This is a genomic window from Aquabacterium sp. (assembly GCF_029946005.1).
GTDB lineage: Bacteria > Pseudomonadota > Gammaproteobacteria > Burkholderiales > Burkholderiaceae_C > Aquabacterium.
Map to the genome: position 1 here is coordinate 1 of NZ_JAQSDR010000027.1, position 57,253 is coordinate 57,253.

The 57,253-nt window shown below is 63.4% G+C and carries 49 protein-coding genes and 1 tRNA gene (1 of these 50 cut by a window edge); 19 read left to right on the plus strand and 31 right to left on the minus strand.

All coding sequences use genetic code 11. The features are described from left to right. Window positions 1–120: 120 nt before the first annotated feature. From PSV38_RS13240 to PSV38_RS13255, 4 genes are all read right to left on the minus strand, one after another. Window positions 121–591: a MaoC family dehydratase gene (locus PSV38_RS13240; protein WP_300548139.1), complete on the minus strand. Its 471-nt coding sequence runs from the start codon at window positions 589–591 to the stop codon at window positions 121–123. A 63-nt stretch (window positions 592–654) separates the two neighbouring features. Then, window positions 655–1,353, minus strand: a complete 699-nt coding sequence (locus PSV38_RS13245; protein WP_300548140.1) for a PEP-CTERM sorting domain-containing protein — start codon at window positions 1,351–1,353, stop codon at window positions 655–657. A gap of 63 nt (window positions 1,354–1,416) precedes the next feature. Beyond that, window positions 1,417–2,334 carry a DMT family transporter gene (locus PSV38_RS13250; protein ID WP_300548142.1) on the minus strand — a complete coding sequence of 306 codons (918 nt, stop codon included), beginning with the start codon at window positions 2,332–2,334 and terminating at the stop codon, window positions 1,417–1,419. After that, window positions 2,331–2,873 (minus strand): methylated-DNA--[protein]-cysteine S-methyltransferase, encoded by a 543-nt coding sequence (locus PSV38_RS13255; protein WP_300548144.1) that lies wholly within the window; start codon window positions 2,871–2,873, stop codon window positions 2,331–2,333. Before PSV38_RS13255 ends, PSV38_RS13250 begins: the two co-directional genes overlap by 4 nt. A gap of 144 nt (window positions 2,874–3,017) precedes the next feature. Between PSV38_RS13255 and PSV38_RS13260 the strand changes: the two genes are divergently transcribed. The 6 genes from PSV38_RS13260 (at window position 3,018) to epsI (ending at window position 8,966) form a co-directional block, all read left to right on the plus strand. After that, complete coding sequence (locus tag PSV38_RS13260; protein ID WP_300548146.1) at window positions 3,018–4,409, plus strand: phosphomannomutase/phosphoglucomutase; 1,392 nt, start codon at window positions 3,018–3,020, stop codon at window positions 4,407–4,409. 12 nt (window positions 4,410–4,421) lie between these two features. After that, window positions 4,422–5,786 (plus strand): 3-deoxy-D-manno-octulosonic acid transferase, encoded by a 1,365-nt coding sequence (locus PSV38_RS13265; RefSeq protein ID WP_300548148.1) that lies wholly within the window; start codon window positions 4,422–4,424, stop codon window positions 5,784–5,786. A 106-nt stretch (window positions 5,787–5,892) separates the two neighbouring features. Next, a complete protein-coding gene (locus PSV38_RS13270; protein WP_300548150.1) occupies window positions 5,893–6,426 on the plus strand; it encodes an FxDxF family PEP-CTERM protein in 534 nt (177 codons plus the stop codon). Between the two features lie 109 nt (window positions 6,427–6,535). Beyond that, a complete protein-coding gene (locus PSV38_RS13275; RefSeq protein WP_300548152.1) occupies window positions 6,536–7,405 on the plus strand; it encodes an EpsD family peptidyl-prolyl cis-trans isomerase in 870 nt (289 codons plus the stop codon). Then, window positions 7,402–8,268, plus strand: coding sequence for an exosortase B (gene xrtB / locus PSV38_RS13280; protein WP_300548154.1), 867 nt, complete (start codon window positions 7,402–7,404; stop codon window positions 8,266–8,268). The genes PSV38_RS13275 and xrtB overlap by 4 nt, the downstream gene beginning before the upstream one ends. Continuing rightward, the gene (gene epsI / locus PSV38_RS13285; RefSeq protein WP_300548156.1) at window positions 8,265–8,966 is read left to right on the plus strand and encodes an exosortase-associated protein EpsI, B-type; all 702 of its coding nucleotides are present in this window, start codon (window positions 8,265–8,267) and stop codon (window positions 8,964–8,966) included. Before xrtB ends, epsI begins: the two co-directional genes overlap by 4 nt. Window positions 8,967–8,986: 20 nt before the next feature. Here the strand turns inward: epsI and PSV38_RS13290 are convergent, their stop codons facing one another. The 5 genes from PSV38_RS13290 to PSV38_RS13310 are packed head-to-tail and all read right to left on the minus strand — an operon-like array spanning window position 8,987 to window position 14,520. Beyond that, window positions 8,987–9,277: a GNAT family N-acetyltransferase gene (locus PSV38_RS13290; RefSeq protein ID WP_300548158.1), complete on the minus strand. Its 291-nt coding sequence runs from the start codon at window positions 9,275–9,277 to the stop codon at window positions 8,987–8,989. 11 nt (window positions 9,278–9,288) lie between these two features. Next, window positions 9,289–9,840, minus strand: a complete 552-nt coding sequence (locus tag PSV38_RS13295; RefSeq protein ID WP_300548444.1) for a chromate transporter — start codon at window positions 9,838–9,840, stop codon at window positions 9,289–9,291. A gap of 8 nt (window positions 9,841–9,848) precedes the next feature. Then, the gene (locus tag PSV38_RS13300; RefSeq protein WP_300548159.1) at window positions 9,849–10,463 is read right to left on the minus strand and encodes a chromate transporter; all 615 of its coding nucleotides are present in this window, start codon (window positions 10,461–10,463) and stop codon (window positions 9,849–9,851) included. Then, complete coding sequence (locus PSV38_RS13305; RefSeq protein ID WP_300548161.1) at window positions 10,456–11,289, minus strand: thioesterase family protein; 834 nt, start codon at window positions 11,287–11,289, stop codon at window positions 10,456–10,458. Before PSV38_RS13305 ends, PSV38_RS13300 begins: the two co-directional genes overlap by 8 nt. Window positions 11,290–11,322: 33 nt before the next feature. Next, window positions 11,323–14,520 carry an EAL domain-containing protein gene (locus tag PSV38_RS13310; protein ID WP_300548163.1) on the minus strand — a complete coding sequence of 1,066 codons (3,198 nt, stop codon included), beginning with the start codon at window positions 14,518–14,520 and terminating at the stop codon, window positions 11,323–11,325. A 185-nt stretch (window positions 14,521–14,705) separates the two neighbouring features. Here PSV38_RS13310 and PSV38_RS13315 point away from each other — a divergent pair, with 185 nt between their 5' ends. The 6 genes from PSV38_RS13315 (at window position 14,706) to PSV38_RS13340 (ending at window position 21,197) form a co-directional block, all read left to right on the plus strand. Further along, window positions 14,706–15,653, plus strand: a complete 948-nt coding sequence (locus PSV38_RS13315; protein ID WP_300548165.1) for an alpha/beta hydrolase — start codon at window positions 14,706–14,708, stop codon at window positions 15,651–15,653. Between the two features lie 59 nt (window positions 15,654–15,712). Then, a protein-coding gene (gene prfB / locus PSV38_RS13320; protein WP_300548167.1) for a peptide chain release factor 2 occupies window positions 15,713–16,817 on the plus strand; the annotation gives its coding sequence in 2 pieces (ribosomal slippage) (window positions 15,713–15,793 and window positions 15,795–16,817; 1,104 coding nt in all). Window positions 16,818–16,829: 12 nt separating this feature from the next. Beyond that, window positions 16,830–19,502 (plus strand): aminopeptidase N, encoded by a 2,673-nt coding sequence (pepN, locus tag PSV38_RS13325; protein WP_300548169.1) that lies wholly within the window; start codon window positions 16,830–16,832, stop codon window positions 19,500–19,502. A gap of 34 nt (window positions 19,503–19,536) precedes the next feature. After that, window positions 19,537–20,544, plus strand: a complete 1,008-nt coding sequence (locus PSV38_RS13330; protein ID WP_300548171.1) for a class 1 fructose-bisphosphatase — start codon at window positions 19,537–19,539, stop codon at window positions 20,542–20,544. A gap of 46 nt (window positions 20,545–20,590) precedes the next feature. After that, window positions 20,591–20,666: transfer RNA gene (locus PSV38_RS13335), tRNA-Thr, on the plus strand. A gap of 189 nt (window positions 20,667–20,855) precedes the next feature. After that, window positions 20,856–21,197 (plus strand): hypothetical protein, encoded by a 342-nt coding sequence (locus PSV38_RS13340; RefSeq protein WP_300548173.1) that lies wholly within the window; start codon window positions 20,856–20,858, stop codon window positions 21,195–21,197. Between the two features lie 502 nt (window positions 21,198–21,699). On the opposite strand, the gene PSV38_RS13345 is transcribed toward PSV38_RS13340, so the two are convergent. From PSV38_RS13345 to PSV38_RS13410, 14 genes are all read right to left on the minus strand, one after another. Further along, window positions 21,700–22,506: a DUF4124 domain-containing protein gene (locus PSV38_RS13345; RefSeq protein ID WP_300548174.1), complete on the minus strand. Its 807-nt coding sequence runs from the start codon at window positions 22,504–22,506 to the stop codon at window positions 21,700–21,702. 425 nt (window positions 22,507–22,931) lie between these two features. Next, entirely contained in the window at window positions 22,932–25,070 is a 2,139-nt protein-coding gene (locus PSV38_RS13350) for a hypothetical protein (RefSeq protein WP_300548176.1), read from the minus strand. 168 nt (window positions 25,071–25,238) lie between these two features. Continuing rightward, the gene (locus tag PSV38_RS13355) at window positions 25,239–25,691 is read right to left on the minus strand and encodes a hypothetical protein (protein ID WP_300548178.1); all 453 of its coding nucleotides are present in this window, start codon (window positions 25,689–25,691) and stop codon (window positions 25,239–25,241) included. Between the two features lie 77 nt (window positions 25,692–25,768). After that, window positions 25,769–27,136 (minus strand): DnaB-like helicase C-terminal domain-containing protein, encoded by a 1,368-nt coding sequence (locus PSV38_RS13360; RefSeq protein WP_300548180.1) that lies wholly within the window; start codon window positions 27,134–27,136, stop codon window positions 25,769–25,771. Continuing rightward, entirely contained in the window at window positions 27,133–27,918 is a 786-nt protein-coding gene (locus PSV38_RS13365; protein ID WP_300548183.1) for a helix-turn-helix domain-containing protein, read from the minus strand. The genes PSV38_RS13360 and PSV38_RS13365 overlap by 4 nt, the downstream gene beginning before the upstream one ends. Then, complete coding sequence (locus PSV38_RS13370; RefSeq protein WP_300548185.1) at window positions 27,915–28,121, minus strand: hypothetical protein; 207 nt, start codon at window positions 28,119–28,121, stop codon at window positions 27,915–27,917. The genes PSV38_RS13365 and PSV38_RS13370 overlap by 4 nt, the downstream gene beginning before the upstream one ends. A gap of 262 nt (window positions 28,122–28,383) precedes the next feature. Continuing rightward, window positions 28,384–28,947 (minus strand): helix-turn-helix domain-containing protein, encoded by a 564-nt coding sequence (locus PSV38_RS13375; RefSeq protein ID WP_300548187.1) that lies wholly within the window; start codon window positions 28,945–28,947, stop codon window positions 28,384–28,386. Window positions 28,948–28,956: 9 nt separating this feature from the next. Beyond that, window positions 28,957–29,238 carry a hypothetical protein gene (locus tag PSV38_RS13380; protein WP_300548189.1) on the minus strand — a complete coding sequence of 94 codons (282 nt, stop codon included), beginning with the start codon at window positions 29,236–29,238 and terminating at the stop codon, window positions 28,957–28,959. Window positions 29,239–29,314: 76 nt separating this feature from the next. Next, on the minus strand, window positions 29,315–30,235 hold the full coding sequence (locus tag PSV38_RS13385) for a hypothetical protein (RefSeq protein ID WP_300548191.1): 921 nt from the start codon (window positions 30,233–30,235) through the stop codon (window positions 29,315–29,317). A gap of 189 nt (window positions 30,236–30,424) precedes the next feature. Beyond that, window positions 30,425–30,784: a hypothetical protein gene (locus PSV38_RS13390; protein WP_300548193.1), complete on the minus strand. Its 360-nt coding sequence runs from the start codon at window positions 30,782–30,784 to the stop codon at window positions 30,425–30,427. 74 nt (window positions 30,785–30,858) lie between these two features. Beyond that, a complete protein-coding gene (locus PSV38_RS13395; protein WP_300548195.1) occupies window positions 30,859–31,272 on the minus strand; it encodes a hypothetical protein in 414 nt (137 codons plus the stop codon). Between the two features lie 139 nt (window positions 31,273–31,411). After that, complete coding sequence (locus PSV38_RS13400) at window positions 31,412–31,744, minus strand: addiction module antidote protein (protein WP_300548197.1); 333 nt, start codon at window positions 31,742–31,744, stop codon at window positions 31,412–31,414. Continuing rightward, complete coding sequence (locus PSV38_RS13405; RefSeq protein WP_300548199.1) at window positions 31,741–32,070, minus strand: type II toxin-antitoxin system RelE/ParE family toxin; 330 nt, start codon at window positions 32,068–32,070, stop codon at window positions 31,741–31,743. The genes PSV38_RS13400 and PSV38_RS13405 overlap by 4 nt, the downstream gene beginning before the upstream one ends. Window positions 32,071–32,106: 36 nt before the next feature. Then, window positions 32,107–33,468 carry an integrase family protein gene (locus tag PSV38_RS13410; RefSeq protein ID WP_300548201.1) on the minus strand — a complete coding sequence of 454 codons (1,362 nt, stop codon included), beginning with the start codon at window positions 33,466–33,468 and terminating at the stop codon, window positions 32,107–32,109. Window positions 33,469–33,846: 378 nt separating this feature from the next. Here PSV38_RS13410 and PSV38_RS13415 point away from each other — a divergent pair, with 378 nt between their 5' ends. From PSV38_RS13415 to PSV38_RS13425, 3 genes are all read left to right on the plus strand, one after another. Beyond that, on the plus strand, window positions 33,847–34,287 hold the full coding sequence (locus PSV38_RS13415; RefSeq protein ID WP_300548203.1) for a DUF3037 domain-containing protein: 441 nt from the start codon (window positions 33,847–33,849) through the stop codon (window positions 34,285–34,287). A gap of 202 nt (window positions 34,288–34,489) precedes the next feature. Next, window positions 34,490–35,137, plus strand: a complete 648-nt coding sequence (locus tag PSV38_RS13420; RefSeq protein WP_300548205.1) for a DUF47 domain-containing protein — start codon at window positions 34,490–34,492, stop codon at window positions 35,135–35,137. Window positions 35,138–35,152: 15 nt separating this feature from the next. Then, window positions 35,153–36,166 carry an inorganic phosphate transporter gene (locus PSV38_RS13425; protein WP_300548207.1) on the plus strand — a complete coding sequence of 338 codons (1,014 nt, stop codon included), beginning with the start codon at window positions 35,153–35,155 and terminating at the stop codon, window positions 36,164–36,166. 14 nt (window positions 36,167–36,180) lie between these two features. On the opposite strand, the gene PSV38_RS13430 is transcribed toward PSV38_RS13425, so the two are convergent. The 3 genes from PSV38_RS13430 to PSV38_RS13440 all read right to left on the minus strand — a co-directional run bounded on the left by PSV38_RS13430 (window position 36,181) and on the right by PSV38_RS13440 (window position 38,211). Beyond that, window positions 36,181–36,621 (minus strand): OsmC family protein, encoded by a 441-nt coding sequence (locus PSV38_RS13430; protein ID WP_300548208.1) that lies wholly within the window; start codon window positions 36,619–36,621, stop codon window positions 36,181–36,183. An 88-nt stretch (window positions 36,622–36,709) separates the two neighbouring features. Further along, entirely contained in the window at window positions 36,710–37,414 is a 705-nt protein-coding gene (locus PSV38_RS13435; protein ID WP_300548210.1) for a 4'-phosphopantetheinyl transferase superfamily protein, read from the minus strand. Then, window positions 37,414–38,211, minus strand: a complete 798-nt coding sequence (locus tag PSV38_RS13440; RefSeq protein ID WP_300548212.1) for a methyltransferase, TIGR04325 family — start codon at window positions 38,209–38,211, stop codon at window positions 37,414–37,416. The genes PSV38_RS13435 and PSV38_RS13440 overlap by 1 nt, the downstream gene beginning before the upstream one ends. 72 nt (window positions 38,212–38,283) lie before the next feature. Between PSV38_RS13440 and PSV38_RS13445 the strand changes: the two genes are divergently transcribed. Then, the gene (locus PSV38_RS13445; RefSeq protein ID WP_300548214.1) at window positions 38,284–39,378 is read left to right on the plus strand and encodes an SGNH/GDSL hydrolase family protein; all 1,095 of its coding nucleotides are present in this window, start codon (window positions 38,284–38,286) and stop codon (window positions 39,376–39,378) included. Window positions 39,379–39,393: 15 nt separating this feature from the next. Here PSV38_RS13445 and PSV38_RS13450 read toward each other — a convergent pair whose 3' ends face one another. From PSV38_RS13450 to PSV38_RS13470, 5 genes are all read right to left on the minus strand, one after another. Then, window positions 39,394–40,263, minus strand: a complete 870-nt coding sequence (locus PSV38_RS13450; RefSeq protein ID WP_300548216.1) for a cupin-like domain-containing protein — start codon at window positions 40,261–40,263, stop codon at window positions 39,394–39,396. A gap of 18 nt (window positions 40,264–40,281) precedes the next feature. Then, window positions 40,282–41,115 (minus strand): alpha/beta fold hydrolase, encoded by an 834-nt coding sequence (locus PSV38_RS13455; protein ID WP_300548218.1) that lies wholly within the window; start codon window positions 41,113–41,115, stop codon window positions 40,282–40,284. Beyond that, window positions 41,112–41,912, minus strand: a complete 801-nt coding sequence (locus PSV38_RS13460) for an alpha/beta hydrolase (RefSeq protein WP_300548220.1) — start codon at window positions 41,910–41,912, stop codon at window positions 41,112–41,114. The genes PSV38_RS13455 and PSV38_RS13460 overlap by 4 nt, the downstream gene beginning before the upstream one ends. 25 nt (window positions 41,913–41,937) lie before the next feature. Beyond that, complete coding sequence (locus PSV38_RS13465) at window positions 41,938–54,144, minus strand: non-ribosomal peptide synthetase/type I polyketide synthase (RefSeq protein ID WP_300548221.1); 12,207 nt, start codon at window positions 54,142–54,144, stop codon at window positions 41,938–41,940. Between the two features lie 154 nt (window positions 54,145–54,298). Then, window positions 54,299–55,180, minus strand: coding sequence for an alpha/beta hydrolase (locus PSV38_RS13470; protein ID WP_300548223.1), 882 nt, complete (start codon window positions 55,178–55,180; stop codon window positions 54,299–54,301). A gap of 47 nt (window positions 55,181–55,227) precedes the next feature. Here PSV38_RS13470 and PSV38_RS13475 point away from each other — a divergent pair, with 47 nt between their 5' ends. The 3 genes in view from PSV38_RS13475 to PSV38_RS13485 are tightly spaced (at most 22 nt apart) and all read left to right on the plus strand, a layout consistent with a single transcriptional unit that may run on beyond the window. Then, window positions 55,228–55,917, plus strand: coding sequence for a CerR family C-terminal domain-containing protein (locus tag PSV38_RS13475; RefSeq protein ID WP_300548225.1), 690 nt, complete (start codon window positions 55,228–55,230; stop codon window positions 55,915–55,917). A 22-nt stretch (window positions 55,918–55,939) separates the two neighbouring features. Continuing rightward, window positions 55,940–57,085 (plus strand): efflux RND transporter periplasmic adaptor subunit, encoded by a 1,146-nt coding sequence (locus PSV38_RS13480; RefSeq protein WP_300548227.1) that lies wholly within the window; start codon window positions 55,940–55,942, stop codon window positions 57,083–57,085. Continuing rightward, window positions 57,082–57,253 carry the start of an efflux RND transporter permease subunit gene (locus PSV38_RS13485; protein ID WP_300548229.1) on the plus strand. It continues 2,939 nt past the right edge of the window, so only the first 172 of its 3,111 coding nucleotides appear in the window; the start codon lies at window positions 57,082–57,084; its stop codon lies beyond the right edge, outside the window. Before PSV38_RS13480 ends, PSV38_RS13485 begins: the two co-directional genes overlap by 4 nt.

A 57,253-nucleotide genomic window follows, 5' to 3' on the forward strand; every position in this document is an offset into this window, starting at 1 on the left:
AATACCGGCCTGTCACGCCGGGGGTCGCGGGTTCGAGTCCCGTCCACTCCGCCAAAATTGCAAAGCCCTGATGCGTTAGCCTCAGGGCTTTTTGCTTGGGAAATTAGGTGTGCCCAAGCGTCAATCTGGGGTTGCCTCGGCCTGATGGCGGCGCCCGAACATGGCCCAGCTTTCCAGCAGCAGCACCACTTCACCGCGCTGGTTGATGCCTTCCCAGCGCGACTGCGTCAATCCTACATGGGCCTTGCTCTTCATCGGGCGATTGGCCAGCACAGTCATCACAGCGCGGATCTCGTCGCCAACCATCACGGGTTTCAGCCATTTGAGGCTGTCCAGACCGGGCGATCCCAGGCTGGACGAATCGAGCAGGAAGCCGTCGCACATCAGGCGCATCACCATGCTGCTGGTGTGCCAGCCACTGGCGGCTAGGCCACCGAACAGTGAAGCCTTGCCGGCCTCTTCACTCAAGTGGAAGGGCTGGGGGTCGAACTTCTGCGCAAAATCGATCACTTCGTCTCGGTTGACCAATTTGGGGCCGAAGGTCATGGTCAAGCCCGGCGTCAGGTCTTCCCAGAACCAACGGGGTGTCATGGAAGTTATCTGGCTTGTGGTCGGCATGCGGCATCTCCTGATGGAGAAGCGTACCGTAGAACATCACGCCCGTCGTTTGGTCAGGGCAAGGCCACAGGTGAGCAATCCACCAACCAGCATCCACAAGCTGGTGGGCTCGGGCACGACGGTGGCTTGCACGGACAATTGGTCGGATTGCAGTCCGAAATCGCCGTTGTAGCCAGCCTCACTGGCTTCGTAAAAATTGGTGCCGGGCTTGAAAGCGGCGACCAGCCTGAACCCGAAGCCCAAGTTGTTGTTCACCGATGGCAGCAGTGAGGAGACATTGAAGGTTTTCGTGAACCAGGTGTCAGCGGCCGACACGCCAAACACAGCGACGTCAAGCCATGAACTGCCACTGTTGTCGCTCGCTTGCAGCGCAAACCACTTGTTGCCGCTGGGCTGGGTTTTGAAGTCAAAGCTCAACATGACATCGGCGTAGCCCAAGGTGGAGACCCATCCTTCGAGCCCGGTTGTGCCGGAGCCAACGCCCTGCGCAGGGTAGTTGCCCACGGATAAAGAGCTGTCCAGGGGGAACGTGGCTGGATCGTTGGGTGAGCCGGAGGTGAAGAAGCTGGTGGCGCCGCCAATCAGCGCCAAGCTGCCAGAACCTATCGTCGGGGTGAGGCTGCCCGTGCTGACCAGTCCATCGTCACTGTTGAAGCTCCATTGAGCCAAGGGCGCTGCCATGATGGGTAGCACCAGCGCGGTATTCAGGACAAGGAATGTTGCCAGTTTCTTCATGAGAAGCCTCTATTGGGTGCGGTCTTCGATCATGTTTTCACTGATGCGAACGATCCTCAATCCCTAGGATCGCGAAGGAGCGACGAGGCTTCGTGGGGTCCAGACACCGCTGGACAGCAAGGTGCCCAGCACGATCACCGTGGTGCTGGCCATCATGGAGGCGCTGACCTGTTCGTTCAGGAACAAGTGGCCCCACAACATGCCGAACACGGGAATCAGGAAGGTCACGGTCAAGGCCTTGGTGGGGCCCACCCGGGCGATCAAGCGGTAGAACATCCAGTAAGCCAGGGCGGTGCACAACACGGCCAGGCCCAGCGCGGCACCCCAGGTCGCAGCGGGCACCTGCTCCCATCGTAGAGCCGGACCTTGCACAGGCTGAGGCCCCAGCCACCAGGCGGGCAGGGCCAACATCAAGGCCGCGCAGCCCAGCGAGCCTGCGCTGACGCTCACCGCCGACAGCCCACTGAGGTAGCGCTTGGCGTGGTGGACCGCCAGTGCGTACATCAGGGTGGAGGCCAGGCACAGCGCCACCGCTGGCCACGCGGCGCCCGAGCCAATCTGAGAGCGGTCGGCCGCCAGCAGTGCCACGCCGCCAATGCCGATGGCCAGCCCCAGCAGTCGGCCCGCGGACAGGCGCTCACCGGCCCACCACCAACCCACCAGCGCGCCCCACAGCGGGGTGGTGGCGTTGAGGATGGACAGCAGTCCGGCGGGCAGCGAGCGCGCGGCCTGACTGAGTCCCAAAAATGGGAGCACGTAGGCCAGCAGCGCCGAAACCATCAGGGCGGGCAGCCATGGCTTGAGGCGTGCCAGGTCGCCACGCAGCATCAGCACTGGCAAGAGCAGCAGGGCGGCCCCGGTGACCCGCAACGCGGCCACCGCCACCGGCCCCACGACCGGTGCGGCCATGCGCAAGAACAGGAATGAGGCCCCCCAGATCGCAGCCAGGAGCAGCATTTCCAGGAGATCGCGTGCTTTCACAGCAGCACTTCCTGCCCGGGCGTTGGGCAGTGAAGTCGCTGGTGGTGAACTTGGTGTCCTTCTTGGGTCAGCAGTGCGATTTTTCGGTGCATGCCGCCAGAGTACCCGGTCAATTGGGCGTCACGGCCCACCACCCTGTGGCACGGCACAATGATGGAGATGGGGTTGCGGCCCACCGCCATGCCCACCGCACGGTTGGCCTTCGGATTGCCAAGAAGCCCTGCAATCTCACCGTAACTGCAAATCTCACCATGCGCGATCGTCTGCAGAGCACGCCAGACGGCTTGTTGGAACGCCGTGCCCACCAAGTCCAGGGGGATGGTGAAATGGTCCGCAGCGCCCGTGGGGGCGGCCCAGTATCGTTGCAACTGCATTTCCGCCTCATGGAACAGCGAATCGTGCGGGTGCTGTGGGGCGTCCAGCTGGCCGGGGAAGTCTCGCTGACCCTCGACAAACCAAAGCCCGGCCAAACCCTGCGCCGTGCGCGCCAGCAAGACCTTGCCGAGGGGCGAGTCGATGTGCGTCTGCGCGGTGTACATGGTTTGAATAGTGGGTGCTTGACCTGGCGAGTTGGCATCCTATCTGCAATCCGTCACGGGTCCATCGTCCAGGGTCTCTAGAATCCCTCCCAACACGCACCCTGTCTGCGTCACCGAATCATTTCAAATCAGCAAAGGATCACCATGCAAGTCACCGCTTCCATTTTCAAGGCTTATGACATCCGCGGCATCGTGGACAAGACGCTGGACGTGGCCATGGCTGAGCACCTGGGCCGTGCCTTTGGCACCGAAGCACTCAAGCTGGGCGAAAAGGCCGTGGCCATTGGCCGCGATGGCCGCTTGTCCGGCCCCAGCCTGGCCGCAGCCCTGATAAGCGGCCTGCGCTCGACCGGCATCAACGTGATCGACTTGGGCGCCGTGACGACGCCCATGCTGTATTACGTGGCCGCCACCCGGGGCGACCAGGGCTGCCACAGCGGCATCCAGGTCACCGGCAGCCACAACCCCAAGGATTACAACGGCTTCAAGATGGTGCTGGGTGGCCGGGCCATTTACGGCGATGACATCCAAGGCCTGCGCCAACGCATCGAGGCCGAAGACTACGCCACGGGCAGCGGCAGCCTCAGCGAGTTGAACGTGCTGGCCGAGTACACACAACGCATCATTGGCGATTGCAAGCTGGCCCGCCCGATGAAGATCGTGGTCGACTCCGGCAACGGCATCCCCGGCGCGTCGGCCCCTGGCATCCTGCGCGCCCTGGGTTGCGAGGTGATTGAGCTGTTTTCAGAAGTGGACGGCGACTTCCCCAACCACCATCCCGATCCCTCCAAACCAGAAAACCTCGTTGACCTGATCAAGGCCGTGAAAGAACATGGCGCCGAGCTGGGCCTGGCCTTTGATGGCGATGGTGACCGCCTGGGCGTGGTCACCAAGGATGGCAACAACATCTTCCCGGACCGCCAGATCATGTTGTTCGCCCGCGACGTGCTGAGCCGCGTGCCCGGCGCCCAGATCATCTTCGACGTGAAGTGCAGCCAGCGCTTGCCCCAGGCCATCCGCGAAGCGGGCGGCGTGCCCGTGATGTACAAGACCGGGCACTCACTGGTCAAGGCCAAGCTCAAGGAAACGGGATCGCCTTTTGCCGGAGAGATGAGCGGCCACATCTTCTTCGCTGAGCGTTGGTACGGTTTCGACGATGCCACCTACACGGCCGGCCGCTTGCTCGAGATCCTGAGCAAGTCCGCCAACCCCAGCGAGATCCTGGACGCGCTGCCCACCAGCTACAGCACGCCTGAGCTGAACGTGGCCTGCGCCGAAGGCGAGCACCACGATGTGGTGGCCAAGCTGAAGGAAACCGCCAAGTTCCCGGATGCCCTCGAAGTGGTCACCATCGACGGCCTGCGCGCCGACTTCGCTGATGGCTTCGGCTTGGTGCGTGCCTCGAACACGACGCCGGTGCTGGTGCTGCGTTTCGAAGGCCAGACGCAAGCCGCGCTGGACCGCATCCAGAAGCAATTCATGGCCGCCATCCTGGCGGTGAAGCCAGACGCCCATGTGGGCGCCAGCGCGCACTGATCGATCAACCGCGTGTTCAAAACCTGGTTGGCGCAACAGGCCTACAGCCTGTTGATGCGCGTGATCGTGCCCGCCTACCTGTGGCGGGTGTGGCGACGTGGGCGGCAGGAGCCGCTTTATCGGGTGAACTGGCTTCAACGTCTGGGTTGGTATGGCCGGGCCCACCGCCAGGCCGTGTGGGCTTTGCACACTCAAGCTGGTGTGGCGGCTGCGCCGGTGGTGTGGGTGCACGCCGTGTCACTGGGTGAGACCCTGGCGGCCCGCCCGCTGATCGCCGCCTTGCGCGAGTCATGGCCAGGCCTTTGTTTGCTGCTGACCCATGGCACCGCCACCGGGCGTGAGGCCGGCCGGGCACTATTGCAAGACGGCGATGTGCAAACCTGGCTGCCCTACGACACCCCAGGCGCCGTGCACCGCTTTCTGCAAGCGCATCGGCCTGCCGTCGGCATCCTGATGGAAACGGAAATCTGGCCCAATCTGCAGGAGGCGAGCCGGACACGAAGGCTACCGATGGTGCTGGCCAACGCCCGGCTGAGCGCCAAGAGCCTGCGCCAAGCCCAGCGTTTTGCGCCACTGCTGCGCCCCGCCGCTGAAAGCCTGACGATGGCTCTGGCGCAGACCCAGGCCGATGCCGATCGCCTGATCCAGGCGGGGGTGAAGCACGTCCATGTGTGTGGCAATGTCAAGTTCGACATGACGCCGTCGCCGGACCTGCTAGCGCAAGGGCGAGCCTGGGCGTCACTGAGCGAGCGGCCGGTGGTGCTGGCTGCGGTCACCCGCGAAGGCGAAGAGCCTGAGTTGCTGGATGCCTGGGTCAACCTGGCCCGAAATGGCATGGGCCAGACGCCTTTGCCGCGCTTGCTGATCGTGCCCCGGCACCCACAACGTTTTGACGAGGTGGTCGCGCTGGTCGCTCAACGCGGCCTGAGCCTGTCGCGGCGCAGCGATTGGGGGGCCACCGGGCCCCACGCACAAGCCCTCGCTTGCGATGTCTGGCTGGGCGACACCATGGGTGAGATGGCGGCGTATTACGCCCTGGCCCGCGTGGCCTTGCTGGGCGGGAGCTTCGCGCCCTTGGGGGGGCAGAACCTGATAGAGGCGGCAGCTTGCGGCTGTCCCTTGGTGATGGGGCCACACACCTTCAACTTCGCCGATGCGGCCGAATTGAGCGAAGCAGCCGGGGCGGCCGTTCGCGTGGCGTCCCTGTCAGAGGGGCTGACGGTAGCCTTGACCTTGATGGCGCCAGCCCAGCACCAAGCCATGGCCGTGCAGGCCTTGCACTTTGCGGGCACTCACCGGGGCGCGGCTTGCCGAATGGCGAAAATCATGACCAGCACGTTACATTTGGGCGCTTCCAAGGAGGGGTCAAACACTTGAATTCCCCTCATTCCCGGGATGGTTAAGGTGCCCCGCCGTGGGTCACACTGTATCCACACGTAAACGAACTCCTTGTTTGCATGCAAAGGAATGTATGGGCATCGCGTTGAATAAACTGAAAACCGCCGTTTTGTCGGCCTTCTTGGTGGTGGCCACCCAGGCTGGTGCAGTCACCACTGGTTTGGGCTTGCTCGGCACAGGCGACACTGAATTCAGCAATTCGTTCTGGAGCACGGGCACGTTCACGGACTACTACACCTTCACCCTGGGCTCAACCAGCGGCGGTGTTGGCGGTTCAGTCCTGACAACGGACCTGTCCTTGTTCACCCGTGACCTGGACGTGACCCAGCTGGCGCTGTCTGGCGGCACCCTGGCTTCGACCTTGGTGGACAACGATGCCAGCAACGGTTTCTCGTTCAACGGCCTGGGCGCAGGCGCCTACACCATGGCCCTGACGGTCAATGTGGGCAACAAGGCCACGTTCTTCTCCAGCTATGGCGCCTACCAGGGCACCATTCGTGCCCAGGCTTCCACGGCACCCGTGGCTTCGCCGGCCCCCGAAGCCGCTGACTTCGCCATGGCCCTGATGGGTCTGGCCGGTGTGGGCTTCATGGTGCGTCGCCGCCGCTCGGCTCGCTGAGGCCTTTGGGTCAGCAGGGATGACGGGCCTTCGGGCCCGTTTTCTTTTGGGGCCATGCAACAGCGCTCTCGTTGATAATGATTTTTTAAAGACCTTGGAGTCTGGGCCTATGCGCGTGTTCAAACTGGGTGTGCTGTCCTTGTTGATGGTGCTTTTGGTGGCCTGCGGGCCAGACAAAGCTCCAGCCGATGGCCAGGTCGTGGCGCTGGTCAACGAGGACGAGATCTCTGTTCACCAGGTGCAGGCGGTGTTGCAGCGCCAACCAGCCTTGTCCGGGCAACTGGGCCAGGCGGCGGGCGAGAAAGTCCTTCAGGGTCTGATCGAGCAAGAGTTGGCTGCCCAGGCCGCGCGCGCGCAAAAGCTTGAAAGCAGCCCTAAGGTCTTGCAGGCGATGGCGCTGGCCAAACGCGAGATTCTGGCGCGCGAGTACCAGGACCGCCTGGCCGACAAGGCCGCCCCACCTGACGCGGGCGACATCGACCGTTATTACGACGAGCACCCTGAGTTGTTCAAGGAGCGTCGGCAGTACACGATCCAGGAGATGGCCGTGAAGGTCAGCCCCGCCGAAGCCCCCGCATGGCGCGACCGAGTCAAAGCCACCGCCAGCTTGGCGGAGGTCAATGAGGTGGTGCGCGCCAGTGGATTGCCAGCCACCAGCCGCGAGATGGTGGAGTGGGCCGAGAACCTTCCGCTGGCTCTGCTCAAGCAGTTTGCCAGCTTGGAGCCGGGCCATTCCCTGGTGTTGGAGCGTCCGGATGGTCTGGTGATCGGCACCTTGGTGCGCACTGAGTTGGGCTCCATCAATCGGCGCGATGCCGCTCAGGCGATTCAGGCTGTGTTGACCAACCAGCGCCGTCGGGAGGTGGTTGCCAAGGGCATGGAAGCTTTGCGCCAAGGGGCCAAGATCCAATTGATGGGCCAGTTTGCCGCAGGGGCCAGCGCGCCGACTGGGGCTTCCTCGGCATCTGTGACTCAGTGAACAGTTTGACCTTGGCGCCAACCGCCGACCCTGACCGCCGGTTCTGGTTCATCGCGGGCATGGGCCTGGCGGCGCTGGTCCTGCCGACCTTGTGGGATTTTCTGTTTGGCGAGTGGTCCTCCTATAGCCAGGGTCACGAGGTGCTGCTGCTGGGCGCCGCCGCCTGGTTGTTTTACCGCCAGGCCAACACCATTGCCGCATTGCCGGATCGACCCGCCGATTGGTCGCCGATCCTGATTCTGGCGCTGGGTTTGACGCTCTACGCCTTTGGCCGCACCCAGCAGTTCCTGCGGCTGGAAATCCTGTCGCTTTACTTCGTCCTGGTGTCGGTGCTGGCCTGCTTCAAAGGCTGGGCGGTACTGCGGCACATCTGGTTCGTGCTGCTGTTTTTGCTGTTCGTGGTGCCGCTGCCGTTTTCCGCCATCGTGGTGGTGACCGGGCCCTTGAAAGAGGCCGTCTCGGTGGTGGCCAGCACGGTGCTGGGCTGGGCCGGTTACCCGGTCGGGCATGTGGGCGTGGTGATCACCGTGGGCCAATATCAGCTGCTGGTGGCCGAGGCCTGTGCCGGCCTGCACTCCATGTTCATCCTTGAAGCCATGGGCCTGCTTTACAGCAACCTCATGAACTACAAATCGTGGCTGCGCAATGTGCTGCTGGCCGTGCTGGTGGTGCCTTTGTCCTTCGTGGCCAATGTGTTGCGGGTGATGATCCTGGTGGTGGTGACCTACCACTTTGGTGATCGTGTGGGGCAGGGCTTTCTGCACAACTTTGCGGGGCTGGTGTTGTTTGGCTTGGCCCTGGCCTTGATTGGCGGGGCCGATCGGGTGCTGGGCGCGGTCTTGCCCGAAAGGTTCCGCCGATGAGCCGCAATCGCACCAAAGCCTGGGTGCTGGCCGCGTGCATGCTGGCCGTGGCGGGTTTGGCCGCCGTGGGCAAGCCGAACACGCAAGCGGCCATGGACGCCCGCTCCCAGATGCCACTGGAGGCCATTTTCCCCAGTCAGTTCGACGATTGGCGTCTGGACCCGGCCAGTTCGGTGTTTGTGCGCCCAGCCGTGGACCAGGCCAAGCAGTTTCAGATGTACGACCAGGTGCTGGAGCGCACCTACATCAACGGACAGGGGCAGCGTTTGATGCTATCGGTGGCCTATGGTCGACAGCAGTCGGTGGGCTTGCAAATGCACCGGCCTGAGGTTTGCTACCAGGCGGGTGGGTTCAAGGTGCAAGACGTCACCCCCGCGTTGATTGAGGCGGCGGGGCAGGTTTTGCCGGTGACGCATTTGCAGGCGAACATGGATGGGCGTCCCGAGCCCATCACCTATTGGCGCTTGCTGGGCGATGGCGTGGTGACCGACGATTCCGTGTTCAAGTTTCGGCAGCTGTCATCGGGCTTGCGCGGGCAGGTGTTGGATGGCCTGCTGGTGCGCGTGTCCAGCATTGACCAGGACACCGATGGTGCCCACCGTTTGCAGGCGCGCTTTGTCGACCAACTGGCGCGGGCCATGAGCCCTGAGATGCGCGTGCGGGCATTTGGCGCACGGACCACTCCGCCGCAGCCTTGATGAACTAAAGTTTGATTGGGTCAGGCTTGAAGCGATTGCCACTCGGGGTGGCGCTTCAGGTAGACGCGGACGTAGCTGCAGACCGGGTCGATCTTCAGGCCCTCGGCTTTTGCCCACACGAGCGCGGCCTTCACCAAAGCGGCGGCGATGCCACGGCCTTCCAGGGACGATGGCACCAAGGTGTGCGTCATGTGGACGATGGCGCCGCTGCGCCGGTAGTCCGCCACACAGCGCTGGCCTTCAACGATGGTTTCAAAGCATGACGCCTCGGGGCGGTGGGCGACGGTGAATGGAGTGGCGGTGTTGTTCATGGCTGAAAAGCTTACACCCAGCCCAAGGCACCCAACACCGCGCCCAAGGCGACCAAGGCGATCAGAGGGACTTTGGTTCGCCACACCAGCAAGGCCACGGCGGCACTGAGCATCAAGGCAGCAGGGTGCTGAACCGAGGGCGCCAGCAGCCAGCCCGTGGCCAGCAGCAGCCCGATGGTGACCGGGGTCATGCCCGATTGAAATGCCTGCACCCCCAGCCAGTCCCGGCGCGAGGCGACCCAGCGTGACGCCGTCAAGGCCAGGGTGCTGGACGGGATCATGACGCCGACGAGGCTGGTCAAGGCCCCGCCCAGGCCCGCGCTGTACCAACCGATCAAGCCCACGAACAGCACGTTCGGGCCAGGCGCGGCCTGGGCCAGGGCGATGGCGGCGGTGAAGTTCTCGTCGGTCAACAGGCCGGCTTCAGCGACCAGGCGCCGGTGCATGTCCGACACCAAGGTGATGGCGCCGCCAATCGACATCAGGGACAAAGCCAGGAAGTGCTGGAACAGCTCCCACCAAACCTCGGGCGCCCAGGCCAAAGGAGATGCCGCTGGAGACAGGGCGGCGCTCACGTGGTCCGGCGGCGCCGCAGCACGGCGTAAGTGAGCAGGCAGGTGGCACCGCCCAGGCCCAGCAGCACCCAGACCAGCGGCCAGCGCAGCCAGGCCATCATGCCGAAAGCGGCGGCGGCCAAGCTCAGGCTGACACCCAGGCTCAAAGGGTGTTGCTTCAAGGGCGCGGCCAGTCGCAGCACGGTGCCCACGATCTGTCCGGCGGCCACGGCGGCAATGCCGGTAAGTGCCCCTCGCACCAGGCCGTGTGCGGTCGAATCGTGCGGCACCAAGGCAATGAGCCAGGCCAGGAACAGCATCAGGATCAGGGGGGCGGTCATCATGCCGGCCAGGGCGACGGCGGCACCGCGCCATCCAAAGAACCGATCGCCGATCATCAGCGACAGGTTACAGACGTTAGGGCCGGGCAGCACTTGCGCGGTGCCCAGCAGCTCGACGAACTCCTTGGCCGTCAGCCACCGTCGGCGTTCGCACAGCTCGCGCTGGGCAATGGCGATCACGCCGCCAAAACCTTGCAAGGCCAGCACGGTGAAGGCGATGAACAATTCGCCCAGTGATGCGGGGCGGGCGCAGCTGTCCTCCTCGCTGAGTGCGAGGACGGGATCAGGCATACACGGCCACCACCTGGTATCCAAAGGCGGCCAGTTGGCCGTCGGGCGTCCAAAGGTGGGCGCGGTCGTTGGCATAGCCTTCTTCGTACGCGATGGTGTCCTGGTCCAGGCGCCACAAGCCGTCGGGGTCGACTTCGGTGACTGGACGCAACTCCAGCGCCCATGAGACCGAGCTGGCGGGCGCAAAGGCCTTGGCCTGTGAGAGCGCGGGGGAGGGGCCGGCGTCGGTCAGGATGATGGCGATGAGCTCGTTGTCCACGCCCGCGCTGTCTTTCATGCGCAAGTGGTAACGGGTCAACCAGTCGCCGCCGCCGGTGAAGGGGAAGGCGCCTTCGGCCAGGCGGAAGTCCAGGTGCTGCGTGAAGTTGGGCGTCAGGCCGGGCAGGTAGGGCAGGGAAGTGGCGGCTTCGGCGCTCACGGGCACGGGGGGCTGGGCAGGCTGGCGCGTGGGCAGGTTGGAAGCGCGGCCCGTGCCGAACACCCCCAACAGGATGCCGCACACCTGCTCCACGCCCTGGGCGTCGGCTTGCAGCACCATTGCTTTGACTTGGCGAACGTTTTTGCCCTGGCGCAGCAACGAGACCTCAACCTGAAAAGGCGCCAGGCTGACCGGGCCGACGAAATTGGTTTGCAGGGCCCGAAGGGGCCAGTCCGCACCGCACACGTCGCGCATGGCTTGCACGGACAGCGCTGACAGCAGGCCTCCGAACAGGGTGCGGCCTTGCTGCCAATCCTCGGTCACCTGAAAAGTGACCCGCTGGCCCTGGACGCTGCGGGCGGCCAACAGGCTGGCCAGTGGTGTGATGGCGGTGAGTTCAGTGGACATGAATCGTGACCTTGGCGCTGCTGTGATGCGCTATTATCGAACGATCGTGCTTTTTTTGCTGGCTTCCGCCTGTTGAAAAATCACCTCGATTTGCTCCGGGGGCACCGGGCGGCTGAACAGGTAGCCTTGGGCGATGTCACAGCCCAGCGCGCACAAGAAAGCCTCCTGGTCGGGCATCTCGACGCCTTCGGCCACGACGTTGAGGTTCATGCCCCGGGCCAGCGAGATCATGGTCTGCACCAGTTGGGCATCGCTGCTGTTGCCAGGCAGGTCCTGGATGAAGCTGCGGTCGATTTTGAGTTGGTGCACCGGGAAGCGCTTGAGGTAGGCCAGCGATGAATAGCCCGTGCCGAAGTCGTCGATCGACAGGGACACACCCAGCGCGTGCAGCATGTGCAGGAACTGCTCGGCGCCCACGCTGGATTCCATCAGACCGCTTTCGGTGATCTCCAGCTCCAGCCGATGAGCAGGCAGGCCGGTGCGGTTCAGGATGCGCGAGACGCGTTCAACCACACCACCACGGCGCACTTCGCTGGGCGACAGGTTGACCGAGATGCGGCCGAAGTCGATGCCGCCGTCCAGCCAGGCTTTGCCCTGGCGGCAGGCTTCGTTGAGCACCCATTCGCCCAGCGCCACGATCATGCCGGTGTCTTCCATCACGGGGATGAACTCGTCGGGGCCGATGGGGGGCAAGGTTTCCAGCGCGCCTTCTGGTGTTTTCAGTCGGACCAGGGCTTCCAGCGCGACCACCTTGCGGTCGGTCAGGCGCACCAGCGGTTGGTAGTGCAGCACGAACTCGCCATGCTCGACCGCGCGGCGCAGGCGCGTTTCCATGTGCAGGCGGCTGGTGGCGTCGGTGGTGAAGGAGCTGGTGTAGAAGCTGAAGTTATTGCGGCCCCGGCGCTTGGACTCGTACATGGCGGCGTCGGCGTCGCGGATCAATTCGGCGGCGTCGATGCCGTCGTCCGGGTACATGCTGATGCCGATGCTGGCACGCACGTAGACCTGCTGGCCGCTGTCCAGGGTGAAGGGCTCGTTCAGGGTGTCCAGAATGGCTTGCGCCACATGCGCAGCCTGCTGCGGATGGCGCAGGTGCTCCAGCACCAGGATGAACTCGTCGCCGCCCAATCGACCCAGGGTGTCTTCCTGGCGCACGCGTTGGCTCAGGCGCTGGGCCACCTGCTGCAGCAGGTTGTCGCCAGCGGCGTGGCCCAGGCCGTCGTTCACTGTTTTGAAGTTGTCCAGATCCACAAACACCACGCCCACCAGGGTACGGTGGCGCTCGGCCAGGCTCACCGCGTGGGCCAGGCGCTCGTGGATCATGGCGCGGTTGGGCAACTCGGTCAGGGTGTCGAAGTGGGCCATGCGCGCCAGGCGCTCTTCGGTTTGCTTGAGCTGGGTGATGTCGGTCATCACGCACACAAAATGGCTGGGTCTGCCCGACGGATTGCGCACCGAACTGACCGACAGCTTGGTCATGAACAGCTCACCGCCCTTGCGCTGGCTCCAAACCTCGCCTTGCCAGCTGGACTCGGTCAGCAGGCTCTTGCGGATTTCGCTGATCACGTCGTGCGGGTTGTCGGGGAAGAGGAAGTCGGCGCCGTGGCCCAGCACATCGTCCTCGGTGTAGCCGGTGATGTCGGTGAAGGCGGGGTTGATGGACACCAGGATGCGGTCGCGGTTGAGCACGACCATGCCATCGCGCGTGCTTTCCAGTGCGGCGGCGTGCAGGCGGATGCGCTCTTCTGCCAGCTCGCGCAGGGACTCGCGGTGCAGGTTGGTGAGGGCAAAACCCAGGTCGCTGGCCACGTCTTCAAACAGGGCACGCTCGTCCTGGTCCTGGGCGTTCAATTGCTTGTCGAGCAGGAACAAATGCCCCATCAACTGCATGTCGCGGCGCAGCGGGATGATGGCGCAGCCTTTCAGGCCCAGGCTCAGGGCCTCGTCGGCCCAGGGCGGACGGTTGGGCACTTGCGACAAATCGGCCGTGTGGAAGATGCGGCCTTCGTGCATGGCCCGGTCCATCGGGGCGTCGGTCTCCAGGCTGGGCAGAAAGCCATCAAAGGCCTGCATGATCGCGTCCATGGGCGAGCTGCCTGGCAACACCTCGCAGCTCATGACGTCACCGTCCCAATCGCTGAGCGTCACCCACGCCTTCTTGAAGCGACCGTGTTCAAGCGCCGCGCGGCACACGTGGGTCAGCAGGTCGGACTCGGTGGTGGACCAGACGATGGCCTGGTTGACCTGGCTCAGGAAGTCGTACAGCCGGGTCATGTGGACCAGGCGTTGCTCGGCGCGGCGGCGCGCGGTCACGTCCCAGATCATCCACACGACGCGGTCGGAATCACCCACGGGTGCGCAGCGGCTGTCGAAATGGCGGTGGCCACCCATGATGCGGATGGGGTAGCTCAAGGTCTGGGTCTGGCGGGTCTCCAGCGCCTTCGTCAGGGTGCCCATGAACAGGGCAATGTTGGCAGGTGAGAAGAACGTCGACGCCAGTTGCCCGATCAGCTGTTCGCGCGGGCGGCCCAGCAAAGCCGATGAGTGGTTGCCAAAGATCTCGATGTAGCGGCCGTCCTTGTCCAGCAGAAAGGCCAAATCCGGAAGGGCGTCGGCAAAGGCCTGCAGTTCAGCTTCGCGGCGCATCAGGGCTTGCGTGGCGGCCTCGCGCTGCTTGTGGGCGCGGCCGATCAGGGTCAACAGCACCAGCGTGACCAGGCCGACGATGCCCATGTTGATCAGGTCGATCTGCTTTTGGGCGTGGGTTTCTTCCTTGAGCACCGTTTGCCATTCCGCGCGGGCCTGCGTGGCCGATTGGTCCACCGCCTCCATGGCCGTCAACAACCGCGATGCCGGGACGGCTTCGGGCTGTTCCAGACGTTGCTTCAACAACTGCTGGGCGTTCTGCAGACGGCTCTGCAAGGTCTGCAAGGTGTTCCGCATGGCGGGGGCGGGCGCTTGCAGCAATTGCGTGGCGGCCTGAACCGCCTCGTTCAAAGGGGCCTTGACCTGCTGGTGGTTGTCGTGAGTTCTACCCTCCAGCAGTTGCTCGGCCAGCCACTGGCTGCGCAGGGACTCCAGCCGGGTTTGGGCCAGCAAGGTGTCGAAAGCGTGACCACGGTTTTGCAAATCGCGCCAGCTCATGTGCGACCAGGCCATGAGGGCCACGCAAATGGCCGCCAACGCTGCCACCGCCAGGGCCAGCGGGCCAAAACGGCCGAGGGCTGGCATGGGCAGGGAAGTGGTGCCGGGTTTGGGAGGGGAAGAGGTGATGGCAGTTGCGCTCACATTGGCAGAGAAAGGGGCGGGACTGGGCAGCTTAGGTGAAAAATCGCGACATGAGCCATCATCTGGAGATGACCCCTTGCGCGACCCCTCAGGCAGGGGTCCTGATCCATGAACTAATTCACGAAACCATGACGATCCCAGCTGTTTATTCGCCACTGTTCGAAGCGCATTCGCATTTTTTCACCGCCCGTGGCCTGCGCCACCATGTTTTGACATGGGGTGATATGGCGCAAGCGACGGCCGAGCAACCCCTGTTGGTGCTGGCCCACGGTTGGATGGATGTGGGGGCCTCCTTTCAGTTCATGGTCGATGCCTTGCGCCAACTCTCTGGCTGGGAAGCCCGCCCCATCGTCGCCATCGACTGGCGCGGCTTTGGCGAAACCTCTGCGCCCGCAGGGGACAGCTATTTCTTCGCCGATTACCTGGGCGACCTGGACGCCCTTCTGGACCAACTCTCGCCCGAGCGACCTGTCGATCTGCTGGGTCACAGCATGGGCGGCAACGTGGTGATGCTGTACGCCGCCGTGCGACCTGAGCGAATCCGCCGCCTGATCAACTTGGAGGGCTTCGGCATGCCCGCCACCCAGCCGGACGAGGCCCCGGGCCGCTACGTCAAGTGGCTGAACGAGATCAAAGCGCCCGCCCGCCTGAAGGACTACGACTCGGTGGAAGGGGTGGCCAAAAGGTTGCAATCGACCAACCCGCGCCTGCGCCCCGAGTTCGCCCTGTGGCTGGCCGGGCAGTGGGCGCGCGAAGAGGGGGGGCGTTGGGTCATCAAGGCCGACTCGGCCCACAAGCGCTCACAGCCCATCCTCTACCGCGTCGAGGAAGTGCAGGCCTTTTTGAAGCGCATCACCATGCCCGTGCTGTTTGTCGAAGCGGCCCAGACCGCCTATTTCAGGTTGTTCAGCGGCAAATTCACTCGGGAGGAGTTCCTGGAGCGCGTCAAATCAGTCTCGAATTTCACGCTGGAAACCATCGCTGATGCCGGGCACATGGTGCACCATGACCAACCCGTTGAACTCGCTGACCACATTGCCAAATTTCTGGATGCGCCATTCAAGGACATCGCATGAGAAAATGCGCCTTGCTCGGCGCCCGGCGCGCCCCCTGAACCGATTGCGGACACAAGAACATGGACATCGAACACATCAACTCCCTGGGCCAGCAGATTGCTGATTTGGGTCAGCGCACCGCTGACCTGCGGAGGTATCTTTGACTGGGATGAAAAATCCCGCCGCCTGAGCGAAGTCAACGCCGAACTCGAAGACCCGGCCGTCTGGAACGACCCCAAGCGCGCCCAGGAACTGGGCAAAGAGAAGAAAGCGCTGGAAAACGTCGTCATGACGATTGCCGAACTGGAGTCGGGCCTGGCGGACAACGCCGAGCTGTTCGACATGTCCAAGGCCGACAACGATTTCGACGGCTTGCAGGCGATCTTTGACGATGTGGCCACCCAGGACGCCCGCGTGAGTGCGCTGGAGTTCCGCCGCATGTTCAACAACCCGGCCGATCCTCTGCCCGCTTTCGTGGACATCCAGGCCGGCGCCGGTGGCACCGAAGCCTGCGACTGGGCCAGCATGCTGCTGCGCCAGTACATCCGCTACGCCGAGCGCAAGGGTTTCACGGCCACCGTTGAAGACCTCACCGATGGCGACACCGCCGGCATCAAGAGCGCCACCATCAAAGTCGAGGGCGAGTACGCTTTCGGCCTGCTGCGCACCGAAACCGGCGTGCACCGCCTCGTCCGCAAGTCGCCATTCGACTCGTCGGGCGGGCGCCACACCAGCTTCGCCAGCGTGTTCGTCTACCCCGAGATCGACGACACCATCGAGATCGACATCAACCCGGCCGATGTGCGCACCGACACCTTCCGGGCCAGTGGCGCGGGCGGTCAGCACATCAACAAAACCGACTCGGCCGTGCGCCTGACCCACATCCCCACCGGGATCGTCGTGCAATGCCAGGACGGCCGCAGCCAGCACGGCAACCGCGATGTGGCCTGGAAGCGCCTGCGCTCGCGCCTGTACGACTTCGAGATGCGCAAGCGCCAGGAAGCGCAGCAGAAGCTGGAAGACAGCAAGACCGATGTGGGCTGGGGTCACCAGATCCGCTCGTACGTGCTGGACAACAGCCGCATCAAGGATTTACGCACCAACGTCGAGATCTCCAACACCCAGAAAGTTCTGGACGGGGATCTGGACGCCTTCATCGAGGCCAGCCTGAAACAAGGCGTTTGAGAAAGCACACCCATGCGTGAAGGCACTGCCCATTTGATTCGCCGCGAAGACTACGCGGCCCCTGCGTTCTGGATCAAGACGGTCGACCTGACTTTTGACCTGGACCCGGCCAAGACCCTGGTCATCAACAAGATGACCCTGGAGCGCAACCTGGCACAACCAGGCGCCTCATTGCGCTTGGACGGCGAAGACCTGAACCTCACCCGGGTGCTGGTCGATGGTGAATCGATTTCGTTCAGGGTGGAAGACCAGCAACTGGTGCTGGACAACCTACCCGACCAGCCCTTCACGCTGGAGATCCGCAACACCTGCGCGCCTGAAAAGAACACGCAGCTGTCGGGCCTGTACACCAGCAGCGGTGGTTTCTTCACGCAGTGCGAAGCATTAGGCTTTCGCCGCATCACCTACTTCCTGGATCGCCCTGACGTGATGGCCACCTTCAAGGTGACCTTGAAGGCCGACAAGCTGAAGTACCCCGCGCTGCTGTCCAACGGCAACCTGGTGGAAGAAGGTGCCATTGATGCCAAGCGCCACTACGCCGTCTGGGTTGATCCGCACCCCAAGCCCTGCTACCTGTTCGCCCTGGTGGCCGCCGACCTGGTGCGCCGTGAGCAACGCATCCGCACGCGCGCTGGCAAGGATCACCTGCTGCAAATTTACGTGCGCGCCGGTGACCTGGACAAGACCGAGCACGCCATGAACTCGCTGATGGCCTCCATCGCTTGGGACGAACATCGGTTCGGCCTGAGCCTGGACCTTGAGCGCTTCATGATCGTCGCCGTGAGCGACTTCAACATGGGCGCCATGGAGAACAAGGGCCTGAACATCTTCAACACCAAGTTTGTGCTGGCCAACCCCGCCACCGCGTCTGATGTTGATTTTGGCAATGTTGAAAGCGTGGTCGCCCATGAGTACTTCCACAACTGGACCGGCAACCGCGTCACCTGCCGCGACTGGTTCCAGCTGTCATTGAAAGAAGGCCTCACCGTCTTCCGCGACCAGCAGTTCAGCCAAGACATGGCGGGCAGCACCAGCGCCCGCGCCGTCAAGCGCATCGAGGACGTGCGCACCCTGCGCCAGGTGCAGTTTCCGGAAGACGCGGGCCCCATGGCTCACCCCGTGCGCCCCGACAGCTACATGGCCATCGACAATTTCTACACCGCTACGGTGTACGAAAAGGGCGCTGAAGTGGTGCGCATGATGCACACCCTGGTGGGCGAAACCGGCTTTGCCGCTGGCATGAAGCTGTATTTCGCGCGCCATGATGGCCAGGCCGTGACCTGCGACGATTTCGCGCAAGCCGTGGCCGACGCCAACCCCGACAGCGAGTTGGCCAAGCGCCTGGGCGGCTTCAAGAACTGGTATGCCCAGGCTGGCACGCCGCGTGTTCAGGCCCGTGGGGAGTACGACGCCGAGGCGCGCACCTACACCCTGCACCTCAGCCAATCATCCAACCCCACGCCCGGCCAGCCCACCAAGGCGCCATACGTGATCCCCGTGGCCATGGGCCTGGTGGCGCACGATGGCCGCAGCCTGTTCCTGCACCTGGAAGGTGATGCCTTGCCGATCGGCCCGCAAACCGTGCTGGTGCTGTCCGAAGCCCAGCAAAGTTTCACCTTCGTCCACGTGCCCACCGAGCCGGTGCCTTCGCTGCTGCGCGGCTTTTCTGCCCCGGTGGTGCTCGAAGCCGAGCTGAACGACGACGCTTTGTTCACCCTGCTGTCGCACGACCTGGACCCCTTCAACCGCTGGGAAGCCGCGCAAAAGCTGGCCCTGCGCCGCCTGCTGGCCGCCGTGAACGGCCAAGCACAAGCCGAACTGGACGAGCGCTTTGTGCAGGCCTTGCGCGGCATCCTGCGCAACCCCGAACTCGATGCAGCCTTTAAAGACCTGGTCCTGACCCTGCCCAGCGAAAGCTATGTGGCCGAGCAGCTTGACGTGATTGACCCGCAGCGCATTCACACCGCGCGTGAAGCCATGAAGCTGCAACTGGCCAAGGCTTTGCACGAGGATTGGGCCTGGGCCTATGAAACCAACCACGACAACGGCGGCTACACGCCTGATGCCGTCAGCATGGGCCGCCGCGCGCTGGCCAACCTGGCGCTCAGCATGCTGTGCCTGGATGCCAGCGTGCGCAACAACCCCTTGTGGACCGGCAAGGCTTTCCAGCGCTACAAGGACGCCACCAACATGACCGACCGCCTGGGGGCCTTGAGCGCCCTGGTGTCTGGCCATTCCGAGTTGGCGCAAGCCGCGCTGGACCGCTTCCACGCGCAGTACAAGGACGAAGCCCTGGTCATCGACAAGTGGTTCGCCCTGCAAGCCGCCGCCCCTGAAAAGGACGGCAAGGTTTTTGCGCGTTGCAAGGCCTTGATGAACCACCCGGACTTCACCTTGCGCACGCCCAACCGCGCGCGCAGCTTGCTGATGAGCCTGTGCTCGGCCAACCCTGCCGCCTTCCACCGCCCCGATGCGGCTGGTTATGTGTTCTGGGCCGACCGCGTGATCGAGATCGATGCCATCAACCCCCAACTGGCTGCCCGCCTGGCGCGCGCGCTGGACCATTGGCGCCGCCTGGCCGAGCCCTATCAAACGGCCGCCCGTGAAGCCTTGAGCCGCGTGGCTGCCAAAGCCGAACTGTCGGACGACGTGCGCGAAATCGTCACGCGCGCGCTGCAAGACTAATTGGCCATTTCAAACTTCAACCATCACTCACACCATGTCTCACCGTGTCAGCCTGACCCAATACCTGATCGAGCAACAGCGCGGCGCCGCGCAGTTGCCTTCCCAGTTGCGCCTGCTCATCGAAGTGGTCGCGCGTGCTTGCAAGAGCATCGCCATCAGCGTCAACAAAGGCGCCTTGGGTGATGTGCTGGGCACCGCGGGCAGCGAGAACGTGCAGGGCGAAGTCCAGAAGAAGCTGGACATCATCGCCAACGAAGTGCTGATTGAAGCCAACGAATGGGGCGGCCACCTGGCCGGCATGGCGTCTGAAGAAATGGACGACATGCATGCCGTGCCCAACCGCTACCCGCAGGGCGAATACCTGTTGTTGTTCGACCCCCTTGACGGCTCCAGCAACATCGATGTGAACGTCAGCATCGGCACCATTTTCTCGGTGCTCAAGCACCAGGGCGGCGATGTCACCAACGACAGCTTCCTGCAACCTGGCACCGACCAGGTCTGCGCGGGTTACTGTGTGTATGGCCCCCAGACTACCCTGGTGCTGACCGTGGGCAAGGGCGTGGTCATGTTCACGCTGGACCGTGAGCAGGGCGCCTGGGTGATGACCGACAGCGACGTCAGGATTCCCGAAGACACCAAGGAATTCGCCATCAACATGTCGAACATGCGCCACTGGGCCCCGCCCATGAAGCGCTACATCGACGAATGCCTGGAAGGCAAGGACGGCGTGCGCGGCAAGGATTTCAACATGCGCTGGGTGGCCTCCATGGTGGCCGACGTGCACCGCATCCTGACGCGTGGCGGTATCTTCATGTACCCCTGGGACAAGCGTGAGCCGGGCAAGCCTGGCAAGCTGCGCCTGATGTACGAGGCCAACCCGATGAGCTTTTTGGTGGAGCAGGCGGGCGGCATGTCGACCAACGGCACGCAGCGCATCATGGAGTTGCAGCCCACGCAATTGCATGAGCGGGTCAGCGTGATGCTGGGCTCGAAGAACGAAGTGGCGCGGGTGACGCAGTACCACCTGGACCAAGGCGCCTGAGAAAGTAAGCTGGCTGAAAAGCCATGCTAGAATTTTGGTCTGGATTGCCGGTGTAGCTCAGTCGGTAGAGCAGCTCATTCGTAATGAGAAGGTCGGGTGTTCGATTCATCTCTCCGGCACCAATGAAAACAACAACTTAGCCCAGCCCACAAGGTTGGGCTTCTTTGTTTCTGGGGTTCATGTAGCCACCATGTAGCCAAGATCCCCGAATAAACGAGCCATAAAAGAACAAGCGATTCCACAGCCCGGGCGAGTGAATCCATCAAGCGAGCGACATCTGTCACCTGTGCGCCGCCGAGAGTCAGCAGTACATGAAGCCTTCCCCCAAGAAGCACAAAGGCAACAACAACCAGGTCATCCTGGGCGAGGATTGGCGCCGCTTTGCCTTTCCACGTGATGACCTGGAGTTCCTGGGCACCATCCGGCGCGGCATTGAGATCGGAGCGCTGGCCAAAGACCCGGACGGCAACTACCTGCAGGTCAATGGCGACATGCGCCAGACCCTGAACAAGAGCCGGATCGAGAGCCTGCTGCGGTCTGCCAAGCCGGCCATCGTGCGGGCGCCGGTGGTGCGCCAGCCGACCACCGAGCAACGCGCGGCCGTCGTGGTGACGGTCAAGAAGCGGCGTGTTGTTGTACCAGGGGCCTCATGAGCCCCTTCTGAGCGGCCCTTGGGACTCTTGGGGCATTGTCTGGGCCGACTGATGCCTGTCGTTGACTTGAGTTGAGTAAGCCTGGTGGATTTGGCGCTAACTTCGGCGCCAACCACTGGCGGTCAGGACTTGATAATCCGCATCACGATGCCATCACCTTCAATCCCGTCACCAGATAGTGCAGCGGCCCCTCTGGTCGAGAACTCACCAGAGGCGACATTGCGTCGATCGCTGAATCAGGACTTGGAGCAAAGGCGCGCGCTGGGGGCGCCACTCTTGCGCGATCAGCTGTCCTGCGTGCCCTTCTACGCGAAGAGGGCAGCACAGCAGGAGGCCGAGACGGGCGATCCGATGGCCTACTGGAACGAATTGTGGGGATCAACTCCCAATTCAGGTCGCAGACCAAGCGCCCCTTCTACCGCACCGATACCAGACCCGGACCTACTTTGATGGCCTGGCTCGGAGGGGCGCCATGTCATTTTGTTCAGCGGTGCAAGCATCGCTACCAGCAGTTGACTTGAGAGTTGCCGGTGACTTGGCAGCGCTTGCCATCACGTCGAGTGAGGTTGCCGGTGACGCCGCGGTCATACCTGTTCCCCGCACTGTCCGTGCAAGAAAACTGGTTGCAATGGGTGATGGATTTGGGTCCGCTGTTCATTGCGGCGGCAGCGATCGCGTGGCGGCGCTCCCTCTCGTTTTCCTCATCAGCCGCGCGCTGAGCACGGATCTGCCTGTCGATCAGCATCCGGTCCTGTTCGCGATTTGATGATGCTGTCGAATGAATGGTTTCAGCAGCAGCTCGGGCGGCTTGGCGGCTACCGGCCGTCAGGTTGCCCTGTGCCGCCTGGCTTTCTTTGACGCGCTGCCAGTCCTGCGAGGTGTAGCTCCCGCCTTCTTTGGAGCAAGAACGTGCACGCCGAATTTCTGCTCGCAGAAACTCCAGTTCATCGCGCTTGTCTTTGCTCCGATATGCAATGCTGTTGGCCGAAGTCTCAAGGTTTTTGATGGCCTGCTCGGTTGGGCAAACGGTGCTTTGTCCGTTCTGGGGGTAGTTGCGAGGTGCTGGCTCCGACTGTGACTGGCCATATAGCGCTTCGTCACGTTCCTCTTGAGCCATTCTTACCTGCCTTCGGCCGCCAGAGGCATCAATCGTATTTGACTGAAGCAGCCTGGGATCGACGGACTTGGCCTGAAATTCACAAGGTGAGTCGGAATAGGCACTGCGCCCCTGAGCATCCTTGCATTTGTAGACTTGGGCATTTGCTGCGACTACAAAAAAGCTCAGTATCAAGATCAGGATTGCTCTCACTTCCCACCCCTTCAAATATTGAGCGGACAGTATGCCCTGCGACTCACTGTGCCAAGAGCGCACGCCGAGCGTTCCAATTCCAGCTCGCTGCGTTGACCCCGCAGGCATTGTTTCTGTGCGTACTTGGTGCGTACCGGCTTCATGCGTACCAAGAAATACAGGCCAAGGCTTTGGCTTTATTGTAGCTCCTGAGGGCCACTCAGAAGCGATGGTTACGGCGATGGTTACGTGTTAACCGGCCTGTTAACCAGGGCCTTGTTAACCAGTTTTCGGCCTACCCCGAGGCTTCGTGATCGCGCCCTGAATGTCAGGTTTTGTCAGGTTGTCGCGCGGCGGCTTGGAAGTAGGTTTTGTAGCTGTGGGCAGTAGATCACCACACAGCATCAGGCTCATACATGGAGCCCATTTTTTTGCAGCCTGCCTACCTATTCTGGGATCCACTGGGTGCCGTCCCAAACAGCCGTATCGCCTTTGACCGTGGATCGCAAGCCTACAGGGCGTTTGGCCTGGGCCTGTTGCGGGCTGTCCAAGCGCTTCACTTCGCCAGTGTGTTCGTTGACGGCGGCCAGCACGCCCTCGGTCTTGTTGCCCATGGCATCGGTGCCACCTTGCAGGGCAATGGCCTTCCATGAGCCGCCGGCATCCTTGCCTGACAGGTCTTGAATGCGCTTGACGATGGCGGCCTTCTGCTCGGGCGTCTTGGCCGAGTCGTACTGCGCCTGCAACTGCTCTTGCCGTGCGGCTGCACGCGACTGGAAGCCCTGGGCGGTTCGATCCAGGTCCAGGCGACCATTGGCAATCTGGTTGGCGGCCCCTGCACGGCGGTTGTCGCCAGACTCGCGCATGACCGTGCGGGCCGTTTCGCCGGTGTCGCGCATGGCAGTGCGCCCGGTCTCGCCAGCATCACGGACGTTAGTGCGCTGGTTCTCGCCCGCCTCGCGCATCCCCAAGCCTTGCAACTGGGTGGCATCGCCTTGCATAGCGGTCATGGCCTGCATGGCGGCGGCACGCACACGCGAGTTGGTGCTGTTCAAACCGTCGCGGATGGCGGTCTGGGCATTCGATTGGGCCACCTGGGCACGGAACTTGTCAGCGCTGGCCGGTCCACCAACACCCCCGCCATTGATGCCGATGGCACCGCCAGGCTGGAAGCCTGCGGCCGGGGCGCTCGGGTTGGCCTGGGCCTCGGCGGCGTAGCGATCGGACAGGCCCTGAGCTGCACCCTGGCTTTGTGCGCTGGGCCGGCCGCCGCCAGCACCAGACGTGCGGCCGTTGACGGTGAAGCCCTGGGTGATGTCCTGGCCGGAATAGGAGTTCCCCACCCGGGTGACATTGTTGGCATCGTTAGGTGCTGGCAGCGCACCGCCGGCCGTGAAGCCACGGGATGAACCGGTGTTCAAGGTGGCGCGCAAGGCATTGAATGATGGGTCGCTGGGGATCTGGCCAGGCGTTGCTGGTCCAGCCGCTACGGACCCAATGGCTGGAGCCGCAGCACTTGGAGGGATTGCGCGATCGGCGGGCGCTCGCGGGTCAGATCCAAGGGCAGCTCGGCCGGACTCGATCATCTTGTCGGCACCAAGATAGCCAGCCAGCCCACCAGCAATGCCGCCAATCGCAGTGCCGACAACTGGAACGACGCTTCCAAGCGTTGCGCCAGCGGCAGCGCCCAGTCCGGCTGCACCCAGGCGCCCGGCGCCTTGAGCTGCTTGAGTTGCGACGTCGAGGCCCGAAGCGTTTGGGTCCAGTGCGACCTTGGCGACGTCAAAGCCTTCGCTGGCCACCGCCAGTGGTGCAGCCAGTCGGCCAGCCTTGCTCAGCGCGCTCGCGCCAACACGACCAACAGCGCCCGCAGCCTTGGATACCGTGCTGGGCGCTCTGGCACCAGCGTCTGGGCTGATACCAGTGAATGCCTTGAATCCCTGCCCCAGGCGACCAGAGGCATTGGCCGCAAAGCCTGCTGGTCTGCCGACGCCAGGGCTCGCGGGCTCAATGGATGGGGGCGCCGTAGTCGGGCCAGCAGCAGCACCGCCAGGTGCCCGCGCTGCGCGAAGTTCAGCAATGCGCTCGGTCGATACGTTGGGATTGCCTTGGCTCGGCATCCGGTTGAATGTTCGCTCATCCTGAGGCATCCAGGGGCGCTCAGAAACATGGAGTCCTGATACCGGGCCGCCATTGGCAAAGAACATCTGTGGCTTGAAGCCCCGGGGCTCGGGCACCGGCGTGTGGGTGGCGCCCTTCATCTGCTCCAGCGCCTGCACGCCGACCGCATGGACCTGCTCGGGTGGAATGGAGAACTCGCCGTTGCTCAGGTTCACCGGCACCTTGCCGCCGCCCATCTTCTCCAGCTCTTCCTCGCCAATCTGTGCGGTGGAGTCGGCCGGCATGATGAACGTGCCTTCTGGCACTTCGGTTTCGATGGAGTCGGATGTGCCAGTGCCGGGGCCTCGGACGGGACCGGCCGTTGTCTTGTTCCGACCTTGGCCTGGGGCGAAGCCTCGCACGGCAGAGTGCTTGGCGGCCTGCTGTAGCGCCTGCTGTGCTGCCGCTGAATTGAATCCGTACATGGCTTGTCCTTAAAAATCGCGTACCGCGATTCTTCGTGCCGGGGCCGGTGTCAGCAAACCCTACAGGCCCTGACCTGGATGTGTTTGCCTCTTGCCCCGATATCAGGTTTTCTAAGGTTGCGACACTCGATTCAGGGCTCTCATGCGCGCGCGTATCGGGAAAGAAAGTCAGCCCGTCATCGTCTTGTCCGTCAGCAAGGCTTCTTTGATGGCGCGGGCCACCTCGGCGCCAATGGCCACAGCTTCCCGGCCAGCTTGAATGCTGGCGAACTCCATTGCATGACCTGCCAGTGCTCGCCCCAGCATTCGCGCTTCTCTGGGCGTCAAGTCCATGCATTCGTCACCGATCTCCAGCTTCACCCAGCCCCAAGGCAGCATGGTCGTGGTGATGGCCCGCGCTGGCGGTGGAATGTCGTTTGGCATGAAGACACCGGCCATCACGCGGCGCACCCGTTCATCGTCTACCAGGGCGGCAATGCGGTCGTCAACGATGGTCATCTTGAGCCCCGTCACCTGGACCAGTGCCTCCCGGGTAACGACTTGCTCGGCGGCGTGAAGGTCCACCACGGCGTCGAAGACAATCTGCGAAGTGCTGCGCTTGGGCTGGGTGTTGTGAGTCATGGTGTTGGCACTATCAATAAGAGGGACGAATTGAATGGTGTTCGGGGCCTGAAGGCATTCGTGTTCTAAGGGTGGTTTCATAACCCCGTGTCATGTGGCTTGCGTGGGTTGGTGGTCGGCTGCTGTGAAACATCCATGTCGCATTCGCCCCAACGCTGATAGGCCCCATCGAAGCGCAGCGCTATGCGGTCTTTCTTGCCCTGGCGGTTCTTGGCCAGGATGGCAACCAAGAGTTGGGCGCCGTTGTCCAGCTCGCCTTTGGGGTGAAGCAGCAGCACCACATCAGCGTCTTCCTCGATCGCCCCTGACTCTTTCAAGTCGGCAAGCGTCGGCTCCCGGTCGGCCTTGGCCACGTCGCGATTGATCTGGCTCAGCACCACCACGCAGATGTCCAGCTCCTTGGCCAGGGTCTTCAGGCCACGACTGATTTCTTCGATCTGGTGATGCCGACTGGCCTTCGGGTTGGTGGCTGCGCAGAGCTGCAGGTAGTCCAGCACCAGCACATCCAGGCCGCGCCGGGCTTTGACCATCTGGGCCTTGGATCGGATGGCCAGCAGGGTCAGCGCTGGTTGGTCATCGATCTCAAGGGATAGCGTTCTGGCCATCTCTGTGGCGTCCACCACGCGGTGCCACGTCTCGTGGTCATCTGGCGGGATGCCGGTGGCCAGGGTTTCGAGCGGGATCCGGCCAAGGTTGGCCGTGATGCGGTCGGTCAGGTCGCCGCGCGGCATTTCCTGGCTCAGCACCAGCACTCGGTGGTGGTCGCCCGCCACGTTCAGGCCGATCTGAACCCCCAGCGAAGTCTTGCCAATGCTGGGGCGAGCCGCGATCACGACTACCCGGCCACGTTGCAGACCCCCACCAAGAGCCCTATCCAGTCGTGGGAGACGCGTTCTCATGCCGGGTGCCACAGTGCCATTGCCCATGGCTTCCCAGCGCTCTGTGCGGGCGGTGATCGATTCGAGCAGGTTGACCGGTGCACTGCGGGCGTCCCGGCGCTGCAGTGCCATCAGCAGCGACTGCGCCCGGTCGAGTAGCACGGCGGGCTCGCCAGCCTCCCGGGCCAGGGCCTGTACTTGGTCGCCGGCAGCCAGCAGCGCACGGCGTTGGGCCATATCGACCACGATGGCGGCGTATTGGCGCACATGGGCCGTGCTGAACACGCTTGCGGCCATCGCATGGAGGTAGGCCATGCCACCGCAGGCTTCGGCCTTATCGCCAAGGGCGGTGGCCACGGTGATGACGTCGGCGGGCTTGCCGGCAGTGATCAGGGCAGAGGTGACCGTCCAGATCTGACCATGCGCGGCGTTGTAGAACTGGTCGGCCTTGATGTTGGTGTCGGTCAAGCGATGGGCGGCGCTGTTGTCCAGCAGCACGCAGCCCAGCACCGCCTGTTCAGCCTCGACGGACCATGGCACCGGTGGGAGTTCGTTGTGCTCGCTCATGCGGGCACCTCCCGATTGGCGTACTTGCCTTCGATCACCCGGACAAACTTTGTCTGGTTCATGAGGTCATCGAAGTCACAGCGCCAACCTTCGTGGCCAGGCTTGCGATCAACCCGACCCATGAGAAAGTCAGAGGCGGCCACGGTCTCGAAGAACTTGCGGAACCAGGCCAGGCCTTGCTCGACGGTCACCCATCCCCTGGCCTTGGCCATCTCGTCCCATCGTGACCTGGTGGCCGTCTGCCGCCTGGTTGTCCATGCCTTGATGGCAGGCAGTTCGGGCAGCAACTCCAAGTACAGGCCTCGGATCTGCTCGCCGGGACAGGCCAGTCGAGTCGGTTTTTTGGGCGGCGAGGACGTATCTGGTGGTTCTATTGATGGTTCTATGGTGGTTAGGGTCGCATGGGTGCTACCCCTCTTGTGCATGGGTGCTACCCGTCTCCGCGCATCAGTGCTACCCGTATCGCCAGCGCTACCCGTCGCATGGGTGCTACCCGTCCAGGTCGAAAAGCGGTCCAGGTGAAGCCGGTAGTGCGGCGTATCGCCAGGGGCTCCACCATGAGCATTTGCCACCACCGACAGCAGGCCGTCCGACTTCAACAACTGCACCAGCCGCTGGGCCTGGCAGCGCGACACGCCGACCTTCTTTGCGATGGCCGACATGGAGGGGTGTAGCGAGCCACCATCGTCGTTCGACCAGTCGGCCAGGGCCAAGGCGGTGAGTTTTAGGGAAGGCGGGGCAAGGGATGACTCCCAGATGGTCGCCATGGCGCGCACGCTCATGGGTTGCCTCCCATCACCCGCACGAAGCCTTCAACCAGGTCCAGGCTGGGCCCGATCTCGCGAACCACGCCCCACCTGGTGCCCAGGTAGCGCACCTGGCCGTCAACCGGATCCGTGCGCAGCAGTTCAAACCCGGCCAGCGCCGCGGCAGCTCGCAGTGTTGCGAATTGCTTGCTGTCGTCTTCCAGAAGCTTGGCGGTCATCGGCGCCCTCTTGTGGCGGAGCCCGCATCAAGGTCCAACTGTTTGCAGGCCTCAATCAGCCTCAACTGGTCGGCCGGCATGAAGTCGTGAAGCGGCGCCCAGAAGTCGCCGGCCCAGGTGGACCAGACCACGGCAAACATTCCACAGGCGTCAACTGTGCCGCTTGGCCGCCATGGGCCTCGGATGTTCGAGAGAGTGAGCAATTGACTGCGCGGGGGATAGAAGCGGCACATTTCACGTTGGGGGAAGGAGTGGCGTGTGCTCATGCAAGCGCCTCCGTGCCCATGGGCCCGCCGTGAGTTATCGGCCCGGGCCGACGCGAGCAAGAAACCGCAGTAGCGCCCCGCTGCAGCGTGTAGATCCCGATCCTGTGCAGGCGGCCACATTCAGTGCTCTGCCTCACCCGGCTCGTAACGATGTCGTGCCCCTTGTTCCGCAGGCTCATGACGCGGGCGCGGGGGTCGTAGATGTCGAGGTAGCGGGACGCCTCGTAGGTCGTGACGCTCCAGCGGCTCAAGGCCTCCAGAATGCGCTTCTCCTGCGTTGCCCCGTTGTCACCGGGCATCTCGTCGCGCAGAGCTTTCAGCGCTTGCAACTTCTCGGGCGTCGAGGTGTAAATGCTCAAGCCAATTTTGGCGCCGCCATTGGCTTGGGCGATCACCTGGCTGCGCGAGTCAAGTGGCTTGCCATTTTTCAGGCCGCCAGTATCATGAGCGTGCTTGCTTTTGCGATTGATCTTGAGGGCTCTGGTATGTCGCGTGCCAGGGCCTTCGCCGTTTTTAGGCGCGGGGGCGCCGCCCTTGTGGGCATTCTTTGAGGGCTTCATTGCGGCACCTCACTTAACGCCGAGGATGCGCTTGATGTCCGCGACAGGCCACGCCAAGCGACCATTCACGCGGATCGGGCGAATGGCCCCAGCTTCAGTGCTCGCCCAGACGCGCATGGTCTGAGGCTTGCGATTCAGGTAGTAGGCCGCCTGATCGGTTGCCACCGTGGGTCGGGTCTCAGTCTCCAGCGGCGGAAATGACTGCGCGATGTGGCCAGCGCTTTTGGCTGTTGCGCTGTGAATGGTTGCTGTGTGCAAGGTGATCTCCAGCACCACCGAATGGCGATGCATGGAAATCAATTCTTGTCATGCGGCAGTGACCGGCAATAAACCGGCAGTTTTTCGGCAGTTCTTTCGCCGCATCGAGTCACCCTATGCGATGAATCAGATGATTCGCATTGAATGATTTGAACTTCCCCCGATCCTCTGCCCACCTCACCGCTGCCCCTTCCCACCACCACCCTTTTCCATCGGCCTTTGCGCAACCGCTTAACCCATTTTTCGCAGCGTCTTTTAGGTCTCGCTCGACTGTGGCCCAGCGGCTGCGATTAGCTTCAATCAGCGCATTTCGCTTTATGCGCCGATCTTTTTCAGGCGCCCCCAGTGTCTCGACCGACTGGGCATCAGGTTGCCGAGCCTGCGTGAGCTTGAACTCGGCCTGGTGTGAAGGCTGCTCTGGGTCGGGCTGATCTATCGTTACCGTTGATGCCTCATTTTCAAAACCTTCCAGCACGTCATCGGGTTCGAAGTCGCACAGTAGAAGTTCGAAGCGTGGCTGACGCCAGCTCTGCATCCCTGACAAACCAACCCGACACGTCTCACGCAGTGCTGCGAATTCCCCCGGTGTGCTGCCGAACTCATCAACGCCTGAATCGTTGAGGTCGCACCCGAAGGCAACGGCTTTCTTTCTCCACATGCGGCCATGAAAGTCCTCGTACTCGTCCTTCCAGACAAATACACCGGCTGGCAGCGTTGCCAGTGAACGAGTGCGCCACTGTTCATGCTGGCTATCGCGGCCAAGGGAGGACGCTGCGATTTCTTCACTCAGCGCTTTCAATTTGCGTCTGCAGAAGCTTTTCCACCAGGTCGGATCGGTTTCGTAAACGATGCCATCCTTTACCTTGTGGGCTCGCAATCGCCCGTATATTTCTGCATCGGCATCTTGCGCGAACAGCGCGGCAAGGAAGTCGGGGGACAAGGCGTTCCAATTTGTCACTAGGGGGATTGCCCTGACAGGAATGGCCTCTCGAAGGGCCTCCCCATCTTTGATCATGACGACGACATTCAAGGCGCACTTCCTTCTGGGTGCCCTTCAATGAGAAGCCCCAGCAGGCGGGTGAAGGTTTCCCGCTCTTCGGTTCGCGGGCCTAGCTGGGGCAAAACCATTATGCAGACACTGCGCTGTGATCAATGGCTGCGTTCTGGACCTAAAACAGCTTTGCGAATGCAGGGTTTGTGTTTGGAGTCTGGGCGGCGCTCAAGTTGGCGTCCTGTCAGCCCTATGTACAAGGGTCAACGAACGAGCTGCATGTCCACGTGGAATCTCGGGCGTCAACGTGGCCAATTCCAACGCTGAATAGAGTCCTGACGATTGGTCCCACAGGGCATCGGCGGCCACTTTTGCATCGTCGGCGAGGTCTCTCATCACGGTCCCCAACATCGGCAAGGCCTCATCGATGAGTGAGTGACCGCTACTTTCTGCATCCGGGTGCCCAAGCACAGTAAGGCAGCTTGCCAGTCCTTGTATTTGGGCTAATCGAGTCGTGAGGCGGTCAATGGCGTCACTGCTGAACTCCGTTTTGCTGGGGTTGTTTGTGGGAAACTTGAAATCAGCCATGGTGCACGTCCTTTCAGGTGTGTGCGTTGTGGTCAGACCCAAGGCAAGGCTCCTACCCCTTGCCTTGAGTCGCTTTACAGCAGGTCCGCCGAGGCGTTCCGGGCCTTACCGACAAGTGATGAAGCGGCCCATATTGCATTGATGACGATGTCATCGCAGTGCGCTTGCGTGATCAGGCCGGAGTGGCTTTCATCAGCTCGAATAAAGGAGCCCGCCATTGTGATCTTGAGTATTGCCACGGCATCTTCAAGATGGACTTGTGAATCGGCCATCCCGGGTATTTCAAGTTGCTCGATGCAGGTCTCCAAAAGGCGAGTCGTGATCCCCAGCGCTCGGAAGACATCCTGATCTTGGGGTCTGTCATTGGCTTCAACTTCACCGCTGTAATTTCGCAGGAGCACATGCAGCAATGCATCTGCTTGCAGAATGCATTCGTTTGAATCGACGGGCTCTGACTCTGGCAGTTTGTGTACAGTGGCGGAAGCCATATTCACCTCTTTGGTAGGTGGTTTGTGGTCAGGGCCCGTTTGGTGTTCCACCACCTTGCGGGCCCGCTATTGCCTCGGAACTGCCGAGGCGCCAGACCTGAACCTCAGGCGGCGGTTTTTGTGCTGGTTGTGCCGATGCTCAGGTGTGTGCACGACCTTGCCGAGACACCGCCAGGTGCAGGCCTGCCGCACCAAGGACGGCCAGCAGGGTCTTGATGGTCGGATTGCCGCGAGGCGACAGGGCGCGGTAAAGGCTTTCTCGCGGGATGCCTGCACGCTCTGCCACGGCGGCCATGCCTTGGGCCTCTGCGATGTGGCGCAGCGCTGCCAGGAGTGCAGCCTGGCCACCTGGCTCCCCGGCTTCTTCAAGTGCAGCGGCCAAGTAGTCGTCGGCAAACTCCGGGTCCGCCTTGAGCATCTCAACCACAGCGTCATCGTGTGGGCGGCTTGCGGGTGTCTTGGTGGATTTCATTTCTGTGACCTTCGCTGTTGCCAGTCTTTCCAGTGGGCCAGGGCCTCGTCAATGTCGGCCTGTTGCTTGCGCTTGTCGCCACCGGCCAGCAGCAGGATGAACCGCTTGCCGGCCTGGGCGTAATACACGCGGTAGCCCGGACCCCAATCAATGCGCAGTTCCCAAACACCCTCGGCAATGGGTTTGCAGTCCCCGAAATTGCCTGCTGCCATGCGGCTCACACGGACCAGCACGCGCGCCCTTGCTTGGCGGTCAGCCAATCCGGCCAGCCATTGGGCGTAGGGGTCGTGCCCGTCCGTGGTCAGATAGTCTTGGACTTCAAACATGTACTGTGTGAATTATACGTTACAGGTGTTGGTGGGTCAAATGGCCACCAGTTGCAGCTTGCCGGGCGCGGCCTTGGCATCGAACTGCACCCCGGCCAGCGCCAGCACGTGCGCCTCAATCTGGGCCAGGAAAGGGCGCAGGGCGTCCACGCTGCGGGGCCGGTAGCCCTCGGCGGTGGCGCTCGGCTTGTGTCCCATCACCTGGGCGATGGCGCCAGCCGGGGCCCCGGCCGCCTCACCCAGCAGAGAGAACGAACGGCGCAGGCCGTGGATGGTCAGGCCCTCGATGCCCGCGCTTTGCAGTGCCTTGCCGTGGCTGTTGCGCGTGTCGGCAATGCGGCCGGTCTTGCTGACGCTGGCGAAAACGAAGGGGCTGCGGGTGCCGTCTGCCAGCTTGACGTGGGGCAGGGTGGCCAGCAGTTGGGCCAGGTAGGGCGTCAGGGGGATGGTGCGGGTTGCGTCCACCTTGTCGGCGATGGTCAGCTTGCGCCAGCGAAAGTCCACGTCTTCCCATTTCAAGGCGGCCATCTCTTCGCGGCGGGCACCGGTCAGCAGCAGGGCGCGCAGGTAGACGCTGGCGGTGCGGTTTCCGAGCTGCTCCACGCCTGACCACCACCCGGCCACCTGGGCGGACTCCAGGGCATCGGTGCGGCGCTTCATGCTGGGCAGTGATTCAAGAAGGGCGGGCGCCTTGCCGGCGTCGGCGTCCACCAGGCCCCGGTGCTCGGGCTTGCTGGCGCACCAGCGCAGGAAGCCGCGGAACATCATCAAGGCGCGGGCGGCCTGGTGCTTGCTGGTCCTGGCCTCCTTGTCGTGCCAGGCCTTGAGGGTGTCCTCGTTGATGGCCACCAGGGGGAGGGCCAGCAGGGGGAACAGAGGGCCGGGCCGGGTGAGGCCAGCTCCGCGCTTCTTCTTTTCGCCGCCTGCACTGGCCATGTTCTGCAGATCGACCAGGTAGCGGGGCTTCCACTCGTCGCGGCGCTTGGGCTTGCCCTCTGCCAGGTAGGTGGGCCACAGGTCGCCCACGGTCACGGCCTGGGCTGCGGTCTTGGCCAGCCTCGCGGCTTTGTCGGCGGCTTTGGCTTTTTCGACCTCGCGGGGGTCTTCGCCGCGGTCAAGCTCGACGCGCAGGCGGTTGGCTTCCTTTCGGGCGCCCTCGATGCTCCAGGCCCGCACATCGCCGATGGTGCGGCGGATGGTCTGCCTGTTCAGCTTGGCTTCAAAGACATAGGACTTGGCGCCCGAGGTAGTGACGCGCACGCGCAGGCCGGGTGACTGGATGTCTCTAAGGAAGGCTTGAGCCTTGTCGGCAGGGCAGGCTAGTCGCTCGATGAGCCCCGCTGTCAAGTCGTGTGCCTTGGTCAAATCCGGCGTGTCGTCTTTGCGTGGTCTTGCCATTTCCCGCTCCGTGTAGCCACCATGTAGCCAGATTTGCGCTATTTTGGTGAATTGAGATCAACACTTGGTAAGTAATGAGAGGGTCATTTCTCTTGCAAGCTGTTGATTTTCATATGCTACATCAACACAGGTGAATAATCAAGAATACAGGTATCCTCTCATTCGTAATGAGAAGGTCGGGTGTTCGATTCATCTCTCCGGCACCAATGAAAACAACAACTTAGCCAACCTCACAAGGGTTGGCTTTTTTGTTTCAGCAGCTCATACCTGCGCTGTACCGCCAGCGGTACGGGGTTTGGGCCCGATGCTGTTCTCAGGCGAGGGTGCTATTGCATCAAGGCCGGGGCAGCGCCTTCGCCGCTTCGGAGGGCGGCCAACATGGCGACAGTGCCATTGAGCGCGGTTGTTGGCGAGCTGGAGCGGGTGCAGCACGTGGCCAAAGAGATGCCCGCCAACAGCGAACGCGCAGACCTGATCCGCGCACTGTTCACCGGGCTGACGCTTCCGCGTGAAGCGATAGTGCGGTTTGGCCCGGCGCGACCCATTCTGACCAATGATCCGATGGCTGAAGTGTCGCGGCTGTTCGATCACTATGTTGATCGGTCATTCGATGTCTGGCTTCAGAAGGTTCGGCGCATGCGCAAACGCAAGCTGCTACCTCAAGAGGTGCTGTTTGCGGTGGCGATCCCTCCTGAATCCGATCCCAGGCGCTTCCTGGCTTACCGCGAGATCTGCCTGGAGCTCCAGCAATCGGACACCGATGTTCAGGTGGTCGAGCAAAACGCGGAATCGGCCATCGTTCGGTTTGCGACCCGCTAACTCGAACAGTGTGGGCCTTCGTTTTGACGGTTTAAATTGCGCCTGACTCTCCTGCGTGCCTGGCTGATCAGCCAGTGTGTCAACCGGTAACGCGCAGGGCCATCGGATGAAAGTCCGAAAATCATGAGGCCGTGTCAAGCTGGAAGCTAAAATCCCCACTCTGCACAGTGACTGTCATCACCATGACACGCGAGACAACCCCATGATTTTTGGAAAACTTCTGCCCCGAGAGGGCAATTTTTTCGAGCTGTTCAACCAGCACGCCAACCACACGGTCGCGGCTGCCCACGCCTTCGCGAACCTGGTCAAACACTACAACGACCCACTTTTGCGCGAAAAGTACACCCAGGAGGTGGACGCCGCTGAAAACTCAGCCGATGACGTCACGCGCGAAGTTAACAAGCTGCTGCACAAGACCTTCATCACCCCGATCGACCGCGAGCAGATCCACTCGCTGATCAACACGATGGACGACGTGGCCGACCTGATCCACGGCGCGGCCGAGACCATGTCGCTGTACGACGTGCGCGTCATGACTGAAGAGATCATTCGCCTGACCGAGTTGGGCGTCAAATGCTGCGAGCGCTTGCGCTCGGCCGTGGCGCTGCTGCCCGACATCGGCAATGCCAAGACGGCCGAGGCCGCGCTCAAGACTTGCGAAGAGATCGACCAGCTGGAGTCCGACGCCGACCGCGTGCTGCGTGCCGCCATGAGCAAGCTGTTCCGCGAAGAATCCGATGTGCGCGAGTTGATCAAGCTCAAGGCCATCTACGAGATGCTGGAAACCGTGACCGACAAGTGCGAAGACGTCGCCAACCTGATCGAGGGCGTGATCCTCGAGAACTCCTGATCCGGGCGGCTGACCATGGTTTCCATGCAGGCGGCCCTGTGGGTCGTTGTTCTTCTGGTGGTGCTCGCGCTGCTGTTCGATTTCATGAACGGCTTCCACGACGCGGCCAACTCGATCGCGACGGTGGTGTCCACCGGCGTGCTGCGCCCGGCCCAGGCGGTGCTGTTCGCGGCCTTCTTCAACGTCGTCGCGATCTTCGTCTTCCACCTCAGCGTGGCCACCACCGTGGGCAAAGGCATTGCCGACCCGGGCGTGGTCGATGTGCACGTGGTGTTTGGCGCCTTGATCGGGGCCATCACCTGGAATGTGATCACCTGGCTGTATGGCATCCCCAGCAGCTCATCCCACGCGCTGATCGGCGGGATCGTGGGGGCGGTGATGGCCAAGGCTGGGGCGGGCGCCTTGGTGTCCAGCGGCATCATCCGCACGGTGGTGACTTTCATCTTCGTGTCGCCGTTCTTGGGCTATGTCTTTGGCTCGCTGATGATGGTGTTGGTGGCCTGGGTGTGTCGGCGCATGGCGCCCAACCGCATTGATGGCTGGTTCCGCCGCTTGCAGCTGGTGTCGGCCGGGGCCTACAGCCTGGGGCACGGTGGCAATGACGCGCAGAAAACCATCGGCATCATCTGGATGCTGTTGATCTCGACCGGCTATGCCTCCATCGATGACAAGGTGCCACCGAGCTGGGTGATCATCTCCTGCTATCTGGCCATTGGCGCGGGCACCATGTTCGGTGGCTGGCGCATTGTTCGGACCATGGGCCAGAAGATCACCAAGCTGAAACCGGTGGGCGGCTTCTGCGCCGAAACCGGCGGCGCGATGACTTTGTTCATCGCCACCGCCTTGGGCGTGCCGGTGTCCACCACGCACACCATCACTGGTGCGATTGTCGGTGTCGGCTCGGTTCAACGTGCCAGCGCTGTGCGCTGGGGCGTGGCGGGCAACATCATCTGGGCCTGGATCCTGACCATTCCCGCTGCCGCCTTTGTGGCGGCCGTGGCCTACTGGCTGAGCCTGCAGTTGTTCTGAAGTCGGAGGTGCGGTCAGTGGGCCAGGGTCGCTTTCAAGCTGATCTCGGGCACGCTGGCCAAGGCTTTGGACAAGGGGCAGTTGTCCTTGGCCGCCTGGGCAATTTTCTGAAACGCTTCTTCATCCAGCCCTGGCACCACGGCGGTCAATTGCAGTGCAATGCGGTCGATCAGGAAGCCGTCACCCACGGCTTTGAGGTGAACATTGGCTTGGGTGTCGACCTTGGCCGTGGCAAAGCCGGCCTTGTCGCAGGCGAATGAAAAAGCCATGGTGAAGCAGGCCGCGTGGGCGGCGCCCAACAGCTCCTCGGGGTTGGTGCCGCTGCGGTCGTCTGCAAACCGGCTGGCAAAGCCGTAGGGGTAGTCGGTCAATGCCTGGGTCTGCGGCGTGCTGATCTTGCCCAGGCCTTCCTTGCCCCGGCCTTCCCAATGAACGTTGGCGGTCTTGTCGGTCATGGCGTCTCTCCTGTGATGGTGGATAAAGCCGGTCCAGTCTATCCATTTCGTCCGGTCTCTGCTTCGCGGCCCAGGCGGTGGGCACGTCCTACAAAAGCCCGGGGCTGCGCGGATCGAACAGTTTGGCCACGGCCGCCGCCAGCCCCCCGACCGGCAGGTCGATGAGGCTGCTCACCTGCATGGCGCAGGCCTGATCGTTGACCTGAATGGTGGTGTGGCGTGGCTGCGGGTCCAGCCCCGCCTCGAAGGTGTGGGGCTCAATGGTCAGGCCACTGCCAAGGGCTTTCAGGCAGGCTTCCTTGCGCGTCCAGCAGCCAAAAAAGGCCGCCAGTTGCCGCTCGGCCGGGGTGCGCAAGAAGGCGGCTTGTTCGCTGGGGGTGAAGTGGCTTTGTGCCAGGGTGGCAGCATCGTTCAGGGGCTCGATGACTTCAATGTCCACGCCGATCGGGTGGCTGGCGCAGGTGCCGATCAGGGCCCAACCGGCGCTGTGGCTCAGGTTGAAGTGGGGGCTGCCAAGCTGGGCCAGGCGTGGTTTGCCCTCGCTGCCGGTGTTGAATTGCAAGGAGGCCGGATTTTGGCCCGTGAGCTGGCCGAGGATCTGGCGCAAGGCCACATGGCTGGCCTGGTAACGGTGCGCGTGAACCTCAAAGCGAAATCGGGCCGCGCGGTCTGCTTCCTCCTCGCTGAGTACCGCATCGTTCCAGGCTTGAGGTGCGTGGTCCAGGTTGATGAGCCACAGCGCAATATCCAGGCCGTCCGGCGAGGGCAGGGCAACGATGTTGGACGCGATCATCAGTCCTTCAGCCGGAAGTACAGGCCGCTGTAGGTGTCGAAGCAATCCGCAGCGAAGCCCAGCGACATGAAGGTTCGCTCAGGCACTTCCCAGGCGTCGATTTTTTCATAGCCGTGGTCTTCGATGGCCGAGATGAAGGCTTGTCGATTGAAGACATGGTGCGGCACGTAAGAGCCAAAACCGATGTTCTGGGTGGAGACAAAGGCGGAGGCTTCCGTCAGGGGCAGTTTGTTGAGCAAAAGGTGCCTGGGCTTGCGGTCGGCCCGGGCCAGCAGGGCGGGCAAGTTGTCTGTTTCCATGAACTCTATCGCGCCTGCGGCGATCCAGATGTCGCTGCTCAGCCAGTCGCCTGGCCATTCATCCGAAAAATGCAGACCATGCGCTTCGCGTGCCGCAGCGAGATCGCGGCCTTCCTGGATGAAGGCGGGCAGTTCGTGGACGCGCCATTCAAGCCCTGGTGGGTAGCTGAGGTAGTGCTGGTAGGCATAGAACTGGTTGCCGATCGAGCCCCCGATGTCCAAAATCGTGGTGCTGCCCTCTTCGAGTGCCTTGCGCAGCCAAAACAGAACCGGGTAGTCAAAGGCCCAGATTCGGTGCGAGCGCTGATGAACATATTCATCGGTGAACTGATCGTGGCTGAACTCCGGGGACGGTGGAAGCCAGGCGCGTGCTTGCGCGAAGGTGCTGAAATGGCCGCTGTGGTAACCGATGCCGCGTTGGGTGAAATACTTGCGGAGGGCGCGCTTGCGTAGCCAGGCTCGGATCGGTGGCAGTCGTTTGAGGGTGGCGATTGGCATGGTTGATCAGGCGTGGTACCGCAGGTTCATGGTTGACGAGTAAGGTACATTCCCAGCGCACAAAGGGACGGTATGAAGAGATTTTTCCTGTTGGCACTGTTGGTGGTCGTGCTGGGTGCCAGCGCCGTGCTGCTGTCGATTGATGAGCGTTGGCAGCGTGGTCTGCACGAAGGTGGAAAGCCAAACGCCGTGGGCTTTGGCGTGCTGGGAGACTCCGACAGCCATGCCTACCATGACGATCTGAATTTCGGGGCGAACCACGCGGCCAGAGGTGGGGCCTTGAGGCAGCGCACCTGGCAGTGGACCGAGATCCTGGCGCACCTGAGATCCGACCAACTGGATCCTGGGCCCTGGGGCACCTGGGGCACGCGTTTTCGTCGCTTGTCCATCTTGCGCGATGCGCTCGGCCTGGATGGGCGATTCCCGGTGAAGCAGGACTATCTGTACAACCAGGCCTATTCGGGCGCGGTCTGTGACAACCTCAACTCGACGCAAACTGACCAGGCCGCTCGTTTGCTGACCGCCATGCAGCGGCAACCGGGGCGCTGGAAGGACGGCGTCGTCTTGATCCGCATCGGCACCAACGATTTTGGAACACAGGAAAGCCTGGAAGCCTTGTCGCACAATTCGGCGGCCCCGCGGCCCGTGGCGTTGATGGAGGCTTGTGTGCGCGAGATTCGCACGTCGGTGGCGCGTTTGCGCGAGGCTTATCCAACTTTGCGCATCGTCCTGGTCGGGATTTTCAACAATGCCGATTGGGCGCGCTTCCATGCGCACTGGCAATCGCCTCAAGCGATGGCCAACATCCATGAAGGCCTGGCGCGTTTCAACCATGGCTTGCAAATGATCGCGCAGGGCGATGACCGCATCGCTTTCTTTGATGACCAGGCGTGGTTTTCGGACTTGTGGGGCACCCGCCTGTCTTCTGGGAAGCCGGTCTACAAAACGGTGCGTTTCGGCACGCACTTTGATGTCACGAACACGGGTGGCGACGAGCCTCGGCATGCCACCGTGGCCGATGGCCATGCGGGAACGGTCTGGAACGCCTTGTGGGCGCAGTCCTTGGTGTCGCTGCTCAACCGCCATTTCGGGCTTGCTGTGCCACCCCTTCAGACCGATGAGTTGATCAACTTCATCGATGCGGATGGGCAATTGGGCATTCGTTGACATGATCCGGGCAAGTCAAGCTTCGAAGCCACGCCATTGCCGGTAGCTTTGCCACATTTTTGATTTCACGGCATCTCGCCAGTCCGACTGGCCAATGCGCTTGGGCGTCAGGTTCACCTTGTTCAACTGTTTGCGCAGGATGTGGTTGAACGAGATCGCATTGCGCCAGCGAACACTCTCCTCGGTGTTGAAGATGATGGACATGGAAATCGAGACATCCTCAGGACCATTGTGCACATGGTGGCCGGCGATGAAGGGAATGTGCAGTGCTTCACCGGGGCTGAACTCGAAGGCGGTGGAGAACTCGTCGAGCTGGCTTGACCAGGGCAGCTTGGTCTTTTCGCGAACCACATAAGCTTCGCGGTCCGGTTGTGACACGATGCGATCGTCCCACGGCGTGCCGACGGTCACCGTCTTGCTGCCCCGAAACTGCATCAGGAAGGTGGAGTACCGGTCGATGTGGAACGGGGTGATGCTGTTGGGTGAAGCGATGAACAGATAGAGCTGCGCCTGCAAGGGCAGGTCGCCCACGCCGCGAGTCTTCATGATCGAGGCCACCTCACTGCACAGCGCCTTGTACAGGTCTGCAAACGAGGGATCGACCTCGGGCGATCGGACCATGATGTAAGAGTCCGAGGTGCGGATGGAGTCGATGGTTTCTTCCAGGGTGCGGTCTCTGGGTTTTTTCCTGAAGGTGGACTCGAAGTCATCGGCCACATCCAGCAAGCCTTTCGAATACATCACCTGTTGCTGAGGCAAGGTGGGCAGCACCCGTGCCAAGTTCTCCAGCGATAGCGCCGGATGCTCCAGCAATTGGTGGTGGAACTTGAACGGCGCCTTGTCCAGCAGGTCGCTTCGGATGTCTTCGGCAAAGCAGTTGGTCATGATGGTCTGTGGATGAGGTCAATCGAATTGAGTGGCGAAGCGGCTCACGGACGCCATGAGATGGCGCTGCGCATTCAGCGTTGATGCAGTGTGGTCAACATCGGGCAGCAACTCGGTTGGGACGCTTGCCACGGCGCCATGGTCTTTGAATGTGTCGCGCCATTGATTCTGGTAGTTGTGAGTCCAGAACGCGCCGTTCGAATAGGCAATCTGAAGCCGAACCTGCTTGTTGAGCAGTGACTGGATGTCTGCCGCGAACTCGGCTTTCGATGGCTTCCCGTAGGGGTTGTCGTTCATGGGGGTTGGGGCGGGTTTGGCCCCCGAACTGGCGCCTGGCATCCTCAGTATCCGTTTGCTCCAGCGGTGCAGCGTGGCGATGGGTTGCTGCTGGAGTTGCCGCATGGCGCGAACCCAGTAGGTGCGCGGCGTGGGATAGGCGTGGGTGTCCATCAGCCACAGGGCACGCAGGCGCTCATCCTTGAGCGCCGTGGCCACACCATGGTGCGCCCCGGAACAGATGCCGGCCAGGGCAAAGCTTTTGACAGGCGTGATCCTTTGCAGGTGATCCATGGCCGCCTGGAGGTCGGTGATGGCTTGCTGCTCGAACGATTGGGGGCGTTCGGGGCTGAGGCTGTCGCCTTGCCCAGACAGGTCGATGCGCAGCACGGTGAAGCCTTGCTCGGCCAGGTGCCGAGCCAGCTTGACGTTGATCCGGTGCGGGCCCATGCGGTGAATCACCCCCGCGTTGAGCAGCAGGATCGCCGTGGATTTGGCCGCGGATGACTCTGGCGGAAGGGTCAGGGTGCCGGTCAGGCGGTCGCCATGGCCAAAGTTGAGGATGTTTTCGGTCATGCCATGCCCCCGGTCGATGCCGCCACAAGCTGGCGCAAAAGATCGGGTGGTACCAGCGCCGAGCCACCGGCTTCTTCGGTGTGCCAGGCGACGCTGGTGCTGGTGGGGATGTGCTGCCAGCGCGTGCCCATGGCCTCGCATTTCGCAGACAGTGGGGCGGTGGCGCTGGTGTCTTCAGCACGTGCCAGGTGGATGCATGCTTCCTTGCACTGGGGATTCAGCTTGGTGATCGAGAGATCATTCATTTGCTTCAACCAGGCCTCACTGACGCCGAAGCCGATGATCTCGTCCCGCACCTGCGCGGAGGGCCGCTGGGCATGGACGACGGGCACGAAGGTTTCCCTGGCATGGGCCTCGCCGAGTTCCTTCAGGTAGGCCGGTCCGTTCAGGATAGGCTCCCAGAGGATCAGCCGGTCGGGCGGCTGATCGCAGAGCTCGGAGGCCATGATGGCCAGTGTGGCGCCCAGGCGGGTTCCCAGCCACGTGGTGTGTTGCGCGCGGGTGCGCAGTGTCAATTCGGCGTGCGCCATCAGGATGTCGTCACGCCACTGGGTGAGCGTGCCATCCTGGTCCGCGCCCGCCGATTCACCGGTGCCAAAGTAATCGAAGCGCATGACATGCACACCTTGGCGGGTCAGGTGCTCGGCCAGCAGGCGGTGCAGGCGATGCGTGCGCACGGCTTCCTGCCCGAAAGGCGGGCACAGCAGCACCTGCGATGAGAGCCGCTGCGAGCTGGCGGGCGGGTGGTAGACACCATAGAGGCGGTGATCAAGGGGTCCGAAGAAAAATGGGTTCATGTGGGGGTGCGAAAAAGCTTCTTCCTCATCGCCCAAGTAGGCGGTTGATCCAGCTGCTTTTGCCGGATGGAGCCTCATCGTTGGTGGCTGGCGATGCGTGGTCACCAGCCGCCGGTGCGGTGCCCAAGGGCGATGCTGTCGCTTTGGCGGCCTGCGGTGCGGCGAGCTGGCCCAGGTTCTCGAAGATCAGGCGCCGCACGCTCACGCTGACGCCGGTCCGGCGCCTGATTTCCGTGACGGCGCGCATGGCCAGCAGCGAATGGCCGCCCAGGTCGAAGAAGTTGTCATCCAGGCCGATGTCTTGCTCGCCAATCAGTTCCTGCCAGACTTCGGCAATGGCCTTTTCCATGGGAGTGCTGGGGGCGGGTTTGCTGGACACCGGGGTGGTCTTGGGGACCGATGCCGAGGCCGATGGTGCGGCGAGTTGGCCGAGGTGTTCCAGATCGCCGGTGTGGTGGAGCACCACGCGGCGTGCAAGGAGCTGCGATGCCAGGCTGGCGGGCATGGGCTCCCCCGCACAAAGGGCCACGAAGCCATCGTGCGCCGTCCACTCGGCATCGACCAGCGCTTGCCAGGTGGCCGATTGGGCCTGCATGACGTCGATCTCGTCGCCGAGCTGCTGTTGCAGCAGGCCCGGATTGCGGATCGCCTCTTCCGTGGCAAGCACCACCTCGGCGCCCACCAGCAAAGGCAGGTAGAAATCCACGACCGACATGCCACTGCCCAAGGCATTGGCAGCCAGTAGCCTTTGTCCTGGCCGCAGGCCCAGCTTTTGCTCCAGGCCCAGCAGCAGGTCGATCACATCACGGTGGGACCAGGGAATGTGCCGGGCTTGGCCTGCCGACCCGGATGAGCTGATCAGGCAGGCTGGATCTGTGGCGGTCGCGTCCAGGGATGGGTTCGGTGCAGGTGGGGTGGGGGCCTGGCTGCGCAGACGCCGTTCATCCAGGTCGAGCAACAAGGTCTTGTCTCGGGGCCAGGACAGCGCTTGCACGGAATCGGAGCGTCCGATGACCCAGCTCAGGCCAGCGTCCTGGATGGTGCTGGCGAGTTGTTCGCTGGCATCACGCGGCTCCAGTGCCACGCAGGCCGCGCCTGCCTGGAGAATGCCCAGCATGGCCGCCAGGAGATCCGGGCGACGGGGCAGGCAGACGCCGACGCACTGGCCTCGGCCAATGCCTTGAGCCCGCAGGAAATGGCTGACCTGGTTGGCTTGGGACCAGAGCTCGGCATGGCTGAGTGGTCGCTCCCCGGTCTGGCTGAGCGCAACGTTCTTGGACGCGGCGTGCGTGCGTTGGCGCAGCAGGTCGGGCAGCGTGGCGGGCGGGGCGGCGGGTGCTTTCTGTTCGCCGGGTGACAGGTCGTAGTCGCCCAGGGGGCGGTCGGGGTCTGTCACAACCTGACGCAGCAGTTTTTCAAGGCTGGCAGCGAACACGCCGACAGTCGCCGTGTCCAGCACATCCGCGTTGAAGGTGAAGACGAACTCGATGTGGTTGCGGGTTTCAACACACCACAAGGCCAGGTCTTGCGCGGCGCCCAGCATGGGGGTGGGCATGCGCTGGTGATCGACATTGCCCCAGCGGGTGGTGCGCTCGCGCACGTCTTGGTAGGAGAAGGACACCTGGTGGATGGGCGGGCGGCTCATGTCCCTGGGAACCTGGAGTGCTTGAACCAGGTGGTCGAAGGGCACGTCCGGGAAGGAGAAGGCGTCCACCACCTTGCGGTGGACCGAGGCCAGCCAGCTGGACAGGGACATGTCGGCCTGTGGCTGCATGCGCAAGGGCAGCATGTTGACGAAGAAGCCCATCAGCGGTTCCAGCGCAGGCTGCTCACGGCCGCGCACCGGCGTGCCGATGACGAAGTCGTCTTGCTGGCTGACCCGGTGCAAGGCCAGCGCATAGGCGGCCAGCAGGGTGATGTACAGCGTGCGGCCTTGCTGCTGCGCCTGCGCGCGCAGTGCATCGGTGATGTCCTTGGCCAGGTTGAACTGGAAGGAGCCGCCTCGGCCCGACATGAAAGGCGGGCGAGGGCGGTCCAGCGGCAATTCGATGGACGGGGGCAGCGGCGTGAGTTGTTCGCGCCAGTAGTCCAGTTGCCTTTTCAGTTCGGGGCCGCTCATCCAATCCTTGTGCCAAGCGGCGAAGTCGCCGTAGCTCACGGTCAACTTGGGCAGATTGGGCTCACGGCCTTCCAGGCAGGCGCTGTAAAGCTCGGGCAGGTCGACGTACAGCAGGTCAAAGGACCACGCGTCCCAGACCAGGTGGTGGGCCTGGAACAGCAGACCGTACTCGTCGGGCGCCAAGCGGAACAGACGGGCGGTGAAGAGCGGGCCCTTCTCGACGTCGTAGGGGGTTTCGACCAGTTCGGCGATGACCTTGTTCATGGCCGGCTTGCGCTCGGCTTCCGGCAGGTGGCTGAAATCGTCGAAGGGCAGGAGGCTGAAATCCAGGCTCGGCAGGATGCGCTGGACATCACCCTCAGGGGTGCGTTCCACGACGGTGCGCAGCACGCTCTGGCGCTGAACCAGCAGTTGCCAGGCGCGGTTGAAGGCCTCCACATTCAGCGGGCCCAGCAGGCGGTGGCCGGTCGGGATGCTGTGCACCACGGTGCCGGGGTTCACGTTCTCCAGGAACCACACGCGCTCCTGCATTTGCGACAGGGGCGCGGTGGACTGGTCGGCCCGGATGGGGATGGTGTCTGCACCGGCACCGCTGGTCGGGGTGCTGGCGGGCTGGGCCTGTTTCAGCGCCACCAGGGCCTGGGCCAGCTTGGCGGGCGTCGGGTGGTCGAAGATCATCCGCAGGCCAGGGCGGTGCCCCAGCGCGCTGGCCAGGGCGGCGGACAGCTTGGCCGCCATCAGGGAATGGCCACCCTGCTCGAAGAAATGATCGTGGTCCTGCAAACGGTCGCGTCCCAGCAGCTTGCCCATCTCCTGGGCCACGGTGTTGGTGGCCTCGGCGAGGGGGCCGGAGACCGCCATTACCTGGGTGGGTGCCGCCGTGGCGGTTTGCACCGAGGGGGCGCTGCCCTTGGAGGTGGGCAGCGGCAAGGCCTTGCGATCGATCTTGTTGTTGGGCAGCAGTGGCAGCTTGGGCAGGACGAGGATGGTGCGGGGTACCATGTAGTCCGGCAAGGTCTGGCGCAGGCTGGCCCTCAATGCGGCGCTGTCCAGGGCCGCGTTGCCTTGCGGCACCACGTAGCCGATGAGGGCCATGTCGCCTGGGCTCATTTCCGTGGCGGTCACCACGGCGCGGGCCACGTCTGCCTGGGCTTCGAGTTGAGCCTCGATCTCTCCGAGCTCAATGCGGTAGCCCCGGATCTTCACCTGGAAGTCCATGCGTCCCAGGTGTTCCAGCTGCCCGTCTTCGCGCCAGCGGCCCAGGTCTCCGGTTCGGTAGATGCGTTGCGCCGGGCGCGGGCCCCACGGGAGCGTCACGAAGCGGTCCGAGGTGAGGTCGGGTCGTCCGTGGTATCCCAAGGCGACGCCATCACCCCCGATGCAGATCTCGCCTTCCTGGCCAACCGTGACCGGCTGCATGGCCTCGTTCAGGATCCAGACCTGGGTGTTGTCGATCGGGCGGCCGATGGTGATCTTGGCGTTGGGGTCGCGCACGGGCGACAGCGTGGACCACACGGTGGTCTCCGTGGGGCCGTACATGTTCCAGACTTCAATGCCCTTGGCCAGCAAGGCGGTGGCCAGGGCCGGTGGCAAGGGTTCGCCGCCGACCAGGGCGCGGAAACCACGTGGTGGCTGCCAGCCCGCGTCCAGCAACAGGTGCCAGGTGGTGGGCGTGGCCTGCATCACGGTGACCTGATGTTGCGTGATCAGCGCCATCAGTGTTTCACCGTCCATGGCTTCATCGCGCGTGGCGAGCACCACGGTGCCGCCAGTGATCAGCGGGAGCAGCAGTTCCAGCACCGCGATGTCGAAGCTCAGGGTGGTCACGGCCAGCAGTCGATCGCCCGCCTTGAAACCAGGTTCCCGTTGCATGCTGCTCAGGAAATTGCAGACCGCGCTGTGCTGCACGGCGACACCCTTGGGTCGGCCTGTGGAACCCGAGGTGTAGATCACGTAGGCGGCCGCCTGCGTGTCGGTCATCGTGGGCAAGGCGGTGTCGCTGGCCGTGGCCACGAGTGCGGCATCGTCGTCGAGCCGCAATTGTGTGGCGCGCGGCAGGCCGCTGGCGTCGGCGCAGCTTGAATGCGTCACCACCAGGCCCAGATTGGCGTCTTCGGCCATCATCTTCAGGCGCTCGGTGGGGAAGCCGGGGTCCATCGGCACATAGGCGGCACCGGTCTTGAGCACCCCGATCAGGGCTGGCAGCAGGTGGGTGCTGCGCGGCAGGCTGATGCCCACGCGCTGTCCGGGGCCCGCGCCACGGGCTTGCAGAACGCGGGCGATCTGATTAGATTGGGATTCGAGGGCGCCGTAGGTCAGGTGGCCTTCAGCGGTGATGACCGCTGTGGCGTTGGGCGTCAGCTTGGCCTGGCGCGACACCCAGGCTTCGATGCGAGCCTGAGGATCCAGGGCGCGATCCGTTCGGTTCCAATCCAGCAGGCGCGGATCAAGCTGGACAGGGACGGTGGTCGATCCTGACGACAACAGGGCGATGAGTTGGTCAACCAGCTGTTGCGCCCGGCCCAGGCTCAGGTATTCGCTGCTGTGGTGGAGGTCGAGGGTCAGTGCATCGGCTTGTTCGTAGAAGTTGAAAAATAGCTCGCTGAGCAGACCGGCTTTGCGGCCCTCGTGCATCTGCGCTTTCAACGGTGCCCAGCCTGACAGGTCCACCTTCGGGTTGAGGTTGAAGTAAATGCTGCTCAAGGGCGGTCGGCTGCCTTCGGCCTGCAGACCGAGCGCGCGCGCCGCGATGCCCTGGGTCATGAGGGGGTGTTCCATCGCGTCCATGAGCGCGCTCTTGACGCGGCCAATGCGCGCCTTGAAAGGCTCGTCGGCGGGCAGTGTCAGGCGAACGGGCAGGTCCAGGACGCCGTCCGCCAGCAGCGGCGCGTGGCGCTGTAGGCTTTGGGCCGCATACGGGATGCTGACGACGATGTCCCTCTGGCCGCTTTCCTGCGCGATCAGCTCTGCCACGGCGTTCAGCAGCCATTGGAAAAGGGTGGCGCCTTGCGCCTTGGCCTGCTCGCGCAATGTGGCCAGCTTGACGCCGTCCAGGCGGGCCCTGACGGTGTCGGCCACGAAGGTGCGCGGACCCGTGGGGGTCTTGTCACCCAGCGACACGGGCTGGGGCAGCGCTTGCAGCACCTGCTTCCAGTGCGCGATGCTGGCTTGGCCATCCGCACCGTTGAAGCGCGCCTGTTCGCCCACCGCGAATGACAAGGGCGAGCCGGGCTCGGAGGCCCAGGCAGGTGTCAATCCTGAGGCCCGCGCGCGGTAAGCCTGCGCCAGCTCCACGTTGAAAACGCTGGAAGCCCATCCGTCGAAGATGAGGTGGCTGGCCACGACGTGGACCACCACGCGGCCATCGGCCAGATGGAGGATGCTGGCGCGGGCCAGGGGCGCCTTGTCGAGAGGGAGGTCAATCCCGTTGGCTTGGCGGCAGTGCTGGTCCAGCGCCTGATCGCTGTCGGCTTGGGCCCGCAAATCGACCTCGGCCACGGGCACCACGGACTGAGGCTCGATGATCTGCCGTGGTTCATCCAGGTCGAAGCGCAGTTTGAAGGCGGTGTGCCGTTGCAAGACATCTTGCAGGGCCGACTTCAATGCCGCGGCATCCACCTGACCGGTCAAGGTGACGCAGAAAGACTCATTGAGTGCGCGCCGCGCCGCCGGGTCGTAACTCGCGGCCAGCCAGCGTTCGGTCTGCCCGGGTGTCAAGGGCGCTTCAAGAAGTGCCGTGGCGATCTTGGTTGCAGAGCCCTCGCGCAAGGGAATGAAACCCAGCGCGGTCAGCTCATCCAGCGCCTTGGTGAAGACCTCGACGATGCGGTCGGTGTGCGCATCGGTCATGGCCTCGGTGACGAAGTGGCCGAACTGTTCATACAGGTGCAGGCCGTGGAAGCGGGCCAGGTAATAGAACAGGCTGATGTTGGGCACGCCATCGTCCCACTGCAGGCGCCACAAGGATGCGCAATGCACGGCCTTGACCGGGGCGCCGCGCTGAGCGAAGGCCGCGTTCAGGCGATCAATCAGGCGCTGTGTCCGGTCATTGAGCTGGCGGTAGAACTCACGACCGCCGCGCTTGAGGTGCAGCAAGGTGGCGTGTGCCGCAGCCAATGCCAGCGGGTGGCGCACGAAGGTGCCCGCGAAGTAGGTCACGCCAGCTTCGGGGTAGGAGTCGTCACCGTATTGCCAGTGGCCACCGTCCAGGGCATCCAGCCAGTTGGCGTTGCCAGCGATGGCGGCGAAGGGCAGGCCGCCGCCGATCACCTTGCCGTAGGTGGCGATGTCGGCGCGCACACCGTAGAACTCTTGCGCACCACCCGGGGCCACGCGGAAGCCGGTGACCACTTCGTCGAAGATCAGGGCGCAGCCCGCCTGGTCGGCGATCTCGCGCAGGGATTTCACGAACTCGCGTGGTTGCAGCGTGGGGTACTTGTTCTGGATCGGCTCGGTCATGATGGCCGCCAGCTCGGTGCCGCGTTCGCGCAGCACGCGCAGCGAGTCTTCGCTGTTCCAATCCAGCACGAGGATGTTCTCAACCGAATTGGCCAGGATGCCCGGGGCGGCGGACAGCGAGCGCAATTGCTTAGTACCGCGCACGATCACTTCATCAAAGATGCCGTGGTACGAGTTGGTGAAAATGGCGATGGTCTTGCGGCCGGTCACCGTGCGCGCGATGCGCATGGCGCCCATCACGGCTTCGGAGCCCGTGTTGCAAAAGCCCACGCGCTCCATGCCGGTGAACTCGGAGATCAGGTTGGCGACCTCGGCGGCCAGTGGGTGCTGCGGGCCCACTTCCAAGCCCAATTGCAGCTGCTCGCTGATCGCGGCAATGACGCTCTCGGGTTGGTAACCCAGCAGGTTGCCGCCAAAGCACGAGAGCAGGTCGATGTACTCGTTGCCGTCCAGATCCCAAAGGTTGACGCCCTTGGAGCGGTTGACCACGATGGGGTAGACCAGGTCTTTCCACAGTGGGTTGAAGCCCGTGACCACGCGCGGGTCGGCCATGGCCTTGCGGTTTTTTTGGCTGAAGCTCTTGGACTGGCCGGTGCGCTGGTTGTAGCGTTGGATGAAGTCGGTCACCCACTGCATTTGGGTGGGTGTGAAATCGGTTTGGGCCTGCAAGGTGATGCGGGCCGAGGCGCCAAAGGGCTTTTCCAGCAGCGAGGTCTTGGAGGGCTGGGCGAGTTCAGCAGGGGCGGCCACCACATTGGCCGGGGCCACGCTTTGACCCGACAACACGGCCAACTGCTGGGCCATCAATTGCATCTGTTGCTGGATGAGCTGGTGCACGGCATCGCCCGCCACCGAGGGCTGGTGCGCCGTGAAGACCGCCTGGGCCATCGGTGCTGGCTGCGCAGCCACCGCGCTGACGGGTGGTGGTGCGAACTTGTCGGCGGGCAGCTCTGCATCCAGAAACTGAACCAGTTTGGCCAGGGTGTCCAGGTCTTCCATCAAGCGGCGAAAGCGCAGCTTGATGCCGAACACACGCTCCAGCTCCAGGGTCGCCTGGGTCAATGACAAGGAATCCAGGTCCAGGTTGACGAACGTGGTGTCGCGGTCCACCTCGCTGGCAGACATGCCGGAGACGTCACTGAAGATGCGCGTGAGTTCTTGTTCAAGGCGGGGTAGGCGGCTCATTGGACGGGCATCCTCTTGGATCAGGGAAACTGGGACGACCACAGCAGTGGGCTTGCGAGCGAACCAATGGGATTCGCCCCGGAATGGGTAGGCGGGCAGTGCAATGCGGCGTGCGTTGGCGGGCACAGGCCAGGCCAACTCGACCCCGGCGCACCACAAGGCACCCAGGCCCTGCAGCGCACGCACGGCAGGTTCGCCCGGGTCTTGGGCCGGACCCAGCAAGGGCACGATGCGAGGCACCGCATTCTGGGCGGTGCGGTGCTGGCGCAGCAGGGCGGTGAGCGCCTGGCCTGGGCCGACCTCGACAAAGACGGTGGCATCGCCTTGGTCCAGTTCTGCCTGCACGGCTCGGCTGAACTGAACGGTGGCGCGCACCTGGCGGGCCCAGTACTGCGGGTCGGTGGCCTCACTGTCTTGCAGCAAGGCGCCGCTGACGCATGAGTACATCGGGATCGACGGGGCATGCAGCGTAGCGTGGCCGAGTGCTTGTGCCACGCGCGGCAAGGCGCCGTCCATGCTGACGCTGTGGAAGGCGTGGGACACCTTCAAGCGTGTCGTGCTGATGTCCTGGGCTTCCAGCCGCGTGGCAAAGTCCGTGATGGTGTCAAACGGGCCCGCCACCACGGTGAGCGTGGGCGCGTTGGCGGCGGCGATTTCCACGCCCGGCGGCATCAGGCTGCGCACCAGGTCCGCGCTGCTGCGCACGGCCAACATGGCGCCGGCAGGCTGGTCGAACATGGCTTGACCGCGTGCAATGACGGCGCTCATGGCATGGTCCACCGACAGCACGCCGGCGTGGCAGGCGGCAGCGTACTCGCCAATGCTGTGGCCAATCATGGCATCGGGCCGGATGCCCAGGCTGTCCAGCCAGGCGGTCAGCGCATGTGACACGCAGAACAGCGCGGGCTGAGCATGGCGCGTTTCTGCCAGCTTGGCGGCGGCTTCTGCGTCGGTGGGCAAGGCTTGAACCAGCCATTGGCGAAGGTCCATGGCCAGGGCCTCAGGCGCGGCGGCCAGGCATCGGTCAAACGCCTCACGGAAGGCGGGCACTTCGTCGTACAACTGACGCGCCATGCCAGGGTGCTGGGAGCCTTGTCCAGGGAACAGAAAGACCACCCGGGGTTTGACCAGCGCGGCTTGCGCTGTCTTGACCTGGCGCAGTGAGGCCACCGCTTCAGCCCCATTGCGCGCCACGACGGCCACCCGGTGTCCCATGCGCTGGCGGCCTCGTGACAGGGTTGCCATGGCGTCTTGCAAGGAGGTGTCGGGGTGCCGCTCCAGGTGGTCAGCCAGGTCCCGGGCTCGCCGCAAGACAGCTTCGGCGGTCTTGGCCGACAAGGGCAGCAGGCTGAGCTGATCGGCCTGGCCCAAGGATGCGGGCTGGGGCGATTCCTCCAGCACCACGTGGGCATTGGTGCCACCCACACCAAACGAGCTGACGGCAGCGCGGCGAACTTGAGGCCCGCGCGGCCAAGCGCGCGCTTCGGCCTGCACCGTGAAAGGCGTGTTGGCCAAGTCGATTTGCGGATTGGGCCGGCGGTAGTGCAGCGTGCCCGGGATGACCTCGCGGTGCATCGACAGTGTGGCCTTGATCAAGCCCAGCACACCTGCGGCGGCCACCGTGTGGCCCAAGTGGCCCTTGATGGAGCCGATCTGGCAGAACTGTTTGTCGCTGGTGTCGCGAGACCAGGCCCGGCTCAGGGCCGCGATCTCGATGGGGTCGCCCAGCGAGGTGCCGGTGCCATGCGCCTCGACATAACCGATGCTGCGCGCATTGATGCCCGCGTGGTCCAGGGCCATGCCGATGGCCTCGGCCTGGCCACTGACGCTGGGTGCCGTGAAACTGGCCTTGTCCCCGCCATCGTTGTTGATGCCCACGCCCTTGATGACCGCGTACACCGTGTCGCCATCGGCCAGGGCTTGCTTGAGGCGCTTGAGCACGACCACGCCACCGCCGCTGGCAAAGACGGTGCCCGAGGCCTCGGCGTCAAACGGTCGACAGCGTCCGTCGGACGACTCCATGCTGCCTTCCACATACAGGTAGCCACCCGGCTGAGGCACGACCACGCTGACGCCTCCGGCCAGGGCGACATCACATTGACCTTGGGCGAGCGCGTGCCAAGCCTGCGTGATGGCGACCAGCGACGTGGAGCAGGCGGTGTGGATGGACACGGCCGGGCCGCGCAGGTTCAGACGGTTGGCCGCGCGCGTGGCGACGTAATCCTTCTCATTGGCCAGCATGGTGGCGAACTCGCCGTAACGCTGAATCAAGTCGGGTTGCTCGGCCCGCATGGCGGGCAGGTAGGTGTTGTTGGCGGTGCCGGCGTACACGCCGATGCGGTCCTGGCCTCGGCTCGGGTCAATGGCGGCGTTTTCAAGTGCCGACCAGCACAGCTCCAGGAACAGGCGCTGCTGGGGGTCCAGCACGGTGGCTTCGCGGGCGGAGATGCCGAAGAACGCCGCGTCGAAGCGGTCGGCGTCTTCCAGCACCCCGCGGGCTGCCACGAAGTTGGGCCGGTTGCGCACTTCTTCGGGCACCGACGGATCGACCTCGTGCGGGGCAAAGCGGCGGATGCTTTCGCGGTCGGCCAGCAGGTTGGCCCAGAAGGTGTCCAGGTCGTGGGCGTTGTCGGCCCGCACTGACATGCCGATGATGGCGATGCCATCCTGGTCTTGCGGACCGGTGGGCACATGGCGCCGGCTTGGGGCGGCAGCGCCTTGCAGGCTTTGGGCCATGCCAGCGATGGTGGGCCGGTCATACACCTCGGCCACCGACAGGTTCAAACCCAGCTGCTTGATGCGGCTCACGAAGCGCATCACCAGCAGCGATCGGGCACCTGCGTCGAACACATTGCTGTCGTCGGCCAGGTCGTTCAAGCCCAGCAGTTCTTGCCAGACGCTGCGCAGGCGCTCGGTCACCGACAGCGTGTTGGGATCAAGGGCTGAGGATGCTTCAAGGACGGGCAGCGGCAAGCTGCGCCGGTCTATCTTGCCGCTGGGTGTGGTGGGCAGTTTGTCGAGCGCGATGAAGCGCACGGGGATCATGTAGTCGGGCAGGCGGTCGCGCAGCCATTGCCGCCAGGGCGCCAACAGTTGGGCCAGCGCCGGACTGCCGGGGCGCAACACCACGTGGGCCACCAGCTGGCGGCCGGAGCCGGGTACATCGGGCGCGGTCACGGCCGCGTCCTGGACGGACTCGTGCGCCATCAGGGCCAATTCGATGTCGCCGGGTTCGATGCGGAAGCCGTCCACCTTCAGTTGCTGGTCGATCCGGCCCTGGTAGGTGAGCACATCCTCGGGGTCGCGGCTGACCAGGTCGCCGGTGGCGTACCAGCGGCCGGGCAGGCCGGCGGGGCCGTCCAGAAAGCGTTCGGCGCTCAACTGGGCCTGGCCCAGGTAGCCGTGGGCCAGGGTGTCGCCACCCAGCAGCAATTCGCCGGTGTCGCCGGTGCTGAGCGTGCCAGTGTCGGGGTCGCGCAGGGCCAGCAGCACATGGGGCAAGGCCGTGCCGATGGGTGGGATGCCAAGCCAAGAAGCAGGCGGGCCGCTCAGCTCGAAGGCGGTGACCACGTGGCTTTCGGTGGGGCCATAGTGGTTGTGCAGTGCTGCCTGTGGCAGGCGCTCAAACAGGGCGCGGATGGTGGGGGTGACCTGCAATTGTTCGCCGGCACTGACCACTTCACGCAGGCTCAACGGCGGCTTGCCTTCGCTGTGCGCGTCTTCATCGGCCTGGGCCAGCATCTGCAAGGCCACATAGGGCAGGAAAATGCGTTCAACGCGCTGCGTTTGCAGTGCCTCGCGCAGCAAGGCTGGATCGCGCCGGTGGCTGTCCGGGATCAACACCAGCGTGCCGCCGCAAGCCAGGGTGGAGAAGATCTCCTGGAAATGCACGTCGAAGGACAAGGGGGCGAACTGCAGGGTTCGGGCCGCTTGCCCCAGGCGGGGATGCTGGGCATGCCACTGGATCAGATGGCGCAAGGGCAGGTCGCCCATGGCCACCCCTTTGGGCCGCCCGGTGGAGCCTGAGGTGAACAGCACGTAAGTCAGGTCGCTGCTGGCGGCATGGGGCATGCCTTGCGAAGGCGCGACGGCGTCCAGGCTGGGCATGGGGCCGACCAGCTCTTTCAGAGCCGACAAGGCGCCGGGTTCACCCACCACCACCCGGGGTTGCGCGTCAGCCAACATGGCCTGCAGTCGATCAGCCGGGTAGCTCAGGTCCAAGGGCACATAGGCCACGCCCGCTTCGACGGCGGCCAGGATGGCGATCACGGTGTCGGGCGACCTTGTGGCGGCGATGGCAATGCGGTCACCGGGGACCAGCCCGGCCTCGCGCAAAAGGTCGGCCTGCTGGCGAACCTTGAGCGACAGGGCTGCGTAACTCAGCCGAATTCCCGAATACTCCAGGGCGATGCCGTCGGGGTTTTTGTCAGAGGCGGCGCGCAACCAGTGGCTCAGGGCCGGTGGGGTCATGACATTCCTGCTGCTGGGTATTTGTTGTGTGGCCATGGGCACCGTCGTCGTCAACCAAAAGAACGCCGATGACACCAAGCCGACCCGAGGGGCGCGCATGTTTCAAGGGGTATCTGGAAAATCATACGACAGCAAGGGTTATTCATACCATCCCCTATAACTGTGTCATCAAGTACCTTTTCACCATCTCAGCGGTTTGGATCGGCGTTTCCTGCATAAAACAGTGTCCTCCCGGCGTTTGAATGTCGCAGACATGCGGGTTAATCGATTTCCACTGTTGCACGGATGCCGCGATGAATGGGAATGTTTGCTCGGCATGAATCACCTGAATGGGGGTTTTGATCCGGTTCAGGGCAGTCCACAGGCCATCGGCCACCGAGCTGAACACTTCGGATTCTCTTTCCGGCGAGCATTTCAGCTCCACCCCGCCATCGGCCGAGGGGCGCAAAGCTTGGTCGATGAAGGCCTGCAAGGCTGGGGCCGTCCAGTTTTTGTAAACCCCACGGCCTTCCAGCGATTCGCGGGCGGTGTTGCGGTCTGGCCAATGGCGTCGGCGCGCCCTGGCTTTTCGGGCGAGTTCGCTGTGGCTGGCCAGGCCTGTCAACTGGGCCATCTGCGCGGCCCACAGCATCTGGGGTTGCAGGATCACTGGGTCCAGCAACACGGCGCGGTCGAACAAACCGGGATGCTCTGCCACCGCCAGGCTGGTCAGGACACCGCCAAAGCTGTGGCCCACCGCGTGGCGTGGCATGCCCTCAAACAGTGGCAGATGCGCGGTCAAGGCCTCCACGGCCAGCTCTGCGCTGCGGTTCCAGCCCACGAAACGTCCGCCATGGTCGCTGTCGCCATGGCCCTGGGCATCGCTCAGCCACAGGTCGAAGTCGGGCGCCAAGTGCGCTAGCAGTGGCTCATAGGTCCGGCCGCAAAAGCCGTTGCCGTGCAGGAAGTGCAACAGCGGTTTGCCAGTGGGCGGTGTGTGCCAGCCTCTCAAAGCAAACCCTTCTCGACCGGTGTAAACCCAAGGAATCAACTGCATGTGGGCCTGAGAAAAAGGAAGTCAGCGTGATGGGTTAGCATGCTCGCATGAAAATCAATCAAGCGCTTGATTTGAATCAGCCGGGGTCCCATGAGCGTGGCGCTCCGGCCCGCGAACGCCTGTTGCAGGAGGCCCTGCGCATCTTTGCTGACAAAGGTTTCGCCAAGGCCTCCACCCGCGAGATCTGCCAGGCGGCGGGCGCCAATGTGGCCTCCATCCACTACTACTTTGGCGACAAGGCCGGTTTGTACCGCGCGGTGCTGCTGCGCCCCATTGAGGCCCTGACGTCGGAGTTGACCCATTTCGACGATCCGGCTTTGCCTTTGGAAGAGGCCGTGCGCCGGCTGATGACGGCATTTTTGTGTCCCATGAGGGTGGACGGCGTGGCGGACGAACACGCCGAACGCGGCATGAAGCTGCACCTGCGTGAAATGGTGGAGCCCAGTGCAGCCTACAAGGAGGTCATCGCGCAATACATCCAGCCTCACCATCAGCGGGTGGTGATGCTGCTGGCACGGCACGTGGGGGCCACCGAGCCTGACGATGCCTTGCATCACCTGGCCTTTGCGCTGTTGGCCATGGTGCACGACTACAGCTTGTCGCGTGAATTCATGAATGTGTTGGCGCCAGCCCTCCTGGATGGGGATGAGGCTGTGCGCCAGGTGTTGAACCGTCTGGTGGGCTATGGTGTCGCCCTGGTTGGGCATGAGCGCGGCGTGCGCGCCATGGCCAATTGATTAAAAAAATAGAGGAAAAAGCATGTCGAACTGGTTGACGAATAACGGCAAGTGGGTGGCAGTTGCAGCCGTGGTGGTGGCGGGTGGGCTGTGGTGGCATTTCAAAGCCGATGCACCTGCTGGCGAGGCCAACAAGGCCGCTGCAGTGGCGCCCGGCGCGTCCCGGCAGGTCAAGCCGGCCCTGAGCGTGCAGGTGGTCTCGCCTCAATCGGCGCAATGGCCTTCCACGCTCACGGCCAATGGCTCGATCGCGGCCTGGCAGGAAGCCATCATTGGCGCCGAGCTGTCAGGCTTGCGCGTGGCCACGGTGCTGGTCAACGTGGGCGATCGCGTCAAACGTGGCCAAGTTCTGGCCACCTTGCAGAATGAAGCCGTGGTGGCCGATGCCAATACGGCACGCGCCAACCTGGCCGAGGCGCAAGCCCTACTGGCCGAAGCCCAGAGCAACGCCGACCGGTCGCGGTCCCTGCGTGGCAGCGGCGCCATCAGCGCGCAAGAGGCGCAGCGCGACCTCACTGCCGAAGCCACCGCGCAAGCCCGCATGGAATCCCTGAAGGCCCGCCTGGCCGCCGATGAACTGCGCTTGCGCCAGACCAAGGTGGTGGCGCCGGACGATGGCGTGATCTCGGCCCGTGTGGCCTCGGTGGGCTCCATGGCCCAGCCTGGCGCCGAGCTGTTCCGCCTGATTCGCCAAGGCCGCCTGGAATGGCGCGCTGAGCTGCCTTCGGCGGATCTGTCGCAGATCAAGCCCGGCATGCCCGCCTGGGCCACGCCACCGGGCGGTTCAACCGTTCAAGGCGTGGTGCGCATGGTGGCCCCCACCGTGGACGCTAGCACCCGCAACGGCCTGGTCTATGTGGACCTGCCTGCCAGCGCGGTCAACGCTGGCGCGCGCGCTGGCATGTTCGCCAATGGCCGCTTTGAAACCGGCCAGGCCACCGGCCTGTCGCTGCCGCAAAGCGCGGTCTTGCTGCGCGACGGCTTCAGCTACGTCTTCACCGTCAATGACCAAGGCGTGGTCAGCCAGGTCAAGGTCAGCGTGGGCCGCCGCCAGGCCGACCGCATCGAGATCACACAAGGCCTGAAGGCCGACACGCAAGTCGTGGCTTCTGGCGTGGGCTTCTTGACCGACGGTGACACCGTGCGGGTCGTGAAAGGCCAGTCATGAACGTCTCCACCTGGTCGATCCGAAACCCCATCCCCGCGATCCTGCTGTTCATCATGCTCACCGTGGTGGGCCTGATGGGCTTTTCGGGGATGAAGATCCAGAGCTTTCCCGACATCGACCTGCCCACCGTCACGGTGACGGCGTCCTTGCCGGGCGCGGCGCCTGCCC

Excerpts from the sequence above, each read along its gene's own strand:
- PSV38_RS13275 (WP_300548152.1), top strand. The coding sequence starts at position 6,536 with ATGCGCGTGTTCAAACTGGGTGTGCTGTCCTTGTTGATGGTGCTTTTG.
- PSV38_RS13455 (WP_300548218.1), bottom strand. The coding sequence starts at position 41,115 with ATGACCGAAAACATCCTCAACTTTGGCCATGGCGACCGCCTGACCGGC.
- PSV38_RS13440 (WP_300548212.1), bottom strand. The coding sequence starts at position 38,211 with ATGCCAATCGCCACCCTCAAACGACTGCCACCGATCCGAGCCTGGCTA.
- pepN (WP_300548169.1), top strand. The coding sequence starts at position 16,830 with ATGCGTGAAGGCACTGCCCATTTGATTCGCCGCGAAGACTACGCGGCC.
- PSV38_RS13370 (WP_300548185.1), bottom strand. The coding sequence starts at position 28,121 with ATGACCGCCAAGCTTCTGGAAGACGACAGCAAGCAATTCGCAACACTG.
- PSV38_RS13245 (WP_300548140.1), bottom strand. The coding sequence starts at position 1,353 with ATGAAGAAACTGGCAACATTCCTTGTCCTGAATACCGCGCTGGTGCTA.
- PSV38_RS13365 (WP_300548183.1), bottom strand. The coding sequence starts at position 27,918 with ATGAGCGTGCGCGCCATGGCGACCATCTGGGAGTCATCCCTTGCCCCG.
- PSV38_RS13445 (WP_300548214.1), top strand. The coding sequence starts at position 38,284 with ATGAAGAGATTTTTCCTGTTGGCACTGTTGGTGGTCGTGCTGGGTGCC.
- PSV38_RS13395 (WP_300548195.1), bottom strand. The coding sequence starts at position 31,272 with ATGGCTTCCGCCACTGTACACAAACTGCCAGAGTCAGAGCCCGTCGAT.
- PSV38_RS13260 (WP_300548146.1), top strand. The coding sequence starts at position 3,018 with ATGCAAGTCACCGCTTCCATTTTCAAGGCTTATGACATCCGCGGCATC.
- PSV38_RS13350 (WP_300548176.1), bottom strand. The coding sequence starts at position 25,070 with ATGTACGGATTCAATTCAGCGGCAGCACAGCAGGCGCTACAGCAGGCC.
- PSV38_RS13450 (WP_300548216.1), bottom strand. The coding sequence starts at position 40,263 with ATGACCAACTGCTTTGCCGAAGACATCCGAAGCGACCTGCTGGACAAG.
- PSV38_RS13475 (WP_300548225.1), top strand. The coding sequence starts at position 55,228 with ATGAAAATCAATCAAGCGCTTGATTTGAATCAGCCGGGGTCCCATGAG.
- PSV38_RS13330 (WP_300548171.1), top strand. The coding sequence starts at position 19,537 with ATGTCTCACCGTGTCAGCCTGACCCAATACCTGATCGAGCAACAGCGC.
- PSV38_RS13405 (WP_300548199.1), bottom strand. The coding sequence starts at position 32,070 with ATGTTTGAAGTCCAAGACTATCTGACCACGGACGGGCACGACCCCTAC.
- PSV38_RS13480 (WP_300548227.1), top strand. The coding sequence starts at position 55,940 with ATGTCGAACTGGTTGACGAATAACGGCAAGTGGGTGGCAGTTGCAGCC.
- PSV38_RS13470 (WP_300548223.1), bottom strand. The coding sequence starts at position 55,180 with ATGCAGTTGATTCCTTGGGTTTACACCGGTCGAGAAGGGTTTGCTTTG.
- PSV38_RS13340 (WP_300548173.1), top strand. The coding sequence starts at position 20,856 with ATGAAGCCTTCCCCCAAGAAGCACAAAGGCAACAACAACCAGGTCATC.
- PSV38_RS13410 (WP_300548201.1), bottom strand. The coding sequence starts at position 33,468 with ATGGCAAGACCACGCAAAGACGACACGCCGGATTTGACCAAGGCACAC.
- PSV38_RS13380 (WP_300548189.1), bottom strand. The coding sequence starts at position 29,238 with ATGCATCGCCATTCGGTGGTGCTGGAGATCACCTTGCACACAGCAACC.
- PSV38_RS13255 (WP_300548144.1), bottom strand. The coding sequence starts at position 2,873 with ATGTACACCGCGCAGACGCACATCGACTCGCCCCTCGGCAAGGTCTTG.
- PSV38_RS13425 (WP_300548207.1), top strand. The coding sequence starts at position 35,153 with ATGGTTTCCATGCAGGCGGCCCTGTGGGTCGTTGTTCTTCTGGTGGTG.
- PSV38_RS13390 (WP_300548193.1), bottom strand. The coding sequence starts at position 30,784 with ATGGCTGATTTCAAGTTTCCCACAAACAACCCCAGCAAAACGGAGTTC.
- PSV38_RS13355 (WP_300548178.1), bottom strand. The coding sequence starts at position 25,691 with ATGACTCACAACACCCAGCCCAAGCGCAGCACTTCGCAGATTGTCTTC.
- PSV38_RS13310 (WP_300548163.1), bottom strand. The coding sequence starts at position 14,520 with ATGCCAGCCCTCGGCCGTTTTGGCCCGCTGGCCCTGGCGGTGGCAGCG.
- PSV38_RS13240 (WP_300548139.1), bottom strand. The coding sequence starts at position 591 with ATGACACCCCGTTGGTTCTGGGAAGACCTGACGCCGGGCTTGACCATG.
- PSV38_RS13315 (WP_300548165.1), top strand. The coding sequence starts at position 14,706 with ATGACGATCCCAGCTGTTTATTCGCCACTGTTCGAAGCGCATTCGCAT.
- PSV38_RS13305 (WP_300548161.1), bottom strand. The coding sequence starts at position 11,289 with ATGTCCACTGAACTCACCGCCATCACACCACTGGCCAGCCTGTTGGCC.
- PSV38_RS13460 (WP_300548220.1), bottom strand. The coding sequence starts at position 41,912 with ATGAACCCATTTTTCTTCGGACCCCTTGATCACCGCCTCTATGGTGTC.
- PSV38_RS13430 (WP_300548208.1), bottom strand. The coding sequence starts at position 36,621 with ATGACCGACAAGACCGCCAACGTTCATTGGGAAGGCCGGGGCAAGGAA.
- PSV38_RS13435 (WP_300548210.1), bottom strand. The coding sequence starts at position 37,414 with ATGATCGCGTCCAACATCGTTGCCCTGCCCTCGCCGGACGGCCTGGAT.
- PSV38_RS13375 (WP_300548187.1), bottom strand. The coding sequence starts at position 28,947 with ATGAAGCCCTCAAAGAATGCCCACAAGGGCGGCGCCCCCGCGCCTAAA.
- PSV38_RS13300 (WP_300548159.1), bottom strand. The coding sequence starts at position 10,463 with ATGCCTGATCCCGTCCTCGCACTCAGCGAGGAGGACAGCTGCGCCCGC.
- PSV38_RS13360 (WP_300548180.1), bottom strand. The coding sequence starts at position 27,136 with ATGAGCGAGCACAACGAACTCCCACCGGTGCCATGGTCCGTCGAGGCT.
- PSV38_RS13465 (WP_300548221.1), bottom strand. The coding sequence starts at position 54,144 with ATGACCCCACCGGCCCTGAGCCACTGGTTGCGCGCCGCCTCTGACAAA.
- PSV38_RS13400 (WP_300548197.1), bottom strand. The coding sequence starts at position 31,744 with ATGAAATCCACCAAGACACCCGCAAGCCGCCCACACGATGACGCTGTG.
- epsI (WP_300548156.1), top strand. The coding sequence starts at position 8,265 with ATGAGCCGCAATCGCACCAAAGCCTGGGTGCTGGCCGCGTGCATGCTG.
- PSV38_RS13290 (WP_300548158.1), bottom strand. The coding sequence starts at position 9,277 with ATGAACAACACCGCCACTCCATTCACCGTCGCCCACCGCCCCGAGGCG.
- PSV38_RS13415 (WP_300548203.1), top strand. The coding sequence starts at position 33,847 with ATGGCGACAGTGCCATTGAGCGCGGTTGTTGGCGAGCTGGAGCGGGTG.
- PSV38_RS13420 (WP_300548205.1), top strand. The coding sequence starts at position 34,490 with ATGATTTTTGGAAAACTTCTGCCCCGAGAGGGCAATTTTTTCGAGCTG.